The organism is Ruegeria sp. CF5 (assembly GCF_056537325.1).
Genome location: NZ_JBQFRI010000015.1, coordinates 1 through 54,412, shown reverse-complemented (window position 1 = coordinate 54,412; position 54,412 = coordinate 1). Strand labels below are relative to the sequence as shown.

The following is a 54,412-nucleotide window of genomic DNA, read 5'->3' as shown; positions in this document are numbered from 1 at the left end:
GACGCGCACCGGATCAGCGACGAATTGGGCGGACCTCGGATCAGGCTTCTGAATGACCTCAACGCGCTGGGTTACGCGGTGCCGCACCTCACTGGCGAAGACGTGGAATTGCTGACACCGGAATGCCCGGCCGAGACAGACGTCAGGCAGGCGCTGGTCGCAGGTATCGGTACCGGCTTCAATGTCAGCCCGGTTCTGAATACCGGCACATCGATCTTTTGCCCGGTGTCCGAAGCCGGTCACACAGTGATGCCCGCCGATATCGCGGATCGCCTGAAAGCGGATTTTCCAGACCTGCCAGACATGCCGACGGTCGAGCATTGTTTTTCGGGCCGCGGTTTTGCCCTGTTGCGCGGGAAATGGGAGGAACGGTCGGATTACCCCTCATTCCTCAACTATTACGCGGAACTGATGGGTCTGCTCTGCCGCAATCTGTTGCTGGGGTTCATGCCCATGTCCGGCATCTATTTCGCCGGAGGCGTTGCCCGCGAGGTTCTGCAATCCCCCGCACGTGCAAGATTTGCACAGGTGTTCAACAGCCCGTTCGACCTGTCAGACAACCTGGAAGCGCCCGCATACCTGATTGTGGACGACACCGCCGCACTGCGGGGATGCGCGGCGGTTCATATCTGAGCGAACTCAGCCGATATTGTTCAGGTCTTTGATCAGCTGGTTCAGATTGCCTTTGCGCGCATCCAGCAGGGCGCCAATCTCGGTCCGTTCGGTCAACAGCATGTTCACACCTTCGATGAACATGTTGTAGAACTTGTCCTTGCCCGATTTGTCCGACACCAGGAACGTCACCTCGAACGGCGCCTCGCCCCGCAGCTTGACGCTGCTGCGTACCTCGTATCCGGCCTTGATCTTGCGGGCGTTCTTGACGGTTACTTCACCGCCGATGAATTCGCGGAACCGGCGACCGTATTTGCGCGCGATGTAACCCTGAAACGCTTTGGTGAACTGGCGGATTTGCGACGAACTTGCGGTACGTGCATCAGGCCCCAGCGCATAGCGGGCCATGATCGGCACATCGGCGTATTGCGAGAAGATCTTTTCGAAATCCCGCAGCATGGCCTTTTCCGATTTGCCCGAGTCGATTACCCGGTTGATGTCGGCAACCACGCTGTTGACCAGTTGCTTGGCACCGTCCTCGGTCAGGGCCATGGCTGGCAGGGGAAGTGCGGCAAGGCCCAGGCCCGCGACTGCGGTGGCGACAAACGTGCGGCGGTCAATCGGGTTATTCAGCATAAGGGTCCTCGTAGGGGTCTAGGTAGGGGTCCCTGACAGGGTCTGTGCCGGTATCGGCGTAGGGATCGGTGTAAAGCCCTAGATAGGCGTCTTCGTCGTCTCTTGCCAGTTCGAACCGGCGGTTTTGCAGATAGATCAGGCGCGCCTGCGCGTAACTGTCTGCGCTGCCATACAGAATTGAATCGACCGTATCCGAGAATCGACCCCGGTCGCCCATGCGGCGCACCACCTCGGCATAAAGCCCCAGATTGTCCACTGGGCGCGTCGGCGCGAAATCAATGGGGTTGGTGAACAGGTTGACCACAACGCCAACCGCGTCACGGGTTGTCGATGGCCCGTACAGGGGCAGCTCGACATATGCACCTTCGCCAAAGCCCCAGGCGTGCAGCGTTTCGCCAAAATCGGTATCGACCTGCGGGATTTCAAAATCGCTTGCCGGATCGGCGAGCCCGGCAAAGCCGACGGTCGAATTGATCGTGAACCGCAACAACGCGATGCCCATTTCTTTGGGCTTGCCCTGCAGCAGATAGTCGACAGCCTGACCGGGCAACGAGATATTCTCGGCGAAATGGTTGAAACTGGTCACCATCGGTTCAGGGATAATCCGGACATACCCTTTCGAGGCAGGGCGGAAAAAGAACCTGTCGACGCCAAGATTGAATTTGTGAATGGACCGGTTGGTTCTTTCGTAGGGGTCGAAAATCTCGCCGCGCGCCACTTCGTCGGCGGGTGCTTTGGCGCAGGCCGACAGCGCCGTAACCGCGGCCAGAACGAATAGATGTTTCAAACGGGCTCTGCTCAACACGGTTCTTCGCTACTCCACGACATCCGGTGATAACGGGCCGGACGGTTCATTTCAAATTGGCCTCGGAATCAAAACGATTTACGGCTTTTGGGGTGACATAATCGTTTCGCGGCGGATTTGGAACCGCCAAGCGTGTAACCCGCATTCACGTTCGGCGTAAAGTGACCGCAGTTCAACAGCCGTAAATGAGAGGAGTTGCGCGCAAATGTGCGTTCGGTCGGAAAAAGCGGGCCAAGGTGCCGGATTTGCGCTTTCCGAAATCTTCGATCCCGATTAGCGTCCGCGGGATTCGAACAGGGTGAGGAAAAATCATGAGCTTTGTAGCAAATCTCGAAAAACTGGGCGTCAACCTGCCCGACGCACCGGCACCTGCCGCCAACTATGTGCCCTTTGTGAAGATGGGCAACATCGTCTACGTGTCCGGTCAGATTTCCAAGGATGACGATCTGATCACCGGCAAGCTGGGCGACGATATGGACACCGAAGCGGGCGCAGCAGCGGCCAGAGTGTGCGCCATCAATCTGCTGGCTCAGGTCAAGGCGGCCTGTGACGGCGATATCGACCGTCTGGTGCGGGTGGTCAAGCTGACCGGTTTCGTCAATTCGACCGCTGATTTCACGCAACAGCCGCAGGTCATCAACGGCGCATCGGACTTTCTGGTCGAGGCGCTGGGCAATGCAGGTCGTCACTCGCGTTCGGCGGTCAGTGCCGCGTCGTTGCCGCTGGGTGTCGCGGTTGAGATCGAAGGCATCTTCGAGATTCGATGACTCCGGCCCTGCCAGCGTCTTTCTTGCAGCGCCCGATCGCGCATCGGGGGTTGCATGACACCGCCAAAACCCGCCCGGAAAACAGCCGGGCGGCCTTTCAGGCTGCCATTGATGCAGGATATGGCATTGAAATCGACCTGCAAATGTCGGCGGACGGGCGGGCGCTGGTGTTCCACGACTATGACCTTGGCCGCCTGACCGATAAATCCGGGCCCGTGCGGCAAAAATCGGCCGCCGAGGCCGCCGAAATCCGGCTTTTGCATTCCGACGCCGAAGGCATCCCGACGCTGGACGAAATTCTGGCTCTGGTTGCCGGAAAAACGCCGCTGCTGATCGAACTCAAGGATCAGGACGGCGCGATGGGCACTGATACCGGTCCGCTCGAACAGGATACGATCCGGGCGTTGGCGGGCTATGACGGACCGGTCGCCCTGATGTCGTTCAACCCCCACAGCGTGGCCGAACTGGCGCGACTGGCACCGCATCTGCCGCGCGGCATTGTCACCAGTTCCTATGACCAACGCGAATGGCCACTGTCGCAGGAAACCTGCGATCATCTGCGCGACATACCCGATTTCGACAGGGTCGGTGCCAGCTTCATTAGCCACGAGGTTCCCGACCTCAACCGTCCCCGCGTGGCCGAACTCAAGGCGCGGGGGGTGCCGGTCCTGTGCTGGACCGTTCGCTCGTCCGGAGAGGAGGTTCAGGCCCGCAAAGTTGCCGACAATGTGACCTTCGAGAATTATCTGGCGGCGCATTCGACTTGATCCCGGCCCGCACTGTCACAGATAGTGGTCGGGTGCGGAGGGCAGATGGATCAGGCACAAATCGAAGTTCGCGTTCTGGGTTCGCTCTCGCAGATTGCAGAGGCGGAATGGGACAGTTGCGCCTGCCCCGAGGCGGAACAGGGCGGTCGTCCGCTGGACCCGTTCACGACGCACCGGTTCCTGTCGGCGCTGGAAGACAGTGGATCGGTCGGGCCGGGAACCGGCTGGCAGCCGCAATATCTGACCGCTTATTTGGACGGGATGCTGATCGGCGCCGCGCCGATGTATGCCAAGTCGCATAGTCAGGGCGAATATATCTTCGATCACAACTGGGCGCATGCCTATGAAGGCGCAGGGGGTCGGTATTATCCGAAGCTCCAGATCGCGGTCCCCTTCACCCCCGCAACCGGACGGCGGTTTCTGGTGCGCCCCGGATATGAGGGGATCGGGATGTCGGCGCTGGTGCAGGGCGCGGTGCAACTGGCCGCAGATAACGAGGTATCGTCGCTGCACGCCACCTTCTGCACACAATCCGAGGCCGAAGCCGGTGAGCAGATGGGGCTGCTGCTCAGAACCACGCAGCAATTTCACTGGCTGAACGACGAATACGCTGATTTTGACGGGTTTCTTGCCGCTCTGTCTTCGCGCAAGCGAAAGAACATACGCAAGGAACGAGCGCAGGCCCGTGAATTTGGCGGCAATATCCGCACGCTGACCGGTAACGACCTGCGGCCCGAGCATTGGGATGCGTTCTGGCGCTTTTATCAGGATACCGGATCGCGCAAGTGGGGCTCTCCTTATCTGACGCGCCAATTCTTTGATATCGCACAGGAAACCATGGCCGATGACATGGCTTTGGTTCTGGCCGAACGCAACGGATATCCGATCGCGGGGGCGCTGAACTTCATCGGTCGTCAGACGCTTTTTGGCCGTTATTGGGGCTGTGTCGAACATCACCCCTGTCTTCATTTCGAACTGTGCTATTATAGGGCAATCGATTTTGCCATTGCCCATGGCCTCGCCCGGGTAGAAGCCGGCGCGCAGGGTGAACACAAACTGGCGCGCGGTTATCTGCCGACGCCGACGCACAGTCTTCACTGGATCGGAAATCCGGGGTTTTCTGATGCGGTCGCCAAGTATCTGGATGCCGAGGCCCGCGCAGTGGGAGAAGAGATCGAAATCCTGACGGAATACGGCCCGTTCAGGAAATCGAACCCGGAGGAACAGCAATGACCGAACTACTGTCCAACGAGACCCGCGGACCTCTGCTGGACCCGCTGTTCAAGAATGGCTGGACCATGGCCGACGGCCGCGACGCAATCACCAAGACCTTCATCTTCGAAAACTTCGTCGAAGCGTTCGGATGGATGACACGTGTGGCGATATGGGCGGAAAAATGGGACCATCACCCGGAATGGTCGAACGTGTACCGCACGGTCGAGGTTACCCTGTCCACCCATGATGTCGGCGGGCTGTCGGCACTGGATGCCAAGCTTGCGCGCAAGATGGATGCCCTGACGTAGTTCAGGTGCCTGTGCACCTGAGATGAGCCAGCGCAAAGGCGCAGGCCCAGTTCTGTTTAAACGTTTAGGCTTTAACTTGAGACACGAATACCCTGCTACGCCTACGGCGTTCTAAGGGCATTCGTGTCGCAGAATGCTTCAGGTAAAACCCGAAACGCTTTAGTCCAGCTGTCCGTTGCCGTCCTGATCTGCCGCCGAAAAATCGTCGGCCATCTGCGCGCCGAATTCATCCCGCGTGACCTGATTGTCGCCGTTCTTATCCATCTTGCTGAAATGATCGATGGCGAAATGAGGACGCGTTTCGTCGGCTACAAGCGTGCCGTTCTTGTCCTCGTCCATGGCTTGAAAGGCATAGTCGGAAAAGGCGTCGAACTCTTCCTTGGACAGAAAGCCGTCATTGTTCTTGTCGATGGCGTCCAGATGCGCCTGATTGAGTTCCGCTACATCCGCCAGCGCGACGGATGCGGTCATGGCTGAAACAGCCGCAAAAACCAAACCGAATTTCATTTCGCTGCCTCCTTTAACACGCGTAACGCTGGCCGGACACGGCACCGGCACCGGCACCCGCGGCGGTCAGAATTGCCTGACCGGACCCGCCACCAAACTGGTTCCCGATGGCACCACCAATCAATGCGCCGCCCAGACTGCCACTGAGGCAGGCGATTTCATGCTGCCTTGCGGCCTGAGCCTGCGGCGTCGGCGCGGGGCCACAGGCGGACAGCGCACCCGCAGCGATCAGCGCCACTCCTAAAATCCTCAATTTCATCAGCATTCTCCCCTGATTGCACAGTGATTATTCCTGTATATGGGGATTGCAGCAAGTGGTTCATATTAAATCTGAATTAAACCGGCAGGATATGGCCCCGGTTAATGCCGGGGCCAGCGCTGTCACATTTTGTCCAGCAAACCTTCACCCGCCGAAATTTCACAGGCGCCGGGGTTTTCTTCCAGGTTCAGCGCCACGATTTTCCCGTCCTCAACCAGCATGGCATAGCGTTTCGACCTTGCGATCAGACCGGCGGGCGGGGCATCGAAATCCATGCCGATCGCCTTGGTAAACTCGGACCCGGCGTCGGCCAGCATGGTCAGGCCCGCCGCGGCCGCACCCGTGGCTTCGCCCCAGGCGTTCATCACGAAGGGGTCGTTGACCGAAACGCAGATGATCTCGTCCACGCCCTTTGCGTCGAATTGCGCCTTTGTGCGGATAAAGCTGGGAACATGCGCCGAATGGCAGGTTGGTGTGAATGCACCGGGTACGGCAAAAATTACCACCTTGCGACCAGCGGTCTTGGCCGACATCTGCACCTGTTCCGGTCCTTCCGCGCCAATCTGTGTCAGCGTTGCATCAGGCAATGTGTCTCCGGCTGAAATCATTTTCCTCTCCCTCAATGTTGGATTTGCGAGTCAGTCCTCTCCGGCATATAGGTGTCGGGGTGGATGTGACCACGGTTTTTCGACTGGGCAGGAGGATTATGAGCCATATTGTCGTGATCGGTGCAGGGCAGGCGGGGGCGTCTCTGGTTGCAAGGCTGCGCAAAGACGGATTTGACGGGGATATCACTCTGATCGGGGCCGAGCCGCATCCGCCCTATCAGCGCCCGCCGCTGTCCAAGGCTTATCTGCTGGGCGAGATGGAGCTTGAACGCCTCTTTCTGCGTCCCGAAAGCTTTTATGACGAGCAGAACATAACCCTGCGTCTGGGCGAGCGTGTAAGCGCAATCGACCCGCAGGCCAAAACTGTTTCGATCGGGGACGAAGTCGTGTCCTATGACCATTTGGCCCTGACCACCGGATCCGACCCGCGTCGCCTGCCCGCTGCAATCGGCGGTGACCTCGAAGGCGTACACGTGGTGCGTGATCTGGCCCATGTGGACAGCATGGGTCCGTGGGTGACCGAGGGCGCGAAGGCGCTGATCGTCGGCGGCGGCTATATCGGGCTCGAGGCTGCGGCGGTCTGCGCCAAGCGCGGGGTCAAGGTGACGCTGGTGGAAATGGCCGACCGCATTCTGCAACGTGTCGCGGCGCCTGAAACCAGCGATTACTTCCGCGAACTGCACACCGGCTATGGCGCTGATATCCGCGAGGGCGTGGGCCTGGACCGGCTTGTCGGCGAGAACGGCAAGGTGACGGGCGCGATCCTCAGCGACGGAACTGAACTGGACGTGGATTTTGTCGTTGTCGGTGTGGGCATTGCACCATCGACGCAACTGGCCGAGATGGCAGGGCTTGAATTGGACAACGGCATCAGGACCGACGCACAGGGCCGCACCTCGGACCCGTCGATCTGGGCCGCGGGCGATTGCGCCTCATTCCCGCACCGGGGCGAGCGTATTCGTCTGGAAAGCGTGCCCAACGCCATCGATCAGGCCGAGATCGTGGCCCAGAACATTCTGGGCGCGGACAAGGATTACACTGCGAAGCCATGGTTCTGGTCGGATCAATACGACGTCAAACTGCAGATCGCGGGCCTGAACACCGGCTATGACCGCGTCGTGACCCGCGAGGGCGAAGGGCAGACGGTTTCCTTCTGGTACTACAAGGGCGACCAGCTGATTGCGGTTGATGCGATGAACGATCCGCGTGCCTACATGGTGGGCAAGCGTTTGATCGAACTGGGCAAAACCGCCGATCCTGCGGTGGTGGCCGATCCTGCTGCCGATCTGAAGCCGCTGCTCAAGGCGTGAGGATCATCGCCGGAGCATTCCGGGGCCGCGCTCTGACCTCGGTCGGCAAGGGGGATGCAGGTGCACACCTGCGTCCCACCACGGACAGGGTGCGCGAAAGCCTGTTCAATGTTCTGACCCATCAGATCGACTTTGAAGGGCTGCGCGTGCTGGACCTGTTCGCCGGGACCGGTGCACTAGGGCTTGAGGCACTGTCGCGCGGAGCAACTCATGTGACCTTCGTTGATGACGGGCGCGCTGCGCAGGGCCTGATCCGCAAGAATATCGACCTGACCCGCAGCGCTACCCAAACCGACCTGATCCGGCGTGATGCAACCCGCCTTGGCGCCAATCCCGGCGCGCCCTGCGATCTCATCTTTCTGGATCCACCCTATGGCAAAGGGCTGGGCCAAAAGGCGCTGACCGCTGCGGTCACCGGGGGATGGGTGGCGGCAAGCGCCCTTGTGGTCTGGGAGGAAAACGCCCCCATGTCAGCGCCCGAAGGATTCGATCTGCACGACAGCCGGAAGTACGGCGACACGCATATCTCATTGATGTGGCGGGATGTTTCAGACTGAAACGATCCAAGCGCCATTGCGCCGACCGCAACATTGCAAGCCGTCGGGCCTTCTGCCAAACCACGTATGGCGGACAGGAGGCGTAAATGCACGATCTGGTAATCTTCGACTGCGACGGCGTTCTGGTTGATAGCGAGGTTCTTTCAAATCAGGTCATGACCGAAAGCCTTGCCCGCTATGGTCTGAACCTGTCACTGGCAGAGTGCATGTCATTGTTCGTGGGCTCGACAATGACCAGGGTGCAGGACACGGCGCGGGCCATGGGGGCTGATCTTCCGGGAAACTGGATCGAAGAGGTTTATGATGAAACCTACGCCCGCCTGCGCGATGGCGTGCCCCTGATCAAAGGTATCCCCGAGGTGCTGGCACATCTGGACGATCACGGCATTCCGTATTGCGTCGCCTCGAACGGCAGTCCGGACAATATGCAGATCACACTGGGGCAAAACAATCTTTGGGACCGGTTCCAGAACCGGATGTTCTCGGCCCATGTTCTGGGCGTCGGCAAGCCTGACCCAACCCTGTTCCTGACAGCTGCGCAGCAATTCGGGGCCGCGTCATCGGTTGTCATCGAAGACAGTGCCAGCGGCGTTCGGGCCGCAATGGCGGCGGGGATGCGTTGCCTCGGTTACGCCGAACACGATGATGGCGCAAAGCTCGGCGCATTGGGGGCCGAGGTCTTTCACGACATGGCCGAGGTTCCTGCGCTTTTGGGACTTTGATCCGAACGTGCTAGATTAGCGCCCATGGATCAGACATGGACGCCCCGGATGTGGGCACTCAATCAGGATGCCGACATCAAAACGGGCCCCGAGCCAACGCCGCTCCGCGCGCCCGTTTTCATTCATGACGCGGTGACGCCATGGGGCAGGGATACGATGCTTCTAAAGCTCCTGCGGGAACAGAGCAGCGATCAGGATGAATAGGTCGGGTGAAACTTGCCGCCGGGCGACAGGGTAAAAATCTCGACCCCATCTGCGGTGACGCCCACCGAATGTTCGAACTGCGCCGACAACGACTTGTCGCGGGTCACGGCGGTCCAGTCATCGGCCAGTGTCTTGGTTTCGGGGCGGCCAAGGTTCACCATCGGTTCGATGGTAAAGAACATGCCCTCTTCCAGCTTGGCACCCGTACCCGGACGGCCATAGTGCAGCACATTCGGCGGCGCGTGGAATACACGTCCCAGGCCATGCCCGCAGAAATCGCGCACAACGCTCATCCGATGTGATTCGACGTAAGACTGAATGGCGTGGCCGATATCGCCGAAGGTGTTGCCCGGCTTGACCATCTCGATGCCCTTGAACAACGCGTCATGAGTCACCTGAATCAACCGCTCAGCCTTGCGCGGCAGCTTGCCTGCCACATACATCCGGGATGTATCACCAAACCAGCCATCGACGATCACGGTCACGTCGACGTTCAGGATATCGCCGTCCTTGAGCCTTTTGTCGCCCGGAATTCCGTGACAAACCACATGGTTGACCGAGATGCAGCTGGCGTGCTGATAGCCCTTGTAGCCAATCGTTGCCGATTTCGCGCCTGCATCCTCGACCATCTGCGTGATGATACGGTCGATCTCGGCCGTGCTCTGGCCGGGAAAGACATGTTCCGCAATGTCGTCGAGTATCCGCGCTGCCAAGGCCCCTGCCGCGTGCATCCCGGCAAAGTCACCCTGTTCATAGATGCGGATACCGTCCTTGGTCAGACGTCCACGATGTTCTTTCATCGACGCGGGGCTCCAAAATGTTGCGCAGCATCCTTTTTACGCTGCTTGCGCAGAAAGTACCAGAGGGTGCGGGTTTGTGGATCCTGTCTGTTAGATATGAATAATTTTTTGAATAAGAGAGATCAAAGGGCAGAAATATCAACCGTACGATCTGTGGATTTGATGTGTAATGACGTCAAAACGTGTTCCACGCCCAGATAGAGAAGCTGATGTTCACGTTGCCAGAGTACCTCGCTACGCTTGGGAAAATTCACAGATATTGCCGAAAATTTAGGGATGACCATTGTCTACTACCGGTCATGAATCCTGACCCTGACACGAGGGCTTCATTTCAAACCATCAGACTTTGGAGATTGCGACAGAATCCCCAAAAAAAGTTACTCCGTTCGCCAATCATCAATACATTCCAAAATGAACGACTTGCACGCATCGGTCTGTTCCCGAAATCGTGTTCTGTTGTGGACATACAGATAGACCTGCCTTTTGTCCGGCAGGTCGGAAACGGAACGAAACGCTATGGTTTCCGGCATAAACCGTGAAACGGTTTGGGGCAGTATCGTGACCCATTTTCCAGTTTTGACCAAAGCAATCAACGAGTATGTGTTGTGCAGAGTTATCGCCGCGCCCTCCATTGCGCTCACGAAGGCTGGGGTTTGGATATTGTCACTCAAAGCGTTCCGCACGAACGGCGCGGCAACCACGTCCTCGATTGTCGGAGGGGCCGTTTGCGTGATCAGAGGATGATCCGCCGCACATACTAGTCCGAACCGATCCTCAAACAGGGGGATCGCTTCGACCCCGTTGATCGGGTGGTGACCGGACGCGATTCCGATATCGGCCTCTCCTTCCGCAAGCGCATCCAGAACGCGTTGCGTGTCGGTATCGCGTATCTCGACTTTCAGTTTGGGATACCGGGCTGCCAAGATGTCAAGAACGGCTGGAATGATCAGCGCCCCGACTGACGGGACCGATACAATTCGAACCAGGCCGTGCTCGGTCTTTGCGGCTTCTCCGATGCTGTTTATGGTGTGTTCGAACTGGCGCACCTGTTTCAGTGCCAATTTAAACACTTCCTCTCCCAGCACCGTTAGCCGGTTCTTGCGCTCACCTTCGAACAGCGGCTTACCGATGTGCTGTTCCAACTGCTTCAGTGACATTGAAACAGCGGATTGTGTGCGGCCAAGCCGTTCTGCCGCTTCGGCAAGGTTTCCGGTTTGCGCGACAATGCAGAAGCAGCGCAGCATTTCGATCTTGATCGCCATATTTCAATTATCCTGAAGTTCGGTCAATTTATTTGAATTTGACTGATGCGGTCAAAAAAATCCATCCTTCTGTAATCCGAATTTCTGTTGGTGGAATCCAAAGTGACCAAATTGAACTTGATTGCAGGCGAGTGGCTGGCTGGCGAAAGCGAGATTGAAAACCGCAACCCGTCGGATTTGAGCGATCTGGTGGGCATGTTTGCCCAAGCCAGTGCCGATCAGCTGGACGCAACGCTGGATCAGGCCCGCATCGCACAGGCCGTATGGGCGTCCTATGGGCTGGAGCGTAAACAAGCCGTGCTTATGAATATCGGCAATGAGTTGATGGCGCGCGCCGAGGAACTGGGCACATTGCTCAGCCGCGAAGAGGGCAAACCGCTGGCGGAAGGCAAGGGCGAGGTTTTCCGCGCCGGTCAGTTCTTTACTTATTATGCCGCTGAATGCTTGCGCCAAATCGGTGAGAACGCTGATTCCGTGCGCCCTGACATCGAGATCGACGTGCGGCGTGAGGCGGTTGGCGTTGTCGCGATCATCAGCCCATGGAACTTCCCTACTGCAACCGCCTCGTGGAAGATTGCGCCAGCGCTGTGTTATGGCAACGCGGTTGTGTGGAAGCCTGCTAACGTCACGCCTGCCTCTGCTGTGGCGCTGACTGAAATCATCGAACGTCAGGATATTCCCAAGGGCCTGTTCAGCCTTGTGATGGGCTCGGGTCGTTCAATCGGGCAGCGACTGGTCGAAAGCCCCAAGGTCAACGCGATTTCCTTCACTGGCTCCGTACCAGTGGGCAAGGGTATTGCTGCTGCCGCCATTCAGAACCTGACTAAGGTCCAGATGGAAATGGGCTCCAAGAATGCTCTAGCCGTCATGGATGACGCCGATCTGGATCTGGCAGTGACTTTGGCACTGGGTGGAGCCTTTGGCGGTACAGGCCAGAAATGCACGGCCTCGTCGCGCCTTGTGGTGCATGAGGGTATCCATGATGCCTTTGTCGAGAAGCTGGTCGCGGGTGCGCAGGCGATGAAAGTGGGTCATGCGTTGGAAAACGGCACCCAGATGGGACCCGTCGTCAGCCTGCAGCAACTGTCTGAGAACCTCGCCTATGTCGATCAGGGCAAATCCGAAGGTGCAGAGCTTGCCTGTGGCGGCCAGCGGCTTGAGATGCCTCATGACGGGTTCTACATGTCTCCCGGCGTGTTCCTGAACACCACCAACGATATGCGCATCAACCGCGAGGAAATGTTTGCGCCCCTGACCAGCGTCATCAAGGTCGGCAGCTATGACGAGGCGCTGAGCATGGTCAATGACACCAACTTTGGTCTGACCTCGGGCATTGTGACCAAGTCGCTGGCCCGCGCCACCCATTTCCGCCGCAACGCGCGCACCGGTGTTGTGACCGTCAATCTGCCGACTGCAGGCACCGACTATCACGTGCCCTTCGGTGGTCGTGGTGACAGTTCCTATGGCCCACGTGAGCAGGGCAAGGCTGCTGCCGAATTCTACACCACGGTCAAAACCGCCTATATCAGCGCAGGCCCTGTCTGATGCTGATCGATGGCCTGCAATATGCCAACTGGTCGGAAAAGATCTTCCGCCAACTTCGCGAAGGGGGCGTGGACGCGATCCACGTCACCATCGCCTATCATGAAAATTTCCGCGAAACCGTTCTGAACTTTGAGAAATGGAATCGCTGGTTCGAGCAATATCCGGACCTGATCATGAAAGGCCGGTGGGCCAGCGACATTGATTTAGCAAAGGAAACGGGCCGGACGGCTGTATTCTTCGGGTTCCAGAACCCGTCTCCGATAGAAGACGATATCGGTCTGGTCGAAATCCTGCACGATCTGGGTGCGCGGTTCATGCAGCTGACGTACAACAACCAGTCCCTACTGGCGACCGGCTGTTACGAGGCCGAAGACACCGGCATCACCCGCATGGGCAAGCAGGTCATCAAGGAAATGAACCGCGTCGGACTTGTGGTCGATATGAGCCATTCGGCAGACCGCTCGACCATCGAGGCGGCTGATATTTCCGAACGTCCTATCGCCATCACGCACGCCAACCCGCACGAATGGTCTCCCGCGCTGCGCAACAAGCGCGAGGATGTGATCCGCGCAGTGACACAAAACGGCGGGATGTTCGGCTTTTCGGTCTATCCGCATCACCTGAAGGGCAAATCTGACTGCACGCTGGAAAGCTTCTGCGAGATGATCGCCCGTACGGCCGACAAATATGGGGTAAAGCATCTGGGGATTGGTACGGACCTGTGTCAGGATCAATCCGACAGCGTGGTCGAATGGATGCGGGTTGGGCGCTGGACGAAAGAGATTGACTATGGCGAGGGCTCGGCCTCGGCGCCTGGCTTCCCTCCGATGCCGCACTGGTTCCGCGACAATCGCGACTTTGGCAACATCAAAGACGGGCTTCGCGCGGTTGGCATGAACGCCGAAGAGGTGGCGGGCATCATGGGCGGCAACTGGTATCGTTTCTTCGCCGAAAACTTTGGATCGCAACAGCCATGACCACCACGCCCCAAAATGTTGAACGTCGTGAGCCTGCCCGGGTGATGCGCCTTTCGCGTCTTGGGTCTTTGCATCAATGTCGGCTCAGCTTCATGCGCCAGCTCACCCGCCGCATGGCGGCTGAGAAATGGGTCTTTTCCCGGCCCGTTTTTGATATTGACGCCAACGGTGTGGGCCACGCGGTATATTCCGCGCAAGGACCCGATCGCACCTATTCACTGGTCGCCTTCGCCCATGACCTGCCGCCCGAGCAACGTTCGGATCGCGTGATAGCCGAGGCCTGGGATGCCACCTTCGCCTTGTTCGACGGTGTTCCCACCAAGGACGATATTCAACGTCTGTCGCAGAATGTACCGCTGCAAGAGGCTGGTCGGGTCAGCGAAAGCGAGTTGTCGCTGTCGCGTGCCAACCGCTCGGTTCGGTTGTGGGCCCATGTGGTAGACCGGCTGGCTGCGGGTCAGCAGCCGGATCTCGCGCAGATCTACAAGGTTGGGTATCTGATGCGTACTACAGCGGTTTACGGGTCGGGCAAGTTCGGCGCGGCGGACCGTGAAAAAATCGCCGACCGCCCCGAGGTCAGCGGCCCGTTTCAGGCCGAGATGCTCTCGGTCTATCTGACCCGGATATTCGTACGTGATCTGGTGCAGCACATGGCAAAGGCAAAGGGCGGTGCGCAGACCGCGCAGCTTGACCCGAATATCGCCCGCTGGCTGGGGATCGGCAACTCGACCGGGCTGGGCATGGCGCCCTTCATCGTCAATCATCCGATCCTGTTCAACAATTGGATCATGGCACGTGAAGAGGCCATCGCGCGCGTTCGGTCTGTTGAGACTGCAACGGACACCGAAGTGGCCATGTTCCGCGAGGTATTCGAGCGCAGCAAATTGTCGATCTCGTGGTGGCTGTCTGAGCACCCGATCCAGATCGAAAAACTTGTCGCCCTGAATGCTGATCTGGACACGATAGCCGCGCATCTCGATCAGACAGATCTGACAAGAATCCAGCCCTGGGAACACCTGATCCAATGGTCTCAGACCGCCCTTAGCGAAGAAGGGCAAGAGTTGCTGGCCTCTCTGATCCTTGAACCATATGGCGAGTTGGTGGACGGGTTGAGCAGTTGCATGGCGGATGGCAACAGCGCGGCCTTTGCAATCGACGGTGCAATGCCGGTCAACCAGGTGCGCGAGCTGATCCGCACGAGCTTTGGCTGGGCGCTGGACCTGGATTGGAACGCGGCCGAACATTGCGCGCGCGCCTGGTATGTTTCCGAAGAAAAGCTTGAACCCCGACTGGGGGAACGGTTCGACGAACCAATCGCGGACTATGAACAACCTCTTGCTCCGGCGCGCGACGCGGCGCGTGCGTTTGACGCTCTGGACAAATGGTCGGGCGAAGCCCCGGTCGCAGAATTCCTGCTGCGCCACCCGGAACATCGCCACACGGTGCGCCGTGCGCAGATGAGCCGCGTCGCTCCGTATGGTGAAATCCGGGACAACACGATTGGCGCAGAGGTTATGCCCATCGACATGCTGCGCGCCAAACTTTCGTTTTTCGGCGCCACCCATTTCGATCCGCGTTCAGACCGCTGGGTTCGCATCTGTATGTACGCAGGCGCGCCATATCCCGAAGAGCTGGGCCCGGACAATGCCGATCTGTGGGTCTATCCGGAGCTTGCGCAATGAGCTTTTCCCTTAATGAAGTCGAAGCCACTGCCAAACGTGCAACGCGCGGTGCAGGCTATGACTGGGGTGTGGCGGAAGAGGCTGCGAAGGCGACGCGCTGGCTCTGTGCACAGGGTCTTGACGGGGCGGCCGAATTGGCACGCGTTTTGGAGCGCGGGTTTGCCAGTAATTTGGATGAACACGTCCCTAAACATATGGAATCCGACTGGGCCGGGGGCATGGACTTATGTCCGCTGATGACCGGGGCATTGCTGTCGGATTGCTCGCATTTGCTGCAATCCGGACCGAACCGGATCAGAAATTTGGCCACGCCTGCTGTCTTGCTGCCATTTGCGGCCCAAGCCGCACGTCGCCAATCCGCAATTGTTACTGTCATAGCGGGCGATTTCTTCGCTGCGACCGACGGGACGCAACTGGTACTGAAAAACGAGTGCCCCGCCCACGCAAGCGTAATCGAGGTTGCACTGGGTGACACCTTGACCAACCCGCGCGCGCAAAAGACCCGCGCGATGCCCGATCCGGCGGCATGGAACATCCTTAACCGCTTTGCGCACCGCACCTACGCCCCGGCAACGGAAGAATCCCGTCTGCTCGGCGCTGGTGCCGGGCTTTCCGACAACGACTGAAAAGAGACCGCCATGATCCAAACCCGCACCCTGTCACTTGCTGAAATCGAAGAGCTGTCTTTCCGGGCACTGGTCGCTGCGGGCACAAGCGAGGAAAACGCGCGGCCTCTGGCGGTCGCAACCGCCGCGACCGAGGCAGACGGGGTTGCCAGCCATGGCCTGGCCTATATCCCGATCTACTGTGAGCATGTTCAATGCGGCAAGGTCGATGGGCAGGCCCAGCCGGTTCTGGCAAAGCCACGCCCCGGCGTCATCACTGTCGATGCTGCCACCGGGTTTGCGCATGCAGCCATTGAGGCCGGGTTCAAAGCTCTGATCCCGGCGGCCCGCACGCAGGGAATTGCGACGCTGGCGATCCGCAACAGTTATAATTGCGGAGTTTTGGGGTATCACACTCACCGGCTGGCGCAGGCCGGGTTGGTCGGTCTGGGCTTCACCAACGCTCCGGCTTCAATAGCACCTTCGGGAGGCTCTAAGCCGGTGGTTGGGACCAACCCGTTCTCGATCGCTGCTCCAGGCACTGATGGGCAACCCGCACTGCTGATCGACCAGAGCGCCAGCACCATCGCAAAAAGCGAAGTCATGAAGCATGCCCGGGAAGGCAAGTCGATCCCGGTTGGCTGGGCGCTGGACCCCGATGGCCACCCCACCACCGACCCGAATGTCGGGCTCAAGGGATCGATGGCCCCTTCGGGGGGTTACAAAGGTGTCGGCGTGGCCTTGCTGACTGAGGTTTTGGCCGCGGCGCTAACCGGCGCCACGCTTGGAATTCACGCCTCACCTTTTTCGGGAACGGCTGGAGGCCCTCCTAAGACGGGTCAGTTCTTTATCGCGATTGACGCATCAGCGACTGCAGGTGACGTTTTTTCGACCAGAATTGCCGATCTTGTTGAAGCGATCCGATTTCAGGACGGCGCACATTTGCCCGGTGACGGTCGCCGGGCAAAGCGTTTGGCGGCAAATTCTGAAGGTGTAGCCGTCAACGTGGCAACGCTGGAAAAAATTGAGGCCCTGCTCTCCTAGGGTCCAAATGGTGAAGTTCCGGGACACCTGCCAAATCTTTTCTGGACATCAGGACACGTGCGAACAGGGAGGAAACACATGTCAATGAAGGATCCATTTACCGATCTGGAGATCAAGCGATCTTCGGGCGGCTTCTATGAAGGTCACAGCGTCGAAATTGCCTTGCTTAGCAAGTCGATCATGGTTGCGCTAGTCATCTGGGCACTGGTCTGGCCTGCAAACGCAAATGGCGTTCTGGGAAGCCTGAACTCGCGCCTATTGGAAGACTTCAATGCGTTCTACATCATTATCGTAGGCCTATTTGCCTTTTTCCTGTTTGTCGTAGCCGCGCTGCCGCAAACCGGTAAACGGCTTATGGGCCCCGAGGGTGAAAAGCCGGAATTCTCGGACTTTTCATGGTTCTCGATGATGTTCGGTGCCGGTCTGGGTGTTGGTCTGATGGTTTTTGCGACTGCCGAACCTCTGGGCCTGTGGGGATCGAACCCGGTCGTTATTGCCGGAGACGTCACCGGCAACACCGAAGATGCGCTGCAGTCCGGGTATCGTTATACCTTCCTGCACTACGGGTTTCATGCCTGGTCGATCTATGTGGTGACCGGACTTTCGCTGGCATACTACGCCTATACGCGTAACATGCCACTGACCATCCGCACTGCGCTGACACCACTGTTTGGCAAGCTGATGAACGGCTTTCTTGGCCACGTAGTGGATGTACTTGGTGTGGTTGCTACCATTTTGGGCGTGTCGGTCACCATTGGGTTCGGTGTCTCGCAGTTCATTGATGGCCTTTATGCCATTTCGGGAATGGAATGGATGATGGACATGACTGGTGACACTCCGGCTCCCAGCACCGTTGGCTTGCTGGCAGGTCTGATGGTGATCATGGGGCTGTCCATCGTTTCAGCGGTTTCGGGTGTTGGTCGGGGTGTCAAATACCTGTCAAACCTGAACCTGGTACTTTCGCTGATCCTGCTGCTGGTCTTCGTGGTTTTTGGGTCGTTCTTGTTTGCCATGACAACCTATGCAACGGCATTCGTGGATTACATCCTGCACTTCATCTCGCTCAGCTTTGGTGCTTTTAACCCGCAATCGGCTGCAGCGTTTGATGCGGCTCTGCCCAGCGAAGCTGCGCCGTTTGCCGATGCGCTTTATGCCGGTGCGACCAATCCTTGGGGGTCGTTCGACGGGTTCGTGTCGGGCCTGGAAGGCGATGCTGCAGCACTGCCGGAATCGGTTCTTGCGTCGGTCTACGCCGCAGGCGATCCGGGCCGTCAGTTCGGTTGGCAAGCAGGTTGGACCACGTTCTACTGGGCTTGGTGGATTGCGTTTTCGCCCTTTGTGGGGCTGTTCCTGGCGCGCATCTCCAAAGGTCGCTCGGTACGTGAGTTCATCATCGGCTGCGTGTTTGCTCCGGCACTGGTCTGCTTTGCATGGATGACCATTCTGGGTGGCACCGCCATCGATCTTGAACTGAACGGTACCGCCGAGGGCGCCATCATCGGTGCGTCGAATACCGCCAAGCTGTTTGTCACCCTGCAGGAAATGATCGCCGGCGGTCTGTTGTCGGGCGTTACAGTGATGTGTGTTGTCCTGATCATGACCTTCCTGGTCACATCGGCTGACTCGGGCATTCTGGTGATGAACACCATCATGTCGGGTGGCGATCAGAACATCGGCAACAAGCACAAGATCATCTGGGGTCTGATCCTGACAGCGGTGATTGGCGCTCTGATTCTGGCTGCAGGCGAGAACAATCCAATGGATGCCTTGCGGAACGCGATGATCATCGGCGCATTGCCCTTCACGATGGTCATGGGTCTGATGTGTGTGGCTCTCGCCAAGGCCCTATACCGCGACAGCCTACGTCAGAAATTGACAGCTCCGGCTGAATAGACTCGATTCCGGGCGGCTGAACCATGGCTGCCCGGATTTCCGCCAACGGGTTTTGTTCTCGAAATTCGTGGTGCTCTATTTCGAAGTCTTGGTTGAATGAAGAGTACGCGCCGTAGCTGCGGGTTCAGGGTCAGGACTCATATCCAGTAGATGACAGTTGCTGCGAGTGTCATGGCTGACAGGAAGCCCTTGCATCGGCCGATCAGTCGGCCCCTCTTTTTGGGCGCTCAAGCTGGACGCGGTGCGATGTGCCTTGAGATAGGTCGCGTCGATCATGACCGTCTTCTCTTCACCCCACTCACCTACCCCCGCACCGGCAACCGGTCGCGCACCAACGCTTTCCAGAATCCGGCGCCGATGGGCAGGATCTCATCATTGAAATCATAATCACTGGCATGCAGCGGCTGGCCGTGCGCTCCGGTTTCCCCGTTGCCCAGTAACAGGAAACATCCCGGAACTGCGGCGCTGAAATGGGCGAAGTCCTCGGAAAAGCTCATCGGTTGCCGGTCCGGGATCGTTTCCAGCCCCTCGGCACGGGCGGCGCGGGTCACGGCCTGCACCGGGCCTTCGGCGTTGATCGTTTCGATGAACTCGGTGTTGTAGGAAACGTCAACGGTCACACCATGCGCTGCCGCTACACCCGAGGCGATCTGGCGCATGAAGCCTTCGATGTTTTCCCGGTCTTCGGGGCTGCGGGCGCGGACGTCACCTTTGAGCGTTGCGGTTCCCGGCAACACGTTGCGCTGTCCGTCGGTCAGAAACTCGGTGACAGAAACCACCGCCCCGGCCCCGGGGGGCAGCTTGCGCGACACGATGGTCTGCAGCGCCTGAACCAGTTCCGCGCCGATGGTGATGGCGTCGCGCCCGGCCTGGGGCATCGAGGCATGGCCACCCTGACCCCTGATCGTAATCTCGAACAGGCTTTCCGATGAGCAGATCAGCCCGGTCCGCGTCGAGACCTGTCCGACAGGTGCACCGGGAAGGTTGTGGATGGCATAGACCTCATCCACCGGAAAGCGCTCCAGCACCCCCTCGTCGATCATCGCGCGTGCACCCAAACCGTGTTCCTCATTCGGCTGGAACAGGAAAATCACCGTGCCGTCAAAATCGGGATCGGCGGCCAGTTCTTTGGCGGCACCCAAAAGCATGGTCATGTGGCCGTCATGCCCGCAGGCATGCATGATGCCCGGCGTCTCTGACGGGTAATCGTGCTGGCTGGTCTCATGGATCGGCAGGGCGTCCATATCCGCGCGCAATCCGATTGCCCGGTTGCCCGTTCCCGCCCGCAGAACACCGACGACACCGACGCCTTCGTGAACCTCCAGCCCCAGATCGCGCAGAATTTCCGCCACTCTGGCCCTTGTGCGGTTTTCCTGAAACCCGAGTTCGGGAAAGCGGTGAAACTCATGCCTGAGTGCGATGAGTTCGGATTGATCAGGTGCCAAGAGTTTCTCCTCGATAGCCAAACAGCCAATGATGCGACCTTAGCGAAACGCCCGCCACGGGCAATCACAGATCGGTCAGGGTCACACGGGCCGCAGCGCGTTGGCAAGCCAGACCCCTTCGGGTGAGATCCGCGTCCCGTATACCAGCCGCTCGACCCCCTGCGCCTGCGCGGCGTCGAACGCCGTCGCATAAGCCGGGTCGATATCCGCAGCCAGCGCGAACATGTCGCAATCGGTGCGCTGCACCAGATACAGCATGATGGCCCGGTGTCCCTGCGCCACCATGGTTGCCAGCTCTCCCAGATGTTTGGTGCCGCGTGCTGTGACGCTGTCGGGAAATTCGGCAAGACCCGTCTGGCGCGACAGGGTCACGCTTTTGACCTCGACATAGGCGTCGGGCAATCCCGGCCCGCTCAGCAGAAAGTCGATGCGGCTTTTCTCGCCGTATTTCACCTCGGGCCGCACGGTTTCATACGCGGCCAGTTCGGTAATCTCTCCGGCCTCCAGCGCCGCCCGCAGTGCTCTGTTCGGCACCGAAGTATCGACCCCGGTGAAATGTCCGTTTTCATGATCGACCAGCCGCCAGCCGTATTTTAGCTTTTTCTTCGGGTCGTCATTGGGCTCCAGCCAGATTTTCATCTCCGGCTCGGCCAGCCCCATCATGGAACCGGGATTGGCGCAATGGGCCGTCACCTCGCGCCCGTCCTCAAGGCGGCAGTCGGCCAGAAAGCGTTTATAACGGCGGATCAGGCGGGCGGGAACAAGAGGGGTTTCAAAGCGCATGTCCAAGCGCCTATACCTGCACACAAGTTCGTTCAAGAGGAGAGGGTGCCATGGCCAATCCAACCGCCGCAATGCTGGTGATCGGGGATGAGATTCTGTCGGGCCGCACCCGTGATGCCAATATGCATTTTCTGGCAGGCGAACTGACCAAACACGGCGTCGACCTCAGAGAAGTGCGTATCGTCAGCGACGAAGCGGACGCCATCGAAAGATCGGTCCGGGACCTGTCTGAAGGCTTCGATCACGTCTTTACCAGCGGCGGTATCGGCCCCACCCATGACGACATCACCGCCGACTGTATCGCCCGCGCATTCGGCGCCCGGCTGGATGTCCGCGACGATGCCCGCGCGCTGCTTGAGGCGCATTATGAAAAGACCGGGCTTGAGCTGAACGAGGCGCGCCTGCGCATGGCACGTATACCGGACGGGGCAGTGCTGATCGAAAACCCGGTCTCGACCGCACCGGGCTTCACTATCGAAAACGTCCATGTGATGGCTGGGGTTCCAACGGTTTTTCAGGCGATGGTGGCCAGCGTGCTGTCAACCCTGACCGGCGGCGTGCCGCTGTTGTCGCAATCCCTCAGGGTGGATCGTGGCGAGGGGGATATCGCGCCGACACTGTCATCCCTGGCCGAGGATTTCGATGATTTGTCCATCGGCTGCTATCCCTTTCAGGTTAATGGCGTATTCGGGGCGAATGTGGTCATCCGCGGCACGGATGGCGGGCGCATCGATGCTGCTGTGACCCGGCTGGCGAAGGAGCTTGAGCTTTGAGCGTCAACTGGGCCGATGTGGTCGACGGAACATGGCCTGCTGCGCATTATGAAACGCTTGGTCCGTTTTTGCTGCGTCAGGGGCAGGGCGGCGGGTCGCGCGTGTCAGCGGCCAGCCCGACAGGCACCTTTACAGCCTCCGACATCCTCGCCGCCGAAGCGAGGATGCAGGCAATGGGCCAGAAGCGGATTTTCTGCCTGCGCCCGGGGGATGAGGACCTGGACGCGCAACTGGCGGACCGTGGCTATGACATCCTCGATCCGGTCAACATATACGCCTGCCCGGTCGAACATCTGACCGATATCGCCATTCCTCGCGTTACCGTTTTCCCGTTATGGGAACCGCTGGCGATCATGCGCGAGATCTGGCAGCAGGGAGGCATAGGCCCTGCGCGGCTGGCGGTGATGGACCGCGCACCCGGCCCGAAAACCGGGCTGTTGATGCGCCACCGCGATCAGCCCGGCGGCACCGGGTTTGTCGCCATCCATGACGGCATCGCCATGATGCACGCACTGGAAATCCTTCCGCATCAGCGCCGTCAGGGCCTTGGCCAGTGGGCCATGCGCGCCGCGGCCTTTTGGGCGCTGGACAACGGCGCTCATACCCTTAGCGTGATCTGTACTAAGGCGAATGAAGGGGCGAACCGCCTCTACCTCTCTCTCGGAATGCCAGTCGTGGGAGAATATCATTACCGCCAGCTTGCCTGAGGGGAGAGAGACAGACGTGACCGATCAGAAACAGCCCACGGCGCTGAACCTGCCGATGGTGGACCCGCTGCCGCCCGAGACGCAGAAATACTTTGATATCTGTGTCGAAAAACTGGGCATGGTACCGAATGTGCTTAAGGCAAACGCGTTTGATATCAACAAGCTGAACGCATTCACCGGGATGTATAACGACCTGATGCTGGCCGATAGCGGGCTGTCCAAGCTGGAACGCGAGATGATCGCCGTCGTCGTGTCCTCGATCAACAAGTGCTTTTATTGCCTTGTGGCGCATGGGGCCGCCATCCGGCAAATGTCCGGCAATCCGCAACTGGGCGAGATGCTGGTGATGAACTACCGCGTGGCGCCTCTGGATCAGCGTCAGCGTGCGATGCTGGATTTTGCGGCCAAGATGACCACCGCCAGCGCCGAGATCGAGGAACCCGATCGGCAGCGCCTGCGCGACGCGGGTTTCTCTGACCGCGACATCTGGGACATCGCCAATGTTGCCGGGTTCTTCAACATGTCCAACCGCGTGGCCAGCGCCGTCGCGATGGAACCGAACGAAGAATATCACGCCCTGTTCAGATGATCCTTCGCCTTATCCTCTGCGCCGCTTTTGCGGCGGGACCAGCCTTGTCCCAGGAACTGACCTTGCCCGCCAGCGCCAGACAGCTGTCGGATCGTGTCAGTGAACTGGACAGCTATGATCTGCCGACAGGCGTGTTCGCCAATGGTGTCGTGCCGTCGAAAACGGTCGAAGGCCGGGTCGAGCGTCGAACCTGGGGCATCCAGTCCGGCTCAGCTACGACGTTGCAGATACTGGCCCCGCTGCGTGACCAGATCGAGGCGCAGGGATACAAGATCACGATGGAGTGCGAGGCGCAGAAATGTGGCGGTTTCGATTTCCGCTTCGGAACCGAGGTGGTGCCGACCCCGGACATGTACGTGGCCATTCACGACTATCGCTTTCTGACAGCCGAACGCGACGGCACCGTCTTCAGCCTGTTGATCAGCCGCAACCCACCCGACGGGTTCATTCAGCTGATCCGTGTCACACCAGCAGATGTCAAAGCCGAACCGCCGCTGGTGGTTGTCGAAGCGGCCTCGGGTCCGGAACCCGTGCTGGACGATCTGGAACGCGACGGCCATGTCATCCTGAATGATCTCGAATTTCAGACCGGCTCGGCAGCGCTGGGCGCAGGGCCGTTTGCTTCGCTCAAATCCCTTGCCGATTTCCTGACCGAAAATCCGGAGATGCGTCTGGCGCTGGTCGGGCATACGGACGACACCGGCGCGCTTCAGAGCAACATCGCCCTCAGCAAAAAACGGGCCGAGGCGGTGCGTGATCGTCTGATCTCGGGCTACAGCGTGGTGGGCGACCGGATCGAGGCGCAGGGCGTCGGGTATCTTGCGCCTTTGACGTCGAACCTGACGCCCGAAGGCCGTGACCGCAACCGGCGGGTCGAGGCGGTGTTGCTGGCAAACTGAACCCCGCTCAACCGGCTGTGTTTTGCGCGGGCTTTGGAATCCTGTCATGTTGCGGCAGGAGGAAATGCCATGCCGGACTCTTCGGAAAAACCAGCTGCCCTGATTGTCGGCGCGGGGGCGGGCCTGTCAGCCTCGCTTGCGCGTGAGCTTGCGCAGGCGGGTTACGCCCTGCACCTGACCGCCCGTGATACGTCGGACCTGCAGGCCCTTGCGGAAGAAACCGGTGCGCAGTTGCACCAACTGGATGCCACAGATGCCGCGGCGATGGCTGCCCTGATTGCCGGATTGCCCGGCGAACTTCGCGTCGCCTGCTACAATCCGTCGGCGCGCCAACGCGGCCCGGTCATCGAGCTTGACCCCGAAACCGTGCGCAAATCGGTCGAAGTCACGGCCTACGGCGCATTTGTGACGGGGCAGGCCGCCGCCCGGCGCATGCTGGCGCAGGATCTGTCGCCTGACCGGCGAGGCACGATCCTGTTCACTGGCGCTTCGGCAGGCGTTAAGGGGTTTCCGCTGTCAGCCCCCTTTGCGATGGGTAAGTTTGCCCAACGGGGACTGGCGCAATCCATGGCCCGCGAACTGCATCCCAAGGGGATACATGTCGCCTGGATCAACATCGATGGTGGCATTCGCAACCCCAACCGCGCTGGCCGCATCGACAGCGCCGACAACCCCGACAGCATGCTAGACCCGGATGCAATAGCGCGGGAATACATGCACCTGATCAATCAGGATCGCACGGCATGGTCGAACGAACTGACGCTCAGGCCCTGGGTCGAAAACTTCTGATCGCGACAAAAAAACCCACGCCAGAGGCGTGGGTGTCTAAGGTGGTCTGGGAGAAATTACCAGTCCATCGGTCCCTTTTCCGCATAGGAATCGACGAGAAAATCAATAAAGGCCCGTACCTTGGGCTGCGTGAAGCGCCCCGGCGGATAGACCGCATAGATGCCCTGTATCTCGTCCGGCAGCGACGGCATTGCGTCGACAACCTCGCCGCTTTTCAGCGCGTCGGCATAGAGATAACTGGGCAGATAGGCGATTCCCAACCCCGATATTGCGGCGTTGAGAAGCGACTGACCGTCATTCACACTCAGCCACCCGGCAGTGCGAACTTGCCTTTTTTCCCCTGAAGGTGCGGTCAGCTTCCAGACATTGCCCGAAGACTGGCTGGAATAATGCAAAAGCTTGTGTTCGTTCAGTTCGTCGATGCGCTGGGGGCGGCCATACCGTTCGATATAGCTGGGCGCCGCGACCATCCGCTTGACGGTTTCCGTGAGTTTGCGCGCGCGCAAGGTGCTGTCTTCCAGCTCGCCAATGCGGATGGCGACGTCAAACCCTTCCGAGATCAGTTCGACAAAACGGTTGTTCAGGACCATGTTGACCGTGATGTCGGGAAAATCGGACAGGAATTGCGACAGAACCGGCGACAGGTGATTGACGCCGAAATCGGTGGCCACACTGATCCGCAGCAGCCCCGAAGGTGCCGATTGCATCGACGTGACCAGCGCATCCGCTTCGCCCGCGTCGTTCAGAACCCGCCGTGCGCGGTCATAATAGGCCAGCCCGATTTCGGTCGGCGACACGCGTCGCGTCGTGCGGTTCAACAGGCGGGCACCCAATCGCGCCTCAAGGCTTGAGACGTGTTTGGAAACGGCCGATTTGGAAATACCCATCTTTTTGGCCGCATCGGTGAAGCCACCCTGATCCACCACGTTGGCAAAGGCTTCCATTTCGGTGAGTCGGTCCATACTCGCGTCCCCAAGGTGTTGTTTGTCGTACCGTACATTCGCTGCAAATCTGGGCGAGAACGGGGCAGACATGGGATAATATCAGGGATTTAGTTGGGATCGTTTGCGTGTCGGAAACGCGGAAACAATGATTAAGCGGCCCCTCACGGGCCTTTTAAGTCTGCGTGAACTGGACATTTTCCCTTACGTGCTATCCTGAGAATGGCATTTTTGTGACCAGGGAGGATATCATGAGGGCCTTTATCGCGACTGTTTCCGTCTGTTTGTTAGCAAGCTTTGCGCATGCCGGGGGGGAAACGCCGTCCAACCCCGATGCCAAGGTCTATTTCGTCAATCTGGCTGACGGTGATACCGTGACCGCACCGGTTACCATCGTATTCGGGCTTAGCGGCATGGGCGTCGCACCGTCCGGGACCGAGGCGGAAAATACCGGCCATCATCATCTTCTGATCGACCGCCCGCCCCTTGGCGAGGGTGAGGACGGCGCAGACGAGTTGTCCTATGGCCTGCCGGCAGACGACAACCACCTGCATTTCGGCGGCGGCCAGACAGAGGTAACGATCGACCTCGCGCCGGGCGAGCATACGCTGCAACTGGTGCTGGGTGATTACGGCCACGTCCCCCATTCCACCCCCATCGTTTCCGATGTGATAACGATCAAGGTGGAATAACAATCGGGCAGTAAAACCGTCGCGCTAAAAGGCTGCCCTTGTCGCAAGTATCCACAAGGGCAGCGTTACGGCGCTGAGCAAGGTCGACTGCGCGATGAGTGTGGCAACCAGTTTTCGGTCGGCCCCGAAGCCAGATGCCAGAACATGCGCTGCCGACGCGGTCGGAAGTGCAGCAAACAGAACGAGTACTGGTGCAAGCCCACTGGCGTTGCCTACGACAAGGCAGACAAGAAACGTACCGCCCGGCACCAGAACCAGCCGCGACAAGCTTACATATCCGCTGAAACGATCCATTTTTGCCAAGGCGCTCCAATTCATCGTTGCGCCGATGGAAATCAGCGCAATTGGTATGGCCGCGGCGGCGACCATGTCCAGCGGTGCCATTATTGGAGAGGGAATCGAGATACCCGACAATCCCACGGCAACCCCCAGCACGCTTGCCAGCAGAAACGGGTTCAGCACGACTTTGGAAATTGTCTGAACAATGCTCAGGCTCCCGCCACGGGACAACACAATAACGGCAAGCATGTTGGCGACAGGTACTGCCATACCGATGGCGACAGCCATGTGGCCAATCGCGTCGGGTCCGATTATCTGTGACGCGACCAGCGCAATTGCCGAGTTAAAGCGCCAGACGGTTTGCCAGCCGCCCGCAAAATCAAGAAACCGGTCCGGTCCAATAGGACGCGCCAGCCATCCAAGCAGCATTGCAAAGACCAGAATGCCCCACACAGCGGGGCCAATCTGCAAAACCTCGGAAATCTCGATCGGGCGTCTGCTTGCGGCCACAAACAGCAAGGCCGGAAACAGGATCTCAAAGTTCAGCTTGTCGAGGCCCTGCCATGCATTTTCAGACAGGCGCGCCCGGATAAGCCCTCCAAGCGCGACCATAAGAAAACTCGGCGCAAGCCCTGACAGGATGGTGGCAAAGACCATGGCAGGTCGTCCCTTCAGTCAACCTGTGTTTGTCTATTGCACCTGAACCTAAGAGCTTGGTCACTAACGACACGTAGCGTCGAAATCGTGAAGCGCATCAAAGTTCTGCCGCCAGCCGCGTGCCCTGATTGATCGCCCGTTTCGCATCCAGTTCCGCAGCCACATCCGCCCCGCCGATGACATGGGGAGTGATCCCCTTTTCGATCAGGGCGTCTGCAAGCGTCCGGTCCGAGACCTGACCCGAGCACAGCACAATCGTCTCGGCCGCGATCACTGTGGGATCGGCGCGTTCCTCGCCAAAGCTGACATGCAGCCCGTCATCGTCGATACGCTCGTAATTCACGCCGCCCACAAAGTTGACGCCCTTTTTCTTCAGTGTCGTGCGATGAATCCAGCCGGTGGTCTTGCCCAGCCCCTTGCCATGCGCCTGTTTCTTGCGTTGCAGCAAAGTGACCTCGCGCGCTGCCGCTTCGGGCTGCGGGCCTTCGGGGGCCAGGCCCGAACGATGCTCGGCCGGGTCGGTTACACCCCATTCCTTCATCCACAGGGGCAGGTCGGTTGTGGGGCTGTGCCCCTCTTCCAGCAGAAACTCGGACACATCGAACCCGATGCCGCCAGCCCCGATCACAGCTGCCGTCTTACCAACCTTGGCCTTGCCGCGCAGAACATCGACATAGCTCAGAACATTGTCCCGGTCCTGTCCCGGAATCTGCGGATCACGCGGGGTGACGCCGGTGGCGATGATCACCTCGTCAAAGCCGGTCAGGTCGTCCGCGGTGACCTCACGCCCCAGTTCCAGCCTGACGCCAAGATCGGCGATCATCGCGCGGTACCAGTCGACCAGCCCCCAGAACTCCTCCTTGCCGGGCACTTGTTTGGCCATGTTCAGTTGCCCGCCGACCTCATCCGCCTTGTCGAACAGGGTCACGTTGTGGCCGCGCTGGGCGGCGGTCATCGCGGTGGACAATCCGGCAGGCCCGGCGCCGACAATCGCAACTGTCTTGGCACTCTCGGCCTTTTCGATCACCAGCTCAGTTTCGTGACAGGCGCGCGGATTGACGAGGCACGAGGTCAGCTTGCCGCTGAACGTGTGATCCAGACAGGCCTGGTTGCAGGCGATACAGGGCGCGATCTTTTCACCCTCGCCCGCCATCGCCTTGTTCACGAAATCCGCATCCGCCAGCATGGGCCGGGCCAGCGACACCATGTCAGCGCAGCCATCCGCCAACACCTGCTCGGCCACCTCGGGCGTGTTGATCCGGTTCGAGGTGATCACCGGGATCGACACCTTGCCCATCAGCTTTTTCGTCACCCACGCAAAAGCCGCGCGTGGTACACTGGTGGCGATGGTCGGAATGCGCGCCTCGTGCCAGCCGATGCCGGTATTGATGATCGTCGCCCCGGCCTTCTCGATCTCTTGCGCCAGTTGCACCACCTCGTCATGGGTCGAACCATCAGGGATCAAGTCGATCATCGACAGGCGATAGATTATGATGAAATCGGTTCCCACAGCCTCGCGCGTGCGCCGCACCACCTCGATCGGCAGGCGCATCCGGTTTTCATACGACCCGCCCCAGCGGTCGGTGCGCTTGTTGGTGTGGGTGACAAGGAACTGGTTCAGGAAATACCCTTCGGAGCCCATGATCTCGACCCCGTCATAGCCTGCCTCTTGCGCCAGCACGGCTGCATTGACGATATCGGCGATCTGTTTCTCGATCCCCTCTTCGTCCAGCTCAGTCGGCGGAAACGGAGAGATCGGCGATTTCACTGGGCTGGGCGCCACACATTTCGGCCCATAGGCATAACGACCCGCATGCAGGATCTGCATCGCGATCTTGCCGCCTGCCTCGTGTACGCGGCGGGTGACTATCGAATGGTTCGCAACTTCAGTGTCATTCGTCATCATCGATGCCCCCGGCAGCACCGATCCCTCAAGGTTCGGCCCGATACCCCCGGTTACCATCAGCCCGACACCGCCGCGCGCCCGGTCGGCATAGAACTCGGCCACCCGGTTCCAGTCGCCGGTTTCCTCCAGACCCGTATGCATCGAGCCCATCAGCACGCGGTTCTTCAGTGTGGTAAAGCCCAGATCCAGCGGGGCCAGCATGTTCGGGTACGCAGTCATGAAACTCTCCCTGAGATTTACGCCCGAAGATCACCGCAGGACCGCCCGGTGTCACGCAAAACCCGACGTCATCCCCTTTGCTGACGCGGCGGCGCTTGCTAGAGGTTGGCCGAACAACCCATGAGGCCGCGCATGACACCCGAAGAAATCGCCAAACTGCCCTATCGCCCCTGCGTCGGGCTGATGCTGATGAACGGGCAGGGCAAAATATTCGTCGGCCAGCGCAACGACCGCCATGCCGACGCCTGGCAAATGCCACAGGGCGGTGTGGACAAGGGCGAAGACCCCCGCGACGCGGCCCTGCGCGAGCTGTGGGAAGAAACCGGCGTCACCTCTGATCTGGTCGAGATCATCGCCGAAACCAACGGCTGGCTGCCCTATGACCTGCCACATGACATCGTGCCGAAAATCTGGAAGGGCCGCTATCGCGGTCAGGAACAGAAATGGTACCTGCTGCGCTTTCTGGGCCGCGACGATCAGATCAACATCCAGACCGAGCATCCCGAATTCACCCGCTGGAAATGGCAGGAACCGGACCGCCTGATCGAAGAGATCGTGCCCTTCAAGCGCGAGGTTTATGAGCGGGTGGTTGAGGAATTCAGGAATTGCCAGCCCAGATAAATCTCTTTCCGCTGCCGGAAAGGTTAACCCGCTCCTACTCGGTCAACGTTGTCTGTCAATTTGATCGCGTCGATTACTGCTTTGCCAAGTTGCCGGGTATTATGAACGCCGCCGGAGGCGTTGAATTCTGAAACGTCGAGTTTCTTTGCCAGATCACGCAGGTTCTCGATGGCGTTTTTTTGTAGCTTGCCGTTTTCGAAAACATCAATGCTCTGACAGGTGTATTGCACTATTCGACGACCGGCGAACTCAACCTCTTGTGCAATCGTGTGCCGCAAAGCGGGTTTCTGGGCTTTGGTTTTCGGCTGTTCAACGGCGTTTGTTGAGGACAGTTCCGCAGGCTCGCCCGTAATTGCGCTGAAGTCGTTTGCGATCACGCTCGCGCGTACCTTGCTGGGCAGGCAGTTCCCGCCGTGTTTGTTTTCACTGTACGCGTTTTTGGCCTGAAGTTTGTCGAGCAAATAGAACGTCGGCTCAAAAGTCCGCAGATTCAATGCGACGAATAAAATGAAATCTGCGTCTGCCTTTGTGTTCATGTTAACAGGCCAGCGGCCGATCTCTGATAGCCTGTCGATGTACTGTCTGGTTTTGACCTCAACGGTTTTCAGACCGTCTGGTGTATGCACCATGATATCGTGTCCGGGCGCACCTGGCGGGCTGACATAGGCGTGCAGACCCACCGAGATGAACTTGGCCAACGCCAGTGTTTCGCCGAGTTGCCCGGAGAGAAGATTTGTGAGTTTTTGCAATTCATTCGTCCATTGGTTCAGATTGACGCTTTCATCCGACCGGTCAGAGCAATCCCTCACCCCGCAACAATTCCAGCATATTTGCCTCGGGCCGTGGCCCGATATGGCTGATCACCTCGCGGGCGCAGATGTTGCCGATGCGGGCGCAGGTCTCGAAATCGCGGCCCGTGGCCATGCCGAACAGGAACCCGGCGGCGAACTGGTCGCCTGCGCCGGTTGCGTCCACCGGCACCACCTTTTCCACCGGCACGTCGATGCGGTCGCCGCCGTTCAGAACGGTCACGCCGTCGCCCGACCGGGTGCAGACCACCAGCGGGCAGATGGCGGCGGTTTTGGCCAGTGCCTCTTCCAGATCGTCGGTTTCAAACAGCGACTTGATCTCGGCCTCGTTGCCGATGACGAAATCCAGCTCGTTCTCGATCAGCAGCAGGAAATCGACCCGGTGCCGTTCCACACAGAAGGGATCGGAAATGGCTATCCCTGCCTGGCCGCCGCCCTTGTGGCAGTTGCGAGCGGCCTCAAGAAACGCGGCCTTGCCCTTTTCCTTGTCGAACAGATAGCCCTCAAGGAACATGATCTGGCTGTTGCCTGCCACCTCCGAGGATACGTCTTCGGACGACAGTTCTGAGGAAATCCCCAGGTAGGTATTCATCGACCGTTCGCCATCGGGCGAGACAAAGATCATCGAGCGTGAGGTCGGCAGCTCCCCTCCGGGCACTGGCGGGTTGACGAAATCGACCCCGTCCTCGTTCATTGCATCCGCATAGAACCGACCCAGCGCGTCGTCATGCACCCGCCCGATAAAGGCTGCATCCAGACCCAGCGCACCGGCACCTGCGATCGTGTTGGCGACCGATCCGCCCGGTGTCTGTACCCGGCTTTCCATGGCGGCATACAGAACCTCGCCGCGTTCCCGCTCGATCAGCTGCATGATGCCTTTTTCGATGCCCATCAGCTCAAGAAAGCTGTCATCGGCCTGGGAAATCACGTCCACGACGGCATTTCCGATGCCGACAAGCTGGTAGGTTTTCATAGGTTCTTGTCCTCAAATTCGCAAAGATCGCGGATGATGCAGGTGCCGCACATTGGCTTGCGTGCCTTGCAATGATAGCGGCCATGCAGGATCAGCCAGTGATGCGCATGCAGCTGGAAATCGGCCGGAATGTTGTCTTCGATGGCGCGTTCGACCGCGTCCACGTCCTTGCCGGGGCAGATACCGCTCCGGTTGCCGACGCGAAAGATATGGGTATCCACCGCCTGTGCCGGTTGCCGCCACCACATGTTCAGCACCACATTGGCGGTCTTGCGTCCGACGCCCGGCAACGATTGCAGCGCAGCGCGGGAATTGGGAACTTCGCCACCATACTCATCGACCAGAATGCGGCTCAGTTTGATGACGTTCTTGGCCTTGTTACGGTAAAGGCCGATCGTCTTGATATGGTCGATCAGCTTTTCTTCGCCCAGATCCAGCATCTTTTGCGGCGTGTCGGCGATCTTGAACAGCTCGCGCGTGGCCTTGTTCACGCCCGCATCCGTCGCCTGCGCCGACAGCGCCACGGCCACGACCAGCGTATAGACGTTGACATGTTCCAGCTCGCCTTTGGGTTCGGGCTCGGCTGCCTGAAACCGCGTAAAGATTTCGCGGATCGTATGATAATCGAGTTGCTTTGCCATCCTGATCGGTATGCCGCCCGAATTTATCGCTTACAAGCCAAAAGAAACGATTTTGTACACGCCGGTACGATTCGGAAGGTTGGGGGTTCGATGGACGTACAAAACAGCAGGTTTCGGGTCGCCGCAGGGGCTTGGGCGCTATAGTCTGGAGGGAAGCAGATGAGGTTAGTCATGAACGTCCAGAACTCGGAAAACGGTTATCACTACAACGTCATGCGCCGGGCGATCGACCTGATCGACCAGGGCGGCGAAACCCTGTCGCTGGATGAGCTGGCGCGCCAGATGGACATGAGCCCCGCGCATTTCCAGCGTCTGTTCTCCCGCTGGACCGGGGTTTCCCCGAAGCGCTATCAGCAATATCTGACACTGGGTCACGCCAAGGCGTTGCTGCGTGAACGGTTCACGACGCTGGAAACCGCACACAATGTCGGCCTGTCCGGTAGCGGCCGCCTGCATGACCTTTTCATCCGCTGGGAAGCGATGAGCCCCGGAGAATACGCCCGCAAAGGGGCCGAGCTGATAATCTATTGGGGCTGGTTCGAAAGTCCCTTTGGGCCGGCTTTGGTCATGGGCACGGACAAAGGGATTTGTGGCATCGCGTTCAGTGCCGAAACAGGCGAGGAACCCGCGATGGAGGATATGCTGTCCCGCTGGCCCAATGCAGAGTTCGTCGAAGATCCGATGCGCCTGCGCCCATGGGTCCTCAGCGCCTTCGGTGCTGCCAGCGACCGGCTGGAACCCACGCCCCTCTACCTCATCGGAGCGCCGCTGCAGATCAAGGTTTGGGAGGCATTGCTGCATATTCCATCCGGCAACGTAACAACCTATTCCGAAATCGCTCAGGTCGTGGGTGCGCCGCAGGCCGTTCGCGCTGTGGGAACGGCTGTTGGGCGCAACCCCATCAGTTGGCTGATCCCCTGCCACCGCGCCTTGCGCAAGTCCGGGGGATTGGGCGGCTATCACTGGGGCCTGCCTGTCAAACGCGCCATGCTGGCTTATGAGGCCGCGCGGGCCGAAGGCTAGGCCTGCGTGCGCCGCCAGAAAGGCGACAGCAGGAATTTCCGCCTGCGTCGAACGATTCTTGGCGACTTCTTTGCCGCCAGTTCCCGCTCGATCTCATAGGCGCGCAGGGGGCGGCCCTGCGACCAGCGATCCAATTGCAGGGCCATCAGGGTTTGGTGATCTCGGCTGGGCATCTCGGGTCTCCTTCACAAGATTCGGGATAACCCACATTCGGACAACACCCCTGACACCACGGTGTCAGTAGCATGTGCTAAAGTGTCAGCAGGTCCTTTGGAGAGTCACATGCGCCGGTCCACACGTTTGTTCGAAATCATCCAGATCCTGCGCGCCGCAGACGGGCCGGTGACAGCCGAAAGGCTGGCCGAACAGCTTGAGGTGTCCGTGCGCACGATCTATCGCGACATCACAGCGCTTCAGGCGCAGCGCACGCCGATCGAGGGCGAGGCAGGACTGGGCTATGTGATGCGTCGGGGGTATGATCTGCCGCCACTGAATTTTGACGCGGAAGAGGTCGAGGCGCTTTGGGTCGGCCTGTCGATGCTGGCACGAACCGGGGACAGCGCCCTGCAACAGGCGGCTGACCGGGTGTGCCAGAAGATCGAGGCGCTGCACGTTCCTGCCAACTGGCTTCAGGTCGCACCTTGGGGCGCACCCGCTGACGATCCGGTTCAGGGCTGCGTGTCCATCGCCATGCTGCGCAGCGCGATCCGGGAAGAGCGGAAGCTGCGGCTGAGCTATGGCAACGCAGAGGGCGAACGGACCGAGCGCGTGGTGCGCCCGGTGGCGCTGATTTATCATCTGGAATGCACGATGCTTGCCGGCTGGTGCGAGATGCGCAGTGCCTTTCGTCATTTCCGCGTGGACCGCATCTGGCAGTGCGACCCGCTGGATGCCTATTTTTCGGGCCTTGGCGAACCATTGCGCGCGGTCTGGCAAGAGCAGAACAGGTGGGATGAGCCCGCTGAATGGGCCTGAGCCTGCCTATTTGGGCGGGTATTTGCCGATATCACCCGATTGTTGCTTGAGCCCGGACTCGGCACAGGTGTTATAATGCGGCCAACGAAGCAAGCCCGGTGAACGGGCATTTGGAGCAGAAGGTGATTCCATGACGATTTCCAAGTTTGTTCTGGCGGGCGGGCTATGCTCGGCCATGGTTCTGGGGGCGTGTACGGACCCGGGCACACTGACGGTGCAGAACGACCCGAACCAGAACACCAAGCAAGGCGCATTGATTGGCGGGCTCATAGGGGCTGGTGTCGGTGCCATTGCGAATAATTCCAACCCGGGACTGGGCGCATTGGCCGGTGCAGCCATTGGTGCGGCTGGTGGGGGTGCCATCGGCAACCAGCTGGACCGACAAGCCGCCGAGCTGCGCCAGCAACTGGCCAATGACGGGATCACCATCGTCAATGCGGGTGACCGCCTGATCGTCACCGTTCCCAACGACATCACCTTCGACACCGACAGCGCCACGGTGCGCCCTGCGTTGCGGTCTGATCTGGTGAAAGTTGGTCAGAACCTCGTGAACTATCCAAATTCGAACGTTCAGATCATCGGGCATACGGACAGTGATGGCGAAGCATCCTACAATCTGGGTCTGTCGGAGCGCCGCGCCAATGCCGTGGCCGATATTCTGCAGGCAAACGGCGTCAGCTATTCCCGCATCGCGACGATTGGTCAGGGCGAGAACAATCCGATCGCGTCCAACCTGACGCCAGAGGGCAAGGCCCAGAACCGACGGGTTGAGATTGTGGTTGTGCCAAGTGGCAACACCTGATCCCTACCGGATATTCAAAAAAGGGCCGCTATGTGCGGCCCTTTTTCGTTGTGCACATTGACTGCGCGTCAACCGGGGTTTGGTCGCGCGGCACGCCGGGGTAAACAGGTGCAACACAAGACGGAGCTTTCCCCAAATGTCCGAACCGATCCTTCTGGGCCTGTCCGGCTCGCTGCGCCAATCCGCCACCAACCGCAAACTTCTGCGCGAAGCGGCGCGGCTGTTCGAACCCGGCCAGTTCATCGAGGCCGATCTGAACCTGCCGCTTTTTGACGGTGATGTGGAAGAAGCCGAAGGGATCCCGGCCGCGGTCCAGACATTGGCCGATCAGATCGCAGGCGCCCATGCCGTGATCATTTCGACCCCAGAATATAACAAAGGCCCATCCGGGGTCCTGAAAAACGCGCTGGATTGGGTCAGCCGGACCAAGGGCCGCCCGTGGGCCGACAAGCCGGTGGCCGTCATGTCCGCTGCAGCGGGCCGCGCGGGCGGTGAGCGGGCGCAGATGATCCTGCGCGCCTACATGGTTCCGTTTCAGCCCAGAATTCTGCAAGGCCCGGAAATCCACCTTGCAAACAGCTCCAATGAGTTCGAAGCAGATGGGCGACTGGCAAGCGATCGCTATGAAGAAGCGTTGCGGGCACTGATGCAAAAGCTTCGGGCCGAGGCCGGATTCTGATCGGTCGCCGCTTGTTCGCCAGTTGCGCGCAACCTAGGGTACGGACATGACAGAAACGGTTGAAAAGCAGGGCGACGTGATGGACCCGGCCCGCGCCGCCGCATTTCAGGTGGCGATGGGTCAGCAGGCGACGATTGCGACCGGGTCGGCACTGCCGCCGTTCTTTCACCAGCTTTATTTCTGGACACCGCGCCCGCCTGCAGGTCTGGGCCGTGACGGACATCCCCGGGTAGGCGGCGGGCTGATCCCCGATATGGGATTGCCGCGCCGGATGTGGGCGGGAGGCAAGCTGGAGTTTCATGAGCCTTTGCGCGCCGGGATACATGCGGAACGGCGGTCGGTACTGGAAAGCGCACAGTCGAAAACCGGCCGCACCGGACCGTTGGCCTTTGTCAGACTTCGGCACGACATCTGGCAGGAAAATACCCTCAGGCTGAGCGAATGGCAGGATCTTGTCTATCGCGAAGACCCTTCGGCTGAAATGCCCCGACCGAAAGCTCCGATGGCGCGCACCGACGAAACAGACCGGCGGGATGTAGAGTTCGATTCCACGCTTCTGTTCCGGTATTCGGCGCTGACATTCAACGGGCACCGGATACATTACGATCTGGATTACGCGCGCGATGTCGAAGGATATGGCGGTCTGGTGGTTCACGGCCCCCTGCTTGCGCAACACCTTATGCTGCTGGCCGAGGATGTTCTGGGCCCGTTGTCCGGATTTTCGTTCCGCGCGTCTTCACCGCTGATGCATTTTGAAACGGCCAGTTTTTGTCGCAACGGTCAGGCGCTCTGGGTGCGTGGACCGGACGGGCGGCAATGTATGGAGGCAGTGGCGGTTCCGATATCAGAGTGACGCCTCGGGGCGGAATTCTTCGGGGATCGCGTCACGGTTTTCCAGCATCAGGTCAGCCATGACCTCAGCAATTTTCGGAGCCATGCCAAACCCGATCTTGAAACCGCCATTTGCAATGAATTGCCTGGGATGCAGCGGATGCTCTCCCAACATCGGCGCGCGACTTTTTGTTCGGGGGCGGACGCCAGCCCATCGCTCAATCACTTCGGACCCGTGCAGCACCGGCACCGCTCGCATTGCGCGATCGATCACGTCATCCAGCGCCGCGTCGGTGGCAGAGGGATCGTCATATTCGCGCTCCGACGTGGAGCCGATGGCCAATGTACCATCAGCATGCGGCACGATGTGGATCGCGTCCGCGAAAAGCTGCGGCACCTCACCGGCGTCAAATCGCAATAGTGCCGCCTGTCCCTTAACCCCGTTGCCGACTGTTTTCCCAAAGGCCCGGCTGAGCTCCTGCAGCCCGGCAAGCCCGGTTGCGTGAACAACCCGGCCCTGATCGGGCGCGTCCTGCACGACATCGATCCCCATGACGGCCAGCGCGGCAACCAAAGCGGCGCAAGCACGCCGGGGGTGCATCCGCGCGGTCAGGGTATCGTGTATGACGTATCCGGTCGGGCTGGGAGGGCACCATGCGCCTACCTTATCGGTGGGAACCACCCGCCATTCGGCCTGTCCCTGCCACAGATCGCGCGCCGTGTCCTGACGCGCCCGCGCCAGATCCAGAGTGCGCACATCCGGGATAGGTTGCAGGCGTCCCGACCGGGCATATCCGGGCGAAACGCCGCCGGTGGCCTCGACCTGTTTCCAGAAGGGTTCGGCCATAAGAAGACTGTCGAACTGGAACGCTTTCTTGGCATTCCAGTTTTCGGGCACATGCGGTGCCAGCGCCCCGACCAAACCGTTGCTGGAACCCGACCCGGGTCCAAAAGGATCGACAACCTGAACCTTTGCGCCGCGTCGTGCGCAGGTCCAGGCGATGGACAGGCCGAAAATCCCCGCACCGCGAACCGTCACATCGACCATTGCCAATCCCCTTTTCCTTGTTCAGTGTCGCGCCGCCTAGCTACAGGAATTACCCATGGCAGACCAGCGTGCCAGATTGACATGGACTGATGACAAAGTGCCCGTGTCCGAGCGTTTTGACGATCCGTATTTCTCGCTCCAGAACGGATTGGAGGAAACACGGCATGTCTTTCTTGCAGGCAATGACCTGCCAAACCGTTTTGCGCCGGGATTCCGGATTGCCGAGCTGGGTTTCGGTACCGGCCTGAACATGCTGACTGTTTGGTCCGAGTGGGAAAAGTCCGGCCAGCAGGGCGCGCTGTCTTTCACCAGTTTCGAAGCCTTTCCGATGGAGCCCGCAGATATGGCCCGAGCGCTGGCGGCTTTTCCAGAGCTCGGCCCGTGGATCGACCGGTTTCTCGCCGGTTGGCAGTGCAGCAGCTGCGATCTGGGAACTTTGCACCTGACTGTCATCGAAGGCGATGCACGCGAAACTCTTGCGCACTGGCAGGGTAAAGCCGATGCGTGGTTTCTGGACGGGTTCTCACCCGCGAAGAACCCCGAGCTTTGGCAAGCGGATCTGTTGCGCGAAGTGGCTGATCACACTGCGCCCACTGGCACTGCTGCCACATATACGGCAGCCGGTTTTGTTCGCCGCGGGCTGGAAGATGCGGGATTCTCCGTCTCGCGCAGTCCCGGCTATGGCCGCAAACGGCACATGACGCGGGCGGTCAAAGCGTGACGCAAAAGAACAACATCCCGGCCGGCATCGCGCTGATGATCGCGGCCACCATCGTCTTTGCGTTGCAGGACGGTATCTCGCGCCATCTGGCGGGCACCTACAACACCTACATGGTTGTGATGATCCGCTATTGGTTCTTTGCGGCCTTCGTCATTGCGCTGGCCGCGCGGGCGCCGGGTGGGCTGCGTGCCGCGGCACATACCAGCCAATTGCCGCTTCAGGTGTTTCGGGGCGTGTTGCTGGCAGGCGAAATCTGTGTTGCGGTTTTCAGTTTCACCATTCTTGGCCTGATCGAAAGTCAGGCGGTGTTCATCTGCTATCCGTTGCTGGTTGCGGCGCTAAGCGGCCCGGTACTGGGCGAAACGGTCGGCTGGCGGCGCTGGCTGGCGATCGGTGTCGGTTGCGTAGGTGTCCTTATCATTCTTCAGCCGGGTATGGGGGTGTTCAACCCGTGGGCAATCGTGCCGCTGATTTCGGCCCTGATGTTTGCGCTTTATGGTCTGCTGACCCGCTATGCCGCCCGGCGTGACAGTACGGCGACCAGTTTCTTCTGGACGGGCGTTTCCGGGGCGGTGGCCATGACCGCCATCGGGCTTTGGTTCTGGGAACCGATGGAAGGACGCGACTGGTACTGGATGGCGCTGCTGTGCGTTACAGGTGTTCTTGGGCACTGGCTGCTTATCAAGTGTTACGAAATGGCCGAGGCAAGCGCGGTTCAGCCCTTTGCCTATTTTCATCTGATGTGGAGCGCCATTCTGGGCATCACGATATTCGACGAAACACTGCGCCCGGCGGTGGTCGCCGGGACGGCCCTGATCGTGTCCGCTGGGCTGTTTACCCTATGGCGCGAACGCCTGAAGCGTTGAGCCGGTCAGCTCTTGCGAAAACGGTACCGGAAGCGCCGGCTTGCCAAGGCGGGCACGATAAACCGGCAGGCTTTCTGCCACGCGCATCACGTAGTTCCGGGTTTCGGAAAAAGGGATGTATTCGATCCAGTCGATCATATCGACTTGACCCGCCCGAGGGTCGCCAAAGCGGTCCATCCACGAAATCGGCCGCCGGGGCCCGGCGTTGTAACCGGCCGCCATCATGATGACGTTGCCGTTGAAATCGGCGGCAAGGCCAGACAGGTAATTGGCCCCCAGTTTCGCGTTGTAGCGCCAGTCCGACGTCAGGCGCCCGGTCTGATGTCCGCTGAGAATGCCCAGATCCTGCGCAACAACCTTGGCCGTCGCAGGCATCACCTGCATCAGCCCGCGTGCGCCAGCGCCGCTGATGACGACCGGGTCGAATTCACTTTCGCGGCGGGCAATGGCCAGCGTCATTTCCTTAGCCATCGGCAAGCCCAGATCGGCAACCGGATGCACAGGATAATAAGCGGCAGGCAGCACCGTTCCCGTCCGTGCCGCGCGCTTGGCGATCATGACCGCCAGATGCGGCTGATTCAGTTCAAGCACAAGGTCGCCCAACTGCGCCGCCTGATCCTGATCGAGGTCTTCCACCAGATGCGTCAGGAAACGTTCCGCCTGATCACGCTCCCCTGCGCGCAGCAACAACAATCCGGCCTCCAACACGCTGGAATCGGCAAAGCCCGCCTGTTTCCAGTGCGCAGCGCGCCGCGGGTTGGCCAGTTCCGGATCGAAGGGACGGCCAATCTGTTCGGCGGCAAGCAGGCCATAGAACGACGTCTGATGGTCAGCACCCATTGCGTAGGCATCATAGGCTTTGTCCGAATCTCCAAGCGCGGCATAGGCCCGGCCCAGCCAGTATCCACCCCGCCCCTTCGAAATCGGAGACTGCACCGCATCCGAGAAATTCTGAAAGTGACGGACTGCCGTGGCCGGGTCGTTCAGACGTCGCAGTGCCAGAAACCCCGACAGCCATTCCAGATCGGCGTAACCATAGCCCATTTCGGGGGTCATGTGGTGGGAGGACGCGACCTTGTAGGCGCGTGCGGGCGCGCCGTTGCGCATTTCAAGCCGCGCCAGACGCCGACGCCCCTCGGCCCACTTTTCCGGCTCGCCCAGAGAATCGGGCCCGGTTGACCGTTCCAGCATCAGGTCGATGGCGCTGTCGTCCAGCTCTTTTCGGTCACGCCAGACAAAGCGGTCAAAGGCCAGCCCCGGCGCATTCATCAGTGATTTGGGAACCGCCGCAATCCTTGTATCCACGCCGGGTTCGCGTTCCTGCAACGCAAGCCGCGCCTCGGCCAGTTTGCGCTGATCGGCACTGACCAGAGGCAACATTCGTCTGGCGCTGACCCGATGGCCGTCCCAGAGCATTCTGTCCAACCGCGCTTCGTGATGCGGTTTCAACAGCTTGCCGAAGTTCTCCAGATAATCCTGCTGCAATCCGCTGCCCATCGCCATGGTGCGCCAGGCCATGACGATATCGGCCTCTGCATCACCGCGATTGCCCTTGGCCATCAGGGCGACCGCGTGGTTCAATGCCCCTTCAGCTGTCTGTGGCGGGTTGTCCGCGTAGAATTTGATCACCCGGTCCGGATCGGCATTGGTAAAGGCGGGCTCGCTTTTGCGGCGCAGCCAGGCCAGACCCGGCCAGTCCGGCCTGCGCTCCAGAAACACCAGAACATCGCCGGAACTGCCGAATCCCTCGCGTAGCCAGTGCCAGACGATGATGTCGCGCGAAACGGAACCGCGGTTGCCCGCCACCCTCAATGCCTCGTTCCAGTCGCCCTTGCGCATTTGCGCCATGGCCGCCCGAAGGTCGTCGGCAGAGTCGGCTTTGGCATCCGGCGCGGTAAGCGCAGAGCAGAGAATCACTGTGATCAGAAGCGACAGAATGCGTGTCATCCCTTGCATTTCCCAACAAACCAAGGATACAGCCACTCAGGATAAACTTTGCGTCGCGGGGATCAACCGGGAAACCTGATCGCAGGGATTTATTGCGTACCATGACTGTTCACATTTGCTTTAAGGAGCGACTTCCATGTTCACAGGCTCTATGCCAGCCCTCGTCACCCCGTTCCGCAACGGCGAGCTGGACCTGGATACGCTCAAACACCTGGTGGAGTGGCAGATCGAAGAAGGATCGACCGGTCTGGTTCCCGTCGGTACCACCGGCGAAAGTCCGACGCTGAGCCATGAAGAGCACGAGACTGTGGTCGAAGAGGTGGTAAAAGCCGCCGCAGGTCGCGTTCCGGTTATCGCGGGCGCCGGGTCCAACAATACGGTCGAGGCGGTCCGGTTCGTTCAGTTCGCCAAAAAGATCGGTGCCGATGCGGCTTTGGTTGTGACGCCGTATTACAACAAGCCGACGCAGGGGGGCATGATCGCCCATTTCAGCACGCTTCATGATTGTGCCGACATTCCGATCATCATCTACAACATTCCCGGCCGGTCGGTTGTCGACATGACGCCTGCAACCATGGGCGAGCTGGCCAAGCTGCCGCGTATCGTCGGTGTGAAAGACGCAACCGGGGATCTGGCCCGCGTCAGCCAGCAGCGTGCAACTTGTGGCAAGGATTTCTGCCAGCTTTCGGGCGAGGACGCGACGGCGCTGGGCTTTAACGCGCACGGCGGTGTCGGCTGTATCTCGGTGACCGCAAACGTTGCGCCGAAACTGTGTGCGGAATTCCAGCAGGCGACGCTGGCAGGGGACTATACCAAGGCGCTTGAACTTCAGGACCGCCTGATGCCGCTGCACGAGGCGATCTTTATCGAACCGGGTCTGGTTGGCGCAAAATACGCACTCAGCAAGCTGGGGCGTTGCAGCGAAGAAGTCCGCTCGCCGCTTGTTGGATTGGAAGACAGCACCAAGACTGTAATCGACGCCGCAATGGCACATGCCGGGCTGATCTGAACCTAGACAGGCCCCAACTGAAAATTGGCGGCTTTCTGTTCGGGCAAGCCGCTTACCGGAAATGTTGCTGATCGCGTGCTTGCAGGCACGTGATCAGTAATGCCTCAATGACCGGAATGAGGTCATCCAGCCGTTTTAACGATCAAAAAACCGGCCTAGAAAAATATATCCATTTCATGAGAGAGTTCCGTCAATGCCGACGAGGGCGATGCATTTGCGTGAAAACCATCACGCGGACGAACGGATACGGAATTGGAGATGACAGTGAGTGGCGAAGATAGCAAACCCGTCCCGGCACATGTGGAACTAGATCCCCATCACGAAGATGCAATCGTTCGGTGGTGTAACCGCATGATCCGCCACGGTGTCAGAGCATTGTCAGTGCTGATGCTCGGGATCATTCTTCTGGCTATAATCGACGCCGGTTTCACTACATATCAGAAGTTTATGGAACCACCTCTTTACATATTGGAGGTCAGTGACCTTCTCGCGGTTTTCAGTGCTGTGTTGGTCGTTCTTATCGCGATCGAGATCTATACAAATATCACTCTCTATCTGACCGCCGACGTCATCCACATCAAGCTTGTTGTAGCGACAGCACTGATGGCGGTCGCCCGGAAAATCATCACGCTCGACGACAAAAGCTTGGAACCTCAGTACTTTCTCGGCTACGCAGCCATCGGCCTGGCTTTGGGCGTAACGTACTGGCTTATTGAAAGAAAACCGTGAACCGGACCGCTTGGTCACTTCCAACGATCCGATGAAGCTGTTCGCAGAACATTAAACAGTTGTCTGATCCGCACGGGCGACCCAAATTAAATTCTGACCACACCGTATGGTAACCGGATGTCGTCGATAGACATCCTAGTGCCTGATACTAAGCAGGGCAGCTTTGCTGCGCTCACCCACCCTGTGAAATGCCCCCCTCGCAGAGATCTGCGAGGGCGCCCGCATTGGGGGGACGTAGCTGCACTGCGCGCTGCGTTTGACCTTACAACACTTTTGTTAAGCGGCGTTCCGGTTCGGAGTGCTGCCGTTTTTTTTGTCCGAATTCTAAAAGCCGTTGGGGGCTTTGATTGAAACGAAACAGCATCGGGAAAGCTGGGTGCTCAGTTCGAAAATATAAATTGTCACTGTTGACAATAAACCTCCGATAGTTATTTGTCAGGTGTGACAATAAACGGAGCAGAGATGCCCAGACCTTCTTTAAAAGATCAGCGATCCGCCGAGATTCTTGACGCCTATCTGACGTGTGTCGCACGGTTTGGATTGGAAGGCGCCACGCAGGAGCGCATTGCGATCGAGGCCGGGGTAAAGCGCCCTTTGTTGCGTCATTATCTGGGCAACCGAGATGAAATGTTCGCGGCGTTGACCGACCATGTTCTTGCCGGGTTCGAGCATTCGGTAACCCGGCTGAACGATACTTTGGGGGCAGATGCCACACCGGCCGATCTGGTAAATCTTCTGTTTGCCGAAGACACTACAACCGATCCACGGCTGATGCTGTCATATCAGGCCTTGGTGACGTCCGTTCCCGACCGGCCTGATTTGCGTCAGCGGCTGCTGGATAGTTTGCAGGACTTTTTTGACGTGATCGAAGCGGTGCTGAGACGCGCGGCGCCAACAGCGCCCGAAGATAAAATACGAGCTGTCGCTCAGGGGATTTCCGCAGTTTTTGTAAACTTGGACTCGTTGTCTCCTCTGGACCCGCCGATGTCATGGCGCAGTGACTTGAAGCTGGCTGCTTCATTGCTGGCGTCCAGTCTGGAGGCAGATCAATGAGCCGCTCCCGCGCGATCAACTACGTTGCCTTGCCGGTTCTGCTGACGGCAACCTTTCTGGGCATCTACTGGATCTGGGGCCTGCTGTTTGTATGGTGGGTGGTTCCGACGATCCTGAACGGGCAGGCCTTTCTGGTCATGGAAATCAACCGGGACGAAGACCCGTTCCTGTTTTGGGCCATCGTTGCCCTCTGGGCTGTTCTGGGTCTGATGATGGTCCTGGCCAGCTTGTTTCCCCAATACGCATATCTGCTCATCTGAGGTGAAATGATGACCAAAATGTATCACCGACTTCCGGTCGACGCCTATACGTCGCAAGATTGGTTCGATCAGGAGCAACGCCTGATCTTTTCCCGAACCTGGCGTTTCGCCGGCTTTGCCGAAGATATTCCGGAGCCGGGACATTACCTGTCCGTGCAGGCTGGATTGAACAATCTGTTTATCGTCATGGGCCGCGATCACCGGTTGCGCGCTTTTCACAATATCTGTCGCCACCGGGGGACGCAGTTGATCCGGGCGGTGGGAAAAACTCAAAAGGCGCTGACCTGCCCTTATCATGACTGGACTTACGATCTTGAAGGCAACCTGATTTCCGTTCCCGACGAGGCGACCGAGTATCCGGGGGGCGTCGACAAATCCTGCCTTGGCCTCAAGCCCGCAAGTGTCGATGTCTGGCGGGGTATGCTGTTCGTGCATCCCGACGCGGATGCGCCCACGCTGGCCGAATGGTTTGGAGAGGTTGATCCGCTTTTGGGGCCACACCGACCCGAACAGCTTGTCGAATACCCGGAAACGCGGAACGCTTATGAAATCAAGGCCAACTGGAAGATCGTCGTCGAGAATTACATCGACGTTTATCACCTGAGCCACCTGCATTCGAACACCCTTTACATGTACGACCATGCCAAGGCCGAATACGGATGGAAGGGACCTCACTATCATTTCTGGGAGCCCCCTTCGTCCGAGTATGGCGAAAACCTCGAGAATAATCTGCCAACCCCGCGTGTTATTCCTGAACCTCATGTCGGGGCGTGGGTGCCGATGCTGTTCCCCGGCATTGGCTTTGGTGCAAGCGAAGACAGTTGGAACCTGTTTCTGATAACGCCGCTGGCCCCTGATCTGACGCGGGTCGAAAACCGCACCAAGGTCGCGAACGTATCGGGATGGGAGTTTCAGAAACAGCAGTGGAAAAGTCAGGGTTTCTGGAAAAGCTTCGGCGGGGCCAAGTATCAGGAAGGCGACTCCACCGGAGACCAGGACCCAATGAGTTCAGGCGACTTCACGACCGAGGATATCTATGCCTGCGAGCAACAACAGAAATCCCTCGGAAGTCCATATTTCGAGGTTGGTCCGGCTGCAAAAGGTGAAAGCCCCATAACCAACCATCAGCAAGCCGTGCTGGATTTCATGCAGCGTGGCGATGGCTGACGTAAGTTTCGGAGGAACGACTATGAAGCCATTTCAGGCAACCTGCCTTGGGATTGTCCTGTCTGCGGGGCTGGCACTGACTGCAGTCGCGAAGACACCGCAAGACCTTGTCCAACGTTACCTGGCTGTGCAGGAGACCGGTGCTGCTGATGCAACTTGGCGGGATTGGCACCCGGAAGCCACCCATACAATCACGATCAAATATGGGTTGGGACAGCCCGATGACCGCTTTTCATATGTGATCGCGGACTATGCGACGCTGCCCGATCCTGAGACGGACCCGGTGCTGGCTGAGGCGATGCAGGGATATCAGGAGATCGAGCGTTCCGCGCCGCAAATCACAACGGCCGCACATGACGATGGGACCCGTGTCACCGCCACAACGCAAGTCAGCTATACTTGGCAGGACTTCGAAGGAACCATGGTTCAGACCGATGAGTTTTTCATTCTGTCCTATTTCGGCGCTTCGGTGATCCGCTCGCTGAACACAACTTTTGATTATCGGTAAGAGGGTCAGATGAGCCGCGATTTTCACGCCCTGACAATATGCGACATTCATCCGGAAATTGGCGGCGCCGCCACGAATGTCACATTTGACGTCCCGCCTGAGGTTACCGGGCAGTTCGAATGGCATGCAGGCCAGCACCTGACCTTGCGGTTCAATATCCGGGGGCAGGAACATCGGCGCAGTTATACGATTTCAAACCCGCCTGGCGCACCGCTGCGCATTACGGCAAAGCGGGTCCGCGATGGTCTGGTGTCGAACCATATTGCTGACAAGCTTTCCCCTGGTGATGTGATTGACGTGATGCCGCCATTTGGCACCTTCATGTTGCAGCCGGGAACGCTTGCCCGGCGATCTCATTACTTCATCGGGGCTGGCAGTGGCATCACGCCGCTATTTTCCATGATCAACGCAGTATTGGCCAAAGAACCGCATTCTGCGGCGCATCTGATCTATGGCAACGCGAATGCGGACAGCATCATCTTTCGGTCAGAGCTGGACCAACTGCAGGAAAAGCATCCCGAGCGGTTTTCGGTCCGTCATGTCTTGTCCGCGCCGTCAATGTGGAGCTGGTTTTCACCGTGGAAAACGGGCCGGATTGACGCCGAGGCGATTCAGCAGGCTTTGTCCGAGGCCCGCCCGGTTGCGCAGGATGCTCAATACTGGATCTGTGGCCCGGACGGGATGAACCAAGATGTGAAGTTGGCACTCATGAACCTTGATGTGCCGGCAAACCGGATTCACATGGAAAGCTTTGGTGGTTCTACCGAAAGTGATACCAGCGTCGCTGGCGTGGCCGCCAGCGCGCGCGTCGTTCTTAACGGACAGTCTCATGAAATACCCGTTGCTGCCGGGCAAACCGTTCTTGAAGCGGCGCGTTCAGCGGGGCTGACACCACCGTTCAGTTGCCAGTCCGGTGTGTGCGGTGCCTGCGTGGCCCGTTTGTCGGATGGCAAGGTCCATATGCGCAACCGGATGGCCCTGGAAGACGATGAAATTTCCCGGGGGCAGATCCTCACTTGCCAGAGTGTCGCGACCGAAGAGCGGCTGACAGTTCTGTTCGACGACTAGGTCAGAGCAGCGATGCAGGGCAACTGTTGACCCGGGTCTCCATCAGCTCTGCTTTGAATGTACAGAAAAGTGCCGGGGCGTCCTTCATTTCCCGTAGTACAACCTTACGGCATGTTCGGCCTGTGCAAAGAACAGCCAGCGCGAAACGGCGACCCCTGCAAGGTGCGACGCCACCGCGAACAGTGCGGTGATATGATGGAAAGGCAGCAACAGCAGGATGACGGGGACCACGAATGCAAGGACAAACGATATGATCCGCAGTTTTGCGGCATGTTTCCTGCCGACCACATGGACGAATTCGCGCAGCAGGTAATTGGTGCCTGTATGCGGCGGCTCAAATGCCCGAACCTTGCCGCGCGCGCCCAAGCCCGTAGCTGTCCCCAGATCGGTTCCGGAGCCCGAGAATGCCTGATCCCCCAGTTTCCAGTAGGCCAGCTGGATCAGCGCCGCGATCACCAGCAAAACCAGTGCGACCCGGATCTGCCCTGCCAACAAAGCGCCACCGGCGAGGCTGAAGGACAGGAACATGGCCGGAGTCAGCTTCATGCTCCAGCGCGGTATGGTCTTTAGCTGTGTGTAGATCATCGAGGTGGTGAAAACGGTCGCGATGGATAGCAGTGATCCAACCACGCCCAGAACACCCCAGCGCGCGTCCAGAAAAATGGTGCCGATCGCGTAAAGCCCCATGACGATCAGTGCGAGGACTGCACACCACCCCTCGCGCGAGAGCCAGCTGGAGCGCCATTGGGTAAAGGCTTTCATCGCTCTTTCAGGATGGCCCAGATGAAAGGTCGATGCCAGAAGCCCACCCACCGCCAGCGCGTAGGCGATGGCGAAGAATACAAAGGCGACCCAGCCCGACACTGCCGGAAAGCCAAGGCCCAGAAAGAACAGCAGGCCAAACCCCAGTCCCGAAAAGGTGGTGAAGAGGATGACGGAAGGTGCGGGATGCATCAGGCGTTACCTCCGGGCAGTTTGTCGAGTGCCTTGTCCAGCCAGTTCAGGAACCCTTTGGGCTCGTCCGCCACCGGGGCGAGCAGAGGTGCAAGAACGTCAGTTTGATCTTCGATCCTGTCCTTGGGACGGGGCGGCAGGTACTTGTTGACCGGCTTTGTGCCCATTTCGGGCATCAGGTCCATGCCGCCGCGTTCTGCGACCAGTTTCGACACGTCGCTGTCGGGGTCGCCCAGATCGCCGAAATGGCGCGCACCCGCCGGGCAGGTGCGGACGCAGGAGGGGATACGATCCACTTCGGGAAGGTTCTCGTTATAGATCCGGTCGACGCAGAGCGTGCATTTTTTCATCACCCCTTCGGCCAGATCGAGTTCACGCGCACCATAAGGGCAGGACCAGGCGCAAAGGCCGCAGCCGATGCAGTCGCTTTCGTTGACCAGTACGATCCCGTCCTCGACCCGCTTGTAGCTTGCACCGGTCGGGCAGACGGTGACGCAGGGTGCGTCCTCGCAATGAAGGCAGGATTTGGGGAAGTGAATAAGTTGTGCGGGGCCATCAGGGGGTTGCACCTCGTAGGAATGAACCCGGTTGAGGAAAGTGCCTGAGGGGTTCGCGCCATAGGCATCCTGATCCGACAGAGGCGCGCCGTAGTTTTCGGTGTTCCAGCCTTTGCAGGAGATCACGCAGGCGTGGCATCCGACACAGGTATCCAGGTCGATGACCAGGCCCATTTTACGTTCGGTGGAATTCGGTAGCTGGGTCATGTCAGTGAACCTCTGCTTTTTGGGGCAGGGAAGGGGCCAGCCCCCTCTTGAGCCTGTGGCTCAATTCACCCACGGAGTATTTCTGGCCAGATGAAGAATGGTTCAATGTCATTTGCCCACCTTCCACGCGAGGTTTTCGGGGCCATGGCCAACTGGAGAGTTGATGGGGGGGAATTCAGGTTGGCTTTCCGTCATCTCATCCGGATTGGCGGCTTTTTCGATTTTGACCTTCAGATCGAACCATGCGGCCTGACCGGTGATCGGGTCTGAATTGGCCCAACGCAGCCCGTCTCCTTTGGGGGGCAGCAATTCGTGGATCAGGTGGTTCAACAGGAAGCCTTTGGTTGCTTCGGGTGCGTCCTCCTGCAGGGCCCATGCGCCTTTGCGTTTGCCAATGGCATTCCACGTCCAGACGGTGTTGTCGTTGAGCGCCGCCATTTCCATCACGGGCACGGTGATTTCCCCGTGTGGCGAGGTCACCTTGGCCCAGTCTCCGTCCTTTAGCCCGTGTTCGCGCATCAGTTTGGTTGGCACATATAGCGGATTGCGCCCATGCAGCTGCCGAAGCCAGGCGTTCTGTGTGCCCCAGGAATGGTACATGGCCATCGGGCGCTGGGTGAGTGCGTTGACGGTGAAGCCGTCGTTGCCGGTCTGGTCGGTTTCGTACCAGATTGGCAGTGGGTCCATTGTTTCGCTGATGCGCGCGCGCAGGTGATCGGGGGGTTGCCGTTCACCGTGGCCTTCGGCTGCCAACTGAAATTTGCGCATCGGTTCCACGTAAAGCTGGAACAGGTAGGGTTGCGGGCTGTCATAGATACCCATACCCACGGCCCAGTCCTGATAAGCTGTATTCCAGGGTTTATAGTAATCCGCCCCCTCGGGAATGTGCGCCACATAGAACCCGCCGTTTTCGATATAGCGGTTCAGCTGGTCAGGGTTCACTTCGCCCCGGCCTTCCTTGTTACCGTCTTCACCCCGGAAGCCCGCAAGCGGGCCAATGCCCGGTTTGCGCTCGTGATTGACGATGTAGTCGGCGTAGTCTTTCCATTTCGGGCTACCGTCCTGATGGGTGAAACCGGGCAGTTGCATCCGGTTGGCCAGTTCGATCAGAACCGATTGAAAACCCCGCACATCGCGATCCGGTTCGATCACCGGCCAGCGGATTGCGTCGGCGGCTGCATCGGCCTCGCAGATCGGCCGATCCAGCAGGGAAATGCAGTCATGGCGTTCGAGATACGTGGTGTCGGGCAGGATCAGATCGGCATAGGCCACCATTTCCGAACTGTAGGCATCGGAGTAGATGATGCGCGGTATCACATAGCCGCCATCGTCATCGCGGGCCGTCAGCATCTCGGTCACACCTTTGGTGTTCATCGACGAGTTCCACGACATGTTGGCCATGTACATGAACAGTGTGTCGATCTTGTAGGGGTCACCGGCATAGGCGTTGGAAATCACCATATGCATCAACCCGTGGGCCGACATCGGATTTTCCCAAGTAAAGGCCTTGTCGATGCGCGAGGGGCTTCCGTCCTCTTTCAGGGCCAGATGCTCGGGCCCCCGAACAAAGCCCAGATGCGGTCCTTCCAGTGGGCGGCCCGGTCGGCCGTTGCTGTGGGGGGTGGGGTGTGCCTCGACCGGTTTGGGATAGGGCGGTTTGAAGCGGAAGCCGCCGGGAACCTCGACCGTGCCCAGCAGTATCTGAAGCACGTGCAGCGCGCGGCAGGTCTGAAATCCGTTGGCGTGGGCCGAAATACCGCGCATGGCGTGGAAGCTGACGGGGCGGCCCGTCATCTTGTCGTGCTTTTCGCCGCGAAAGTCAGTCCATTCCTGATCCAGCTCAAACGCTTCATCGAAGGCGACGCGGGCCAATTCCGCAGCGATGGCGCGAATTTTGCTTGCTGGTATCCCGCACTTTTCCGCAATCGCTTCCGGAGCGTATTCGTCGCTGAGATAGCGTTCGGCCATCATATGAAAAACCGGCCTGTGCGTTACTCCGTCTTTCTCGTAGGTGGCCGACAAATCGGGGCGCACGCCGGGCTTGTCAAAGGCAGTCAGCTGTTTGGTCGCGCGGTCGATTACCAGCGGCTTGCCGTCCTCATCACGCAGAAACAGGCCCTTTTCCGGTCCGTCCCCGGCGTTCACAAGCACCGGAGCATTTGTGTAGCGGCTAAGGTATTCCAGATCGATCCTGCCCGCTTTCATCAGAACATGGATCAGGGACAGAATGAACAACCCATCGGTTCCGGGCGTAATCCCAACCCAGTCATCCGCGACAGCGTTATAGCCGGACCGGATCGGATTCACCCCGATTACCTTGGCACCACGCTTTTTGATTTTCCCGATGCCCATTTTGATCGGGTTGGAATCGTGGTCTTCGGCAACGCCGAACAACATGAACAGCTTTGTGTGTTCCCAATCGGGCTGGCCGAACTCCCAGAATGCGCCGCCCATTGTGTAAATTCCTGCAGCCGCCATGTTGACGGAACAGAACCCGCCGTGGGCCGCATAGTTGGGCGTGCCGAAATTCTGAGCCCAGAACGATGTAAAGCTCTGCGACTGATCGCGCCCTGTGAAAAAGGCCAGTTTTTCAGGCGCGGTTTCGTGCAACTCATTAAGCCAGCCAACCGCCGTGCTCAGCGCTTCGTCCCACGAAATTTCCCGGAATTCGCCCGATCCGCGCGGCCCCACCCGTTTCAGCGGCGCTTTCAGGCGCGACGGGGCGTTGACCTGCATGATGCCTGCGCTGCCCTTGGCGCACAGAACGCCCTTGTTTACCGGATGGTCGCGATTACCCTCGATATAGGCGACCTTGCCATCCTTCATATGCACATTGATACCGCATCGGCAGGCGCACATGTAGCAGGTGGTGCGCCGGATTTCGTCCGAAACTTTGGGCGATGTGTCGATCTTCGGTTGCTGGATGGTCATCTGGCGTCCTTCTGTCGGGGCGGGGTCTCAGGTCAGGAAGGTAATTCCCGCAAGTATCACTCCGGCAATGAAAAGTGTTTCAACAATGATCAGGGCGATGGCCGCGCCTCCGACCGACAGTACCTGTTTGAGATTGGTTTTCATACCGACGGCGGCAATTGCGATCAGCAGCAGCCATCGCGAGGCCTGGCTGAGCATTTCAGTGACAAATGGCGGGATCAGCCCAAACGAACTGATGGTGGCCAGCACCAGAAAGCCGATAACGAATCCCGGCAGGATCGGTGGTCTTTGGCCCGTTTCATCCATATCGGCAAAGTTGCGGATGATCAGTGATGCCACAAGAACCACCGGGGCCAGCATCGCGACCCGGAACAGTTTGACCAGTGTCGCGGTGTCGCCGGTCTGTTCCGAGATTGAAAAGCCCGCGCCAACCACCTGTGCGACATCGTGGATCGTGCCGCCAAGGAACACGCCGCCTGCGATGTCATTCATGCCCAGCGACCGAACAAGAATGGGATAAGCGATCATTGCAATCGTCGAAAGAACCGTCACGCCAAGAACAGTGAATATCAGACGCTCTTCCGATCGTTCGTCCTTTGGCAGAATGGCGCTGATCGCCATGGCCGCCGATGCGCCGCAGATGGCGACGGACCCGGCGGTGAGAAAGGCAAATCGCCACTTGTGCCCAAAGAACCGGGCAACCAGCAATCCAAATCCGATGGTTGCAAGCACCCCACCGACTACCAGTGCAATCAGGTCCCAACCCAGCCCCATCATCAGGTTCATCGATACACGCACGCCAAGCAGGGCAACGCCCAGCCTCAGCAGCGTGCGGGCCGAAAAGCCGATTCCTTCGACGGCCTTGCCATCTTCGCTCAGAAAGCTGACCGCGATGCCCAGCAGCAGGGCCAGCAGCATGGCGGGCGTCGCATAGTGTTCGGACAGGAACTTGGCGGTTATGGCGACAATCACCGAGACGATGATGCCGGGGAACAGAACGCGGATACGCTCTTTTGTCAGTTTGGCCAGGTGTCCCGATTGGGTGGTCGCTGCAGCCATTGCGGTCAGACTTTCCTTTTCTGCCCGGCCGTTTTGCGTGCCGGGACAAATCGAATTACGTGTTTGATGCCTGCAGGATCGTGACGGCGATCATCTGTGTCACATCCTCGGCACTGCAGCCGCGCGACAGGTCGTTGGCTGGTTTCGCCAATCCCTGCAGCACTGGACCGATAGCGGAATATCCCCCCAGACGCTGGGTGATCTTGTAGCCAATGTTGCCGGCGTCCAGATTGGGGAAGATCATGACGTTGGCCTGGCCCGCCACTGGCGATCCCGGGGATTTGCGGTCGCCGACCGAAGGGACGAAGGCCGCGTCGAACTGCAACTCGCCATCAACCTCCAGATCGGGGTTGTTTGCCTTAACAAGGCCAGTTGCCTCGGTCACCTTGTCCACCGCGGGATGTCTGGCGCTTCCTTTGGTGGAAAAGCTCAACATTGCGATCTTCGGCTCAACCTGCAGCAAGGCCCGGGCGGATTGCGCCGAGGCGGTCGAGATGGCCGCCAGTTCACCGGCGTTTGGGTCGATGACCAGCCCGCAATCCGAATAGAGCATCGCCCGGGCGCCTTCTGGTGCTTCCGCAGGCGGGTACATAAGAAAGAACGACGACACCATGCCGGCATCGGGCGCCATTCCAATGACCTGAATGGCAGTGCGCACTACGTCGCCCGTGGTGTGGAGAGCGCCGCCGACCGTCCCGATGGCATGGCCCAGCCGTACAAGCATTGCGGCATAGACCAGCGGTGTTTCAGCGGCCTTGCGCGCGGCGGTTTCATCCACGCCCTTGTGCTTGCGCAAGGCGTGATATTCGGCGGCGAATACCCCAGTCAAAGGTGACGATGCGGGATCGTGGATTTCGATGCCGTCACCGGCCTCTGTACCTTCGGCAGACAGCGCGGCCTCGATTTCGGCCTGCGCGCCAACCAGAATAATATCGGCCAATCCGGCCTTTTTTGCGGCCAGCGCCCCCGCGACAATGCGGGGATCGCTGCCTTCACTCATTGCAACGACAGGGCGGGTGTCCGGGGCGCGTTCGCGCAACAGCTCGATCGGTGTTTTGGTCATGCGTCCCGGTCCTTTACCCTATTGTTTACTGGGCGTTCATGTCGTTGGCGCTGACGCCTGCGACTGCGACGGGTTTTTTCATGGCGTCGCGGCGGAAGGGTTCGCCCAGTTCCTGGTTGATCAGCGCCTCGATCAGGGTGGTGATGC

At 59.2% G+C, this 54,412-nt stretch carries 59 protein-coding genes and 1 pseudogene (1 of these 60 cut by a window edge); 36 read left to right on the top strand and 24 right to left on the bottom strand.

Annotated features, from left to right (window positions below; translation table 11 throughout):
* Positions 1-633, top strand: partial view of a glucokinase gene (locus tag ACR0NW_RS22510; RefSeq protein ID WP_480452900.1) — the 3' portion only. Its footprint begins 234 nt before the window's first position; the window shows 633 of its 867 coding nt (coding positions 235-867); its start codon lies off the left edge, out of view; its stop codon occupies positions 631-633.
* Positions 634-639: 6 nt separating this feature from the next.
* Here ACR0NW_RS22510 and ACR0NW_RS22505 read toward each other — a convergent pair whose 3' ends face one another.
* Positions 640-1,248, bottom strand: a complete 609-nt coding sequence (locus ACR0NW_RS22505; RefSeq protein WP_480452902.1) for an MlaC/ttg2D family ABC transporter substrate-binding protein — start codon at positions 1,246-1,248, stop codon at positions 640-642.
* A complete protein-coding gene (locus ACR0NW_RS22500) occupies positions 1,238-2,035 on the bottom strand; it encodes an MlaA family lipoprotein (RefSeq protein ID WP_480452903.1) in 798 nt (265 codons plus the stop codon). The genes ACR0NW_RS22505 and ACR0NW_RS22500 overlap by 11 nt, the downstream gene beginning before the upstream one ends.
* Before the next feature lie 329 nt (positions 2,036-2,364).
* Here ACR0NW_RS22500 and ACR0NW_RS22495 point away from each other — a divergent pair, with 329 nt between their 5' ends.
* From ACR0NW_RS22495 to ACR0NW_RS22480, 4 genes are read left to right on the top strand one after another with little or no spacing between them, the layout of a single operon-like run.
* Complete coding sequence (locus ACR0NW_RS22495; protein WP_480452905.1) at positions 2,365-2,820, top strand: RidA family protein; 456 nt, start codon at positions 2,365-2,367, stop codon at positions 2,818-2,820.
* On the top strand, positions 2,817-3,587 hold the full coding sequence (locus tag ACR0NW_RS22490) for a glycerophosphodiester phosphodiesterase family protein (RefSeq protein WP_480452907.1): 771 nt from the start codon (positions 2,817-2,819) through the stop codon (positions 3,585-3,587). Before ACR0NW_RS22495 ends, ACR0NW_RS22490 begins: the two co-directional genes overlap by 4 nt.
* A 45-nt stretch (positions 3,588-3,632) precedes the next feature.
* Positions 3,633-4,820 carry a GNAT family N-acetyltransferase gene (locus tag ACR0NW_RS22485; RefSeq protein WP_480452908.1) on the top strand — a complete coding sequence of 396 codons (1,188 nt, stop codon included), beginning with the start codon at positions 3,633-3,635 and terminating at the stop codon, positions 4,818-4,820.
* Positions 4,817-5,110: a 4a-hydroxytetrahydrobiopterin dehydratase gene (locus tag ACR0NW_RS22480; RefSeq protein ID WP_170656296.1), complete on the top strand. Its 294-nt coding sequence runs from the start codon at positions 4,817-4,819 to the stop codon at positions 5,108-5,110. Before ACR0NW_RS22485 ends, ACR0NW_RS22480 begins: the two co-directional genes overlap by 4 nt.
* 159 nt (positions 5,111-5,269) lie before the next feature.
* Here the strand turns inward: ACR0NW_RS22480 and ACR0NW_RS22475 are convergent, their stop codons facing one another.
* From ACR0NW_RS22475 to ACR0NW_RS22465, 3 genes are all read right to left on the bottom strand, one after another.
* A complete protein-coding gene (locus tag ACR0NW_RS22475; RefSeq protein ID WP_480452910.1) occupies positions 5,270-5,617 on the bottom strand; it encodes an EF-hand domain-containing protein in 348 nt (115 codons plus the stop codon).
* Between the two features lie 13 nt (positions 5,618-5,630).
* Entirely contained in the window at positions 5,631-5,876 is a 246-nt protein-coding gene (locus ACR0NW_RS22470; protein ID WP_170656291.1) for a hypothetical protein, read from the bottom strand.
* Between the two features lie 122 nt (positions 5,877-5,998).
* Complete coding sequence (locus tag ACR0NW_RS22465) at positions 5,999-6,484, bottom strand: redoxin family protein (RefSeq protein WP_480452912.1); 486 nt, start codon at positions 6,482-6,484, stop codon at positions 5,999-6,001.
* Positions 6,485-6,582: 98 nt separating this feature from the next.
* On the opposite strand from ACR0NW_RS22465, the gene ACR0NW_RS22460 reads away from it, so the two are divergent.
* The 4 genes from ACR0NW_RS22460 to ACR0NW_RS22445 all read left to right on the top strand — a co-directional run bounded on the left by ACR0NW_RS22460 (position 6,583) and on the right by ACR0NW_RS22445 (position 9,277).
* Positions 6,583-7,794 carry an NAD(P)/FAD-dependent oxidoreductase gene (locus ACR0NW_RS22460; RefSeq protein ID WP_480452914.1) on the top strand — a complete coding sequence of 404 codons (1,212 nt, stop codon included), beginning with the start codon at positions 6,583-6,585 and terminating at the stop codon, positions 7,792-7,794.
* Positions 7,791-8,351 (top strand): 16S rRNA (guanine(966)-N(2))-methyltransferase RsmD, encoded by a 561-nt coding sequence (gene rsmD, locus ACR0NW_RS22455; RefSeq protein WP_480452915.1) that lies wholly within the window; start codon positions 7,791-7,793, stop codon positions 8,349-8,351. Before ACR0NW_RS22460 ends, rsmD begins: the two co-directional genes overlap by 4 nt.
* 86 nt (positions 8,352-8,437) lie before the next feature.
* On the top strand, positions 8,438-9,073 hold the full coding sequence (locus ACR0NW_RS22450) for an HAD family hydrolase (RefSeq protein WP_480452917.1): 636 nt from the start codon (positions 8,438-8,440) through the stop codon (positions 9,071-9,073).
* Between the two features lie 24 nt (positions 9,074-9,097).
* Positions 9,098-9,277 (top strand): hypothetical protein, encoded by a 180-nt coding sequence (locus ACR0NW_RS22445; RefSeq protein WP_170656281.1) that lies wholly within the window; start codon positions 9,098-9,100, stop codon positions 9,275-9,277.
* Here the strand turns inward: ACR0NW_RS22445 and map are convergent.
* Positions 9,265-10,077: a type I methionyl aminopeptidase gene (gene map / locus ACR0NW_RS22440; RefSeq protein ID WP_480452919.1), complete on the bottom strand. Its 813-nt coding sequence runs from the start codon at positions 10,075-10,077 to the stop codon at positions 9,265-9,267. The two genes, ACR0NW_RS22445 and map, sit on opposite strands and share 13 nt — an antisense overlap.
* A gap of 377 nt (positions 10,078-10,454) precedes the next feature.
* Entirely contained in the window at positions 10,455-11,339 is an 885-nt protein-coding gene (locus ACR0NW_RS22435; RefSeq protein WP_480452921.1) for a LysR family transcriptional regulator, read from the bottom strand.
* 102 nt (positions 11,340-11,441) lie between these two features.
* On the opposite strand from ACR0NW_RS22435, the gene ACR0NW_RS22430 reads away from it, so the two are divergent.
* The 6 genes from ACR0NW_RS22430 to ACR0NW_RS22405 all read left to right on the top strand — a co-directional run bounded on the left by ACR0NW_RS22430 (position 11,442) and on the right by ACR0NW_RS22405 (position 19,085).
* On the top strand, positions 11,442-12,884 hold the full coding sequence (locus tag ACR0NW_RS22430; protein WP_480452922.1) for an aldehyde dehydrogenase family protein: 1,443 nt from the start codon (positions 11,442-11,444) through the stop codon (positions 12,882-12,884).
* The gene (locus ACR0NW_RS22425) at positions 12,884-13,861 is read left to right on the top strand and encodes a membrane dipeptidase (RefSeq protein ID WP_480452924.1); all 978 of its coding nucleotides are present in this window, start codon (positions 12,884-12,886) and stop codon (positions 13,859-13,861) included. Before ACR0NW_RS22430 ends, ACR0NW_RS22425 begins: the two co-directional genes overlap by 1 nt.
* Positions 13,858-15,543 carry a hypothetical protein gene (locus ACR0NW_RS22420; protein ID WP_480452926.1) on the top strand — a complete coding sequence of 562 codons (1,686 nt, stop codon included), beginning with the start codon at positions 13,858-13,860 and terminating at the stop codon, positions 15,541-15,543. Before ACR0NW_RS22425 ends, ACR0NW_RS22420 begins: the two co-directional genes overlap by 4 nt.
* Positions 15,540-16,169: a DUF3726 domain-containing protein gene (locus tag ACR0NW_RS22415; protein WP_480452927.1), complete on the top strand. Its 630-nt coding sequence runs from the start codon at positions 15,540-15,542 to the stop codon at positions 16,167-16,169. Before ACR0NW_RS22420 ends, ACR0NW_RS22415 begins: the two co-directional genes overlap by 4 nt.
* Before the next feature lie 12 nt (positions 16,170-16,181).
* On the top strand, positions 16,182-17,192 hold the full coding sequence (locus ACR0NW_RS22410) for an Ldh family oxidoreductase (RefSeq protein ID WP_480452929.1): 1,011 nt from the start codon (positions 16,182-16,184) through the stop codon (positions 17,190-17,192).
* Positions 17,193-17,270: 78 nt separating this feature from the next.
* Complete coding sequence (locus ACR0NW_RS22405) at positions 17,271-19,085, top strand: BCCT family transporter (protein WP_480452930.1); 1,815 nt, start codon at positions 17,271-17,273, stop codon at positions 19,083-19,085.
* 185 nt (positions 19,086-19,270) lie between these two features.
* Here the strand turns inward: ACR0NW_RS22405 and ACR0NW_RS22400 are convergent.
* The 3 genes and pseudogenes from ACR0NW_RS22400 to sfsA form a co-directional block, all read right to left on the bottom strand.
* Positions 19,271-19,400, bottom strand: a pseudogene (locus ACR0NW_RS22400) (IS5/IS1182 family transposase); the annotation flags it as partial.
* On the bottom strand, positions 19,388-20,530 hold the full coding sequence (locus ACR0NW_RS22395; RefSeq protein ID WP_480452932.1) for an amidohydrolase: 1,143 nt from the start codon (positions 20,528-20,530) through the stop codon (positions 19,388-19,390). The pseudogene ACR0NW_RS22400 and the gene ACR0NW_RS22395, both read right to left, overlap by 13 nt.
* 81 nt (positions 20,531-20,611) lie before the next feature.
* Positions 20,612-21,313: a DNA/RNA nuclease SfsA gene (gene sfsA, locus ACR0NW_RS22390; RefSeq protein ID WP_480452934.1), complete on the bottom strand. Its 702-nt coding sequence runs from the start codon at positions 21,311-21,313 to the stop codon at positions 20,612-20,614.
* 50 nt (positions 21,314-21,363) lie between these two features.
* Here sfsA and ACR0NW_RS22385 point away from each other — a divergent pair, with 50 nt between their 5' ends.
* The 5 genes from ACR0NW_RS22385 to ACR0NW_RS22365 all read left to right on the top strand — a co-directional run bounded on the left by ACR0NW_RS22385 (position 21,364) and on the right by ACR0NW_RS22365 (position 25,070).
* The gene (locus ACR0NW_RS22385; protein WP_480452935.1) at positions 21,364-22,086 is read left to right on the top strand and encodes a competence/damage-inducible protein A; all 723 of its coding nucleotides are present in this window, start codon (positions 21,364-21,366) and stop codon (positions 22,084-22,086) included.
* Positions 22,083-22,793 (top strand): GNAT family N-acetyltransferase, encoded by a 711-nt coding sequence (locus ACR0NW_RS22380; RefSeq protein ID WP_480452936.1) that lies wholly within the window; start codon positions 22,083-22,085, stop codon positions 22,791-22,793. The genes ACR0NW_RS22385 and ACR0NW_RS22380 overlap by 4 nt, the downstream gene beginning before the upstream one ends.
* 16 nt (positions 22,794-22,809) lie before the next feature.
* Positions 22,810-23,382 (top strand): peroxidase-related enzyme, encoded by a 573-nt coding sequence (locus tag ACR0NW_RS22375; protein ID WP_480452937.1) that lies wholly within the window; start codon positions 22,810-22,812, stop codon positions 23,380-23,382.
* Complete coding sequence (locus ACR0NW_RS22370) at positions 23,379-24,281, top strand: OmpA family protein (protein WP_480791953.1); 903 nt, start codon at positions 23,379-23,381, stop codon at positions 24,279-24,281. The genes ACR0NW_RS22375 and ACR0NW_RS22370 overlap by 4 nt, the downstream gene beginning before the upstream one ends.
* A gap of 69 nt (positions 24,282-24,350) precedes the next feature.
* Positions 24,351-25,070 carry an SDR family NAD(P)-dependent oxidoreductase gene (locus ACR0NW_RS22365; protein WP_480452941.1) on the top strand — a complete coding sequence of 240 codons (720 nt, stop codon included), beginning with the start codon at positions 24,351-24,353 and terminating at the stop codon, positions 25,068-25,070.
* Between the two features lie 56 nt (positions 25,071-25,126).
* On the opposite strand, the gene ACR0NW_RS22360 is transcribed toward ACR0NW_RS22365, so the two are convergent.
* The gene (locus tag ACR0NW_RS22360) at positions 25,127-26,032 is read right to left on the bottom strand and encodes a LysR family transcriptional regulator (RefSeq protein ID WP_170656185.1); all 906 of its coding nucleotides are present in this window, start codon (positions 26,030-26,032) and stop codon (positions 25,127-25,129) included.
* Positions 26,033-26,262: 230 nt separating this feature from the next.
* Between ACR0NW_RS22360 and ACR0NW_RS22355 the strand changes: the two genes are divergently transcribed.
* Entirely contained in the window at positions 26,263-26,703 is a 441-nt protein-coding gene (locus ACR0NW_RS22355) for a DUF4399 domain-containing protein (protein ID WP_480452942.1), read from the top strand.
* 24 nt (positions 26,704-26,727) lie between these two features.
* Here ACR0NW_RS22355 and ACR0NW_RS22350 read toward each other — a convergent pair whose 3' ends face one another.
* Positions 26,728-27,639 (bottom strand): AEC family transporter, encoded by a 912-nt coding sequence (locus tag ACR0NW_RS22350; protein ID WP_170656182.1) that lies wholly within the window; start codon positions 27,637-27,639, stop codon positions 26,728-26,730.
* Between the two features lie 97 nt (positions 27,640-27,736).
* Complete coding sequence (locus ACR0NW_RS22345; RefSeq protein WP_480452944.1) at positions 27,737-29,764, bottom strand: 2,4-dienoyl-CoA reductase FMN-binding domain-containing protein; 2,028 nt, start codon at positions 29,762-29,764, stop codon at positions 27,737-27,739.
* A gap of 132 nt (positions 29,765-29,896) precedes the next feature.
* On the opposite strand from ACR0NW_RS22345, the gene ACR0NW_RS22340 reads away from it, so the two are divergent.
* Entirely contained in the window at positions 29,897-30,385 is a 489-nt protein-coding gene (locus ACR0NW_RS22340) for an RNA pyrophosphohydrolase (protein WP_480452946.1), read from the top strand.
* 23 nt (positions 30,386-30,408) lie between these two features.
* Here the strand turns inward: ACR0NW_RS22340 and ACR0NW_RS22335 are convergent, their stop codons facing one another.
* The 3 genes from ACR0NW_RS22335 to nth form a co-directional block, all read right to left on the bottom strand.
* Entirely contained in the window at positions 30,409-31,065 is a 657-nt protein-coding gene (locus tag ACR0NW_RS22335) for a hypothetical protein (protein ID WP_480452947.1), read from the bottom strand.
* A 112-nt stretch (positions 31,066-31,177) separates the two neighbouring features.
* On the bottom strand, positions 31,178-32,167 hold the full coding sequence (locus ACR0NW_RS22330) for an adenosine kinase (protein WP_480452949.1): 990 nt from the start codon (positions 32,165-32,167) through the stop codon (positions 31,178-31,180).
* Positions 32,164-32,808 (bottom strand): endonuclease III, encoded by a 645-nt coding sequence (gene nth / locus ACR0NW_RS22325; protein WP_480452950.1) that lies wholly within the window; start codon positions 32,806-32,808, stop codon positions 32,164-32,166. The genes ACR0NW_RS22330 and nth overlap by 4 nt, the downstream gene beginning before the upstream one ends.
* Before the next feature lie 171 nt (positions 32,809-32,979).
* Here nth and ACR0NW_RS22320 point away from each other — a divergent pair, with 171 nt between their 5' ends.
* Positions 32,980-33,831, top strand: a complete 852-nt coding sequence (locus tag ACR0NW_RS22320; RefSeq protein WP_480452952.1) for a methylated-DNA--[protein]-cysteine S-methyltransferase — start codon at positions 32,980-32,982, stop codon at positions 33,829-33,831.
* Here the strand turns inward: ACR0NW_RS22320 and ACR0NW_RS22315 are convergent.
* Complete coding sequence (locus ACR0NW_RS22315) at positions 33,828-34,004, bottom strand: hypothetical protein (RefSeq protein WP_480452954.1); 177 nt, start codon at positions 34,002-34,004, stop codon at positions 33,828-33,830. The two genes, ACR0NW_RS22320 and ACR0NW_RS22315, sit on opposite strands and share 4 nt — an antisense overlap.
* Before the next feature lie 109 nt (positions 34,005-34,113).
* Between ACR0NW_RS22315 and ACR0NW_RS22310 the strand changes: the two genes are divergently transcribed.
* From ACR0NW_RS22310 to ACR0NW_RS22295, 4 genes are all read left to right on the top strand, one after another.
* The gene (locus tag ACR0NW_RS22310; protein WP_480452955.1) at positions 34,114-34,806 is read left to right on the top strand and encodes a helix-turn-helix transcriptional regulator; all 693 of its coding nucleotides are present in this window, start codon (positions 34,114-34,116) and stop codon (positions 34,804-34,806) included.
* A gap of 130 nt (positions 34,807-34,936) precedes the next feature.
* Entirely contained in the window at positions 34,937-35,608 is a 672-nt protein-coding gene (locus tag ACR0NW_RS22305) for a YiaD family glycine zipper/OmpA-like lipoprotein (protein WP_480452957.1), read from the top strand.
* Positions 35,609-35,744: 136 nt separating this feature from the next.
* Entirely contained in the window at positions 35,745-36,287 is a 543-nt protein-coding gene (locus tag ACR0NW_RS22300; RefSeq protein ID WP_480452958.1) for an NADPH-dependent FMN reductase, read from the top strand.
* Between the two features lie 46 nt (positions 36,288-36,333).
* Positions 36,334-37,140: an HTD2 family dehydratase gene (locus ACR0NW_RS22295; RefSeq protein ID WP_480452959.1), complete on the top strand. Its 807-nt coding sequence runs from the start codon at positions 36,334-36,336 to the stop codon at positions 37,138-37,140.
* On the opposite strand, the gene ACR0NW_RS22290 is transcribed toward ACR0NW_RS22295, so the two are convergent.
* Positions 37,132-38,166 carry an NAD(P)/FAD-dependent oxidoreductase gene (locus tag ACR0NW_RS22290; protein ID WP_480452961.1) on the bottom strand — a complete coding sequence of 345 codons (1,035 nt, stop codon included), beginning with the start codon at positions 38,164-38,166 and terminating at the stop codon, positions 37,132-37,134. The two genes, ACR0NW_RS22295 and ACR0NW_RS22290, sit on opposite strands and share 9 nt — an antisense overlap.
* A gap of 55 nt (positions 38,167-38,221) precedes the next feature.
* Here ACR0NW_RS22290 and mnmC2 point away from each other — a divergent pair, with 55 nt between their 5' ends.
* Complete coding sequence (mnmC2, locus tag ACR0NW_RS22285; RefSeq protein WP_480452963.1) at positions 38,222-38,887, top strand: tRNA (5-methylaminomethyl-2-thiouridine)(34)-methyltransferase MnmC2; 666 nt, start codon at positions 38,222-38,224, stop codon at positions 38,885-38,887.
* Between the two features lie 35 nt (positions 38,888-38,922).
* Positions 38,923-39,753 carry a DMT family transporter gene (locus ACR0NW_RS22280; RefSeq protein WP_170656354.1) on the top strand — a complete coding sequence of 277 codons (831 nt, stop codon included), beginning with the start codon at positions 38,923-38,925 and terminating at the stop codon, positions 39,751-39,753.
* Here the strand turns inward: ACR0NW_RS22280 and ACR0NW_RS22275 are convergent.
* Positions 39,727-41,700 carry a lytic transglycosylase domain-containing protein gene (locus ACR0NW_RS22275; protein ID WP_480452964.1) on the bottom strand — a complete coding sequence of 658 codons (1,974 nt, stop codon included), beginning with the start codon at positions 41,698-41,700 and terminating at the stop codon, positions 39,727-39,729. The two genes, ACR0NW_RS22280 and ACR0NW_RS22275, sit on opposite strands and share 27 nt — an antisense overlap.
* 136 nt (positions 41,701-41,836) lie before the next feature.
* On the opposite strand from ACR0NW_RS22275, the gene dapA reads away from it, so the two are divergent.
* From dapA to ACR0NW_RS22240, 7 genes are all read left to right on the top strand, one after another.
* Positions 41,837-42,709 carry a 4-hydroxy-tetrahydrodipicolinate synthase gene (dapA, locus tag ACR0NW_RS22270; protein WP_480452966.1) on the top strand — a complete coding sequence of 291 codons (873 nt, stop codon included), beginning with the start codon at positions 41,837-41,839 and terminating at the stop codon, positions 42,707-42,709.
* Positions 42,710-42,973: 264 nt separating this feature from the next.
* A complete protein-coding gene (locus ACR0NW_RS22265; protein ID WP_480452968.1) occupies positions 42,974-43,438 on the top strand; it encodes a phosphate-starvation-inducible PsiE family protein in 465 nt (154 codons plus the stop codon).
* A 462-nt stretch (positions 43,439-43,900) separates the two neighbouring features.
* Complete coding sequence (locus ACR0NW_RS22260) at positions 43,901-44,491, top strand: TetR/AcrR family transcriptional regulator (RefSeq protein WP_480452969.1); 591 nt, start codon at positions 43,901-43,903, stop codon at positions 44,489-44,491.
* Complete coding sequence (locus tag ACR0NW_RS22255; RefSeq protein ID WP_480452971.1) at positions 44,488-44,751, top strand: hypothetical protein; 264 nt, start codon at positions 44,488-44,490, stop codon at positions 44,749-44,751. Before ACR0NW_RS22260 ends, ACR0NW_RS22255 begins: the two co-directional genes overlap by 4 nt.
* Positions 44,752-44,757: 6 nt before the next feature.
* Positions 44,758-45,918, top strand: coding sequence for an aromatic ring-hydroxylating oxygenase subunit alpha (locus ACR0NW_RS22250; protein WP_480791952.1), 1,161 nt, complete (start codon positions 44,758-44,760; stop codon positions 45,916-45,918).
* 22 nt (positions 45,919-45,940) lie between these two features.
* Entirely contained in the window at positions 45,941-46,426 is a 486-nt protein-coding gene (locus ACR0NW_RS22245; protein ID WP_480452974.1) for a hypothetical protein, read from the top strand.
* Positions 46,427-46,435: 9 nt separating this feature from the next.
* Positions 46,436-47,494, top strand: coding sequence for a 2Fe-2S iron-sulfur cluster-binding protein (locus tag ACR0NW_RS22240; protein ID WP_480452976.1), 1,059 nt, complete (start codon positions 46,436-46,438; stop codon positions 47,492-47,494).
* 84 nt (positions 47,495-47,578) lie between these two features.
* Here ACR0NW_RS22240 and ACR0NW_RS22235 read toward each other — a convergent pair whose 3' ends face one another.
* The 5 genes from ACR0NW_RS22235 to pta form a co-directional block, all read right to left on the bottom strand.
* Complete coding sequence (locus ACR0NW_RS22235) at positions 47,579-48,448, bottom strand: dimethyl sulfoxide reductase anchor subunit family protein (RefSeq protein WP_480452978.1); 870 nt, start codon at positions 48,446-48,448, stop codon at positions 47,579-47,581.
* Positions 48,448-49,212 (bottom strand): 4Fe-4S dicluster domain-containing protein, encoded by a 765-nt coding sequence (locus tag ACR0NW_RS22230; RefSeq protein WP_480452979.1) that lies wholly within the window; start codon positions 49,210-49,212, stop codon positions 48,448-48,450. Before ACR0NW_RS22230 ends, ACR0NW_RS22235 begins: the two co-directional genes overlap by 1 nt.
* 108 nt (positions 49,213-49,320) lie before the next feature.
* Positions 49,321-52,143, bottom strand: coding sequence for a molybdopterin oxidoreductase family protein (locus ACR0NW_RS22225; RefSeq protein WP_480452980.1), 2,823 nt, complete (start codon positions 52,141-52,143; stop codon positions 49,321-49,323).
* A 27-nt stretch (positions 52,144-52,170) separates the two neighbouring features.
* Positions 52,171-53,202, bottom strand: a complete 1,032-nt coding sequence (locus tag ACR0NW_RS22220; RefSeq protein ID WP_480452982.1) for a YeiH family protein — start codon at positions 53,200-53,202, stop codon at positions 52,171-52,173.
* A gap of 55 nt (positions 53,203-53,257) precedes the next feature.
* Positions 53,258-54,265, bottom strand: coding sequence for a phosphate acetyltransferase (pta, locus tag ACR0NW_RS22215; protein WP_480452983.1), 1,008 nt, complete (start codon positions 54,263-54,265; stop codon positions 53,258-53,260).
* Between the last annotated feature and the right edge of the window lie 147 nt (positions 54,266-54,412).

Bases quoted from the DNA above. Each gene is read 5' to 3' on its own strand.
- ACR0NW_RS22360 (WP_170656185.1), bottom strand. From the start codon at position 26,032: ATGGACCGACTCACCGAAATGGAAGCCTTTGCCAACGTGGTGGATCAG.
- ACR0NW_RS22240 (WP_480452976.1), top strand. From the start codon at position 46,436: ATGAGCCGCGATTTTCACGCCCTGACAATATGCGACATTCATCCGGAA.
- ACR0NW_RS22320 (WP_480452952.1), top strand. From the start codon at position 32,980: ATGAACGTCCAGAACTCGGAAAACGGTTATCACTACAACGTCATGCGC.
- ACR0NW_RS22235 (WP_480452978.1), bottom strand. From the start codon at position 48,448: ATGCATCCCGCACCTTCCGTCATCCTCTTCACCACCTTTTCGGGACTG.
- ACR0NW_RS22490 (WP_480452907.1), top strand. From the start codon at position 2,817: ATGACTCCGGCCCTGCCAGCGTCTTTCTTGCAGCGCCCGATCGCGCAT.
- ACR0NW_RS22250 (WP_480791952.1), top strand. From the start codon at position 44,758: ATGATGACCAAAATGTATCACCGACTTCCGGTCGACGCCTATACGTCG.
- ACR0NW_RS22295 (WP_480452959.1), top strand. From the start codon at position 36,334: ATGACAGAAACGGTTGAAAAGCAGGGCGACGTGATGGACCCGGCCCGC.
- dapA (WP_480452966.1), top strand. From the start codon at position 41,837: ATGTTCACAGGCTCTATGCCAGCCCTCGTCACCCCGTTCCGCAACGGC.
- sfsA (WP_480452934.1), bottom strand. From the start codon at position 21,313: ATGCGCTTTGAAACCCCTCTTGTTCCCGCCCGCCTGATCCGCCGTTAT.
- ACR0NW_RS22460 (WP_480452914.1), top strand. From the start codon at position 6,583: ATGAGCCATATTGTCGTGATCGGTGCAGGGCAGGCGGGGGCGTCTCTG.
- ACR0NW_RS22410 (WP_480452929.1), top strand. From the start codon at position 16,182: ATGATCCAAACCCGCACCCTGTCACTTGCTGAAATCGAAGAGCTGTCT.
- ACR0NW_RS22220 (WP_480452982.1), bottom strand. From the start codon at position 53,202: ATGGCTGCAGCGACCACCCAATCGGGACACCTGGCCAAACTGACAAAA.
- ACR0NW_RS22505 (WP_480452902.1), bottom strand. From the start codon at position 1,248: ATGCTGAATAACCCGATTGACCGCCGCACGTTTGTCGCCACCGCAGTC.
- ACR0NW_RS22415 (WP_480452927.1), top strand. From the start codon at position 15,540: ATGAGCTTTTCCCTTAATGAAGTCGAAGCCACTGCCAAACGTGCAACG.
- ACR0NW_RS22495 (WP_480452905.1), top strand. From the start codon at position 2,365: ATGAGCTTTGTAGCAAATCTCGAAAAACTGGGCGTCAACCTGCCCGAC.
- nth (WP_480452950.1), bottom strand. From the start codon at position 32,808: ATGGCAAAGCAACTCGATTATCATACGATCCGCGAAATCTTTACGCGG.
- ACR0NW_RS22465 (WP_480452912.1), bottom strand. From the start codon at position 6,484: ATGATTTCAGCCGGAGACACATTGCCTGATGCAACGCTGACACAGATT.
- ACR0NW_RS22245 (WP_480452974.1), top strand. From the start codon at position 45,941: ATGAAGCCATTTCAGGCAACCTGCCTTGGGATTGTCCTGTCTGCGGGG.
- ACR0NW_RS22385 (WP_480452935.1), top strand. From the start codon at position 21,364: ATGGCCAATCCAACCGCCGCAATGCTGGTGATCGGGGATGAGATTCTG.
- ACR0NW_RS22340 (WP_480452946.1), top strand. From the start codon at position 29,897: ATGACACCCGAAGAAATCGCCAAACTGCCCTATCGCCCCTGCGTCGGG.
- pta (WP_480452983.1), bottom strand. From the start codon at position 54,265: ATGACCAAAACACCGATCGAGCTGTTGCGCGAACGCGCCCCGGACACC.
- ACR0NW_RS22225 (WP_480452980.1), bottom strand. From the start codon at position 52,143: ATGACCATCCAGCAACCGAAGATCGACACATCGCCCAAAGTTTCGGAC.
- ACR0NW_RS22230 (WP_480452979.1), bottom strand. From the start codon at position 49,212: ATGACCCAGCTACCGAATTCCACCGAACGTAAAATGGGCCTGGTCATC.
- ACR0NW_RS22350 (WP_170656182.1), bottom strand. From the start codon at position 27,639: ATGGTCTTTGCCACCATCCTGTCAGGGCTTGCGCCGAGTTTTCTTATG.
- ACR0NW_RS22475 (WP_480452910.1), bottom strand. From the start codon at position 5,617: ATGAAATTCGGTTTGGTTTTTGCGGCTGTTTCAGCCATGACCGCATCC.
- ACR0NW_RS22310 (WP_480452955.1), top strand. From the start codon at position 34,114: ATGCGCCGGTCCACACGTTTGTTCGAAATCATCCAGATCCTGCGCGCC.
- ACR0NW_RS22420 (WP_480452926.1), top strand. From the start codon at position 13,858: ATGACCACCACGCCCCAAAATGTTGAACGTCGTGAGCCTGCCCGGGTG.
- ACR0NW_RS22470 (WP_170656291.1), bottom strand. From the start codon at position 5,876: ATGAAATTGAGGATTTTAGGAGTGGCGCTGATCGCTGCGGGTGCGCTG.
- ACR0NW_RS22280 (WP_170656354.1), top strand. From the start codon at position 38,923: ATGATCGCGGCCACCATCGTCTTTGCGTTGCAGGACGGTATCTCGCGC.
- ACR0NW_RS22485 (WP_480452908.1), top strand. From the start codon at position 3,633: ATGGATCAGGCACAAATCGAAGTTCGCGTTCTGGGTTCGCTCTCGCAG.
- ACR0NW_RS22315 (WP_480452954.1), bottom strand. From the start codon at position 34,004: ATGCCCAGCCGAGATCACCAAACCCTGATGGCCCTGCAATTGGATCGC.
- mnmC2 (WP_480452963.1), top strand. From the start codon at position 38,222: ATGGCAGACCAGCGTGCCAGATTGACATGGACTGATGACAAAGTGCCC.
- ACR0NW_RS22425 (WP_480452924.1), top strand. From the start codon at position 12,884: ATGCTGATCGATGGCCTGCAATATGCCAACTGGTCGGAAAAGATCTTC.
- ACR0NW_RS22300 (WP_480452958.1), top strand. From the start codon at position 35,745: ATGTCCGAACCGATCCTTCTGGGCCTGTCCGGCTCGCTGCGCCAATCC.
- ACR0NW_RS22405 (WP_480452930.1), top strand. From the start codon at position 17,271: ATGTCAATGAAGGATCCATTTACCGATCTGGAGATCAAGCGATCTTCG.
- ACR0NW_RS22450 (WP_480452917.1), top strand. From the start codon at position 8,438: ATGCACGATCTGGTAATCTTCGACTGCGACGGCGTTCTGGTTGATAGC.
- ACR0NW_RS22445 (WP_170656281.1), top strand. From the start codon at position 9,098: ATGGATCAGACATGGACGCCCCGGATGTGGGCACTCAATCAGGATGCC.
- ACR0NW_RS22305 (WP_480452957.1), top strand. From the start codon at position 34,937: ATGACGATTTCCAAGTTTGTTCTGGCGGGCGGGCTATGCTCGGCCATG.
- ACR0NW_RS22290 (WP_480452961.1), bottom strand. From the start codon at position 38,166: ATGGTCGATGTGACGGTTCGCGGTGCGGGGATTTTCGGCCTGTCCATC.
- ACR0NW_RS22345 (WP_480452944.1), bottom strand. From the start codon at position 29,764: ATGACTGCGTACCCGAACATGCTGGCCCCGCTGGATCTGGGCTTTACC.
- ACR0NW_RS22275 (WP_480452964.1), bottom strand. From the start codon at position 41,700: ATGACACGCATTCTGTCGCTTCTGATCACAGTGATTCTCTGCTCTGCG.
- ACR0NW_RS22260 (WP_480452969.1), top strand. From the start codon at position 43,901: ATGCCCAGACCTTCTTTAAAAGATCAGCGATCCGCCGAGATTCTTGAC.
- map (WP_480452919.1), bottom strand. From the start codon at position 10,077: ATGAAAGAACATCGTGGACGTCTGACCAAGGACGGTATCCGCATCTAT.
- ACR0NW_RS22370 (WP_480791953.1), top strand. From the start codon at position 23,379: ATGATCCTTCGCCTTATCCTCTGCGCCGCTTTTGCGGCGGGACCAGCC.
- ACR0NW_RS22355 (WP_480452942.1), top strand. From the start codon at position 26,263: ATGAGGGCCTTTATCGCGACTGTTTCCGTCTGTTTGTTAGCAAGCTTT.
- ACR0NW_RS22330 (WP_480452949.1), bottom strand. From the start codon at position 32,167: ATGAAAACCTACCAGCTTGTCGGCATCGGAAATGCCGTCGTGGACGTG.
- ACR0NW_RS22435 (WP_480452921.1), bottom strand. From the start codon at position 11,339: ATGGCGATCAAGATCGAAATGCTGCGCTGCTTCTGCATTGTCGCGCAA.
- ACR0NW_RS22480 (WP_170656296.1), top strand. From the start codon at position 4,817: ATGACCGAACTACTGTCCAACGAGACCCGCGGACCTCTGCTGGACCCG.
- ACR0NW_RS22365 (WP_480452941.1), top strand. From the start codon at position 24,351: ATGCCGGACTCTTCGGAAAAACCAGCTGCCCTGATTGTCGGCGCGGGG.
- ACR0NW_RS22255 (WP_480452971.1), top strand. From the start codon at position 44,488: ATGAGCCGCTCCCGCGCGATCAACTACGTTGCCTTGCCGGTTCTGCTG.